The following is a 57,671-nucleotide window of genomic DNA, read 5'->3' on the forward strand; positions in this document are numbered from 1 at the left end:
TCCCTCCCCCACCCCCCCCCCACAGAGCTGCGCCCCCCCCCCACCCCCCCCCCCCCCCCCCCCCCCCCCCCCCCCCCCCCCCCCCCCCCCCCCCCCCCCCCCCTCCAAGGCGATCGGGGTCGATCAGAACAACCCGTGCCACATCTGCTCGACGATCACCGACCACCAGTTCCTCGGGTCGTCCAGGGCCGATGCGTCGATGGCGACGAGCTGCTCCTGGAAGTCGGCGACGGCGCTGCCCGCCATGATCGGGTCGAGCGCGATCATCTCCTCCCGCGTGGTGTGCAGGAGCGCGAGGGAGCGGGCGAAGGCGGACACCGAGGCGTTGACGCGGCGGCCCGCGCCGGTTTCCGGAGTGACGGCCCAGAGCTGACCGACCGGCTCACCGTCCAGACCGGACCCCGTGCACTGGACGGTGATCAGAGCGACCCCGTCGCTGCCGATCCTGACGTGACCCTCCAGGAACGCGAGGGAGTCGGCGCTCGCCTCGGAGCCGACCTCGCGCAGATGCGCGGCGGCATTGCCGAACAGTCCGGCCGGGAGTTCCGCCTCCGGGTTGTCGGCCGTGAAGAAGAACGGGATGTCGGGTAGCCCGGCCCATGTCAGCGTGGCCTTGGCGGTCTCGGGGAGCGGGGTGCCCGCCACGTCGTCGGCGTCGTAGCGACGTAGGTCATCAGCGTCGAAGGCCTCCGCCAGCTGGCGGCCCAGGGCAACGTCGCGGAGCGGCTCGGCCGGCTCGACGTCGGTCGGCACCGGGGCGCGGTGAGGCCGGGGCGGCGGTTGCTGTCCCGCGATCTGGTGCATCATCTCGACGTGCTGGACCAGCCCGGCGATCGCCTCGGCGCGCTCCTCGCCCCGCAGGCCGTACTCCTGCGTGCAGGAGAACCGGGCGTTGGGGTAGTGACGGCCGAGCAGCACGCCCGGGTACCCGCCGGGGAGCAGGCTGGAGCTGAGGTCGGTGTGGATCGCGACCACGTTCTGCGCGGGGACGCCGAGGTCCTGGATGTCCGCCACGGCCTGGTACTCGGAGTGCGGCAGACCGGGGGCGGAGTTCTTGACGAGGCTCGTCTCCTCGCCCGTGCGCGGGTCGACGTAGGTGAGGACCGTGGTGTTGCCGGGGCCGGTGACCGGCGGCTGCGCGGGCGGCGCGACCTCCTGGCCGCCGCCGTGCTTCTCCTGATACATCCGCACGACCTCCTCGACCGGCACGGACGGCCAGGTGCTCAGCTCGCCGGTGCGGCGGTCGACCACACCGCAGGAGTGGCCGATCGTGGCCGGCGGCCGGCGCTTGCCCGTGACCGGGTCGCGCTCGATCGGCGGGGCCGCGGCCCACACCACCCAGCCGAGATCGAACTCCTGGATCCGCACCTCACGGCGCTCCTGTCCCTCGGGGTTGAGCCACCCCTCGGCGGTCGCGAGCGCCTGCTCCTGGCTGATCACGGGAACTCCCTTCGAGTCTTCGGACGGATGGGGCCGGTGCGGCCGGTGCCGGGCGAGCTCCGCGGCCCTCGTCCGAGTGGGCCTGAGTGCAGGCGGTCTGATGCGGGCGCCTTCGAGAGGCTTCGGGGCTTCTCGGCTTCGGGCCTTTGAGCCTAACGGTCCGCGGTGGGTGGGTGTCAGGTGGTCGGGTGGGCATCGGGCCCGGGGGCTTGTGGAGCCTGTGCGGCTTCCGGTGTGGGCTCGGGGGCCTGTGCGGGCTCGGGCTCGGCTGCCCGGGGGGCGGGTACGGCGTGCCGAGCGGTCGTGGCACTGGGCTGCGCCGGGCGGATCTGCAGCGCCTTCACACCGCTTTCCGTGGCAACGAGCAGGATGCCGTCGGGGGACAGGTCGGTTCCCGTGAAGGGCGTGGCGGAGATCAGGGCCGTGACGACCTTCTCGTCGCCCTTCTGCTCGCCGCGACGCCAGACGCGTACATAGTCGGCGCCGCGGCTGAACCCGAGCGGCCCCGTGGCGCGCTCGTCATCCGAGGGGCGCAGGATCTGGGTCGGGTCGGCATCGATGACGGAGCCGGTGGCGAGGTCCTGCACCAGCACGGCGGGGGCCGTGGCATCGTCGGCCTTCAACGGGTATGAACCCGGGGTGCCTTGAGGCACCGTGCTGACGGCGACCGCGAGCGGGGCCGACTCCGCGGGCCCCTGCTTCGCAGGAGCCTCCGCGGCGCTGTCCGGCGCGGCCGCGGACGGGGGCAGTGTACCGACGGTCACGGCGTCGACCCCGGCGACCGGTTTGCTCCACAGGGTGTGCCAGGGAAGCTCGGGTACCGTGCGGCGCAACGCCGCCGCGTACTCCGGCAGTCCGTCTTCGACGAATGCGGTCTCCAGGAGCGCCGCTCGAAGGATCGCGGGTGCCTGGGTGCGGGTGAGCAGCGGGGCCGTACGCAGATACGTGCGCGCCGCTGCGTCCAGCTGCTCCAGGGGTACGGCCTCCACCGCGGCGCGCAACCGCACCGGGTCGGCGTGGGCGAACAGGCCGGGGTCGGTGAGGAGCCGGGGGAGCAAACCGGCCTCCAGGGTGTGTCCCGCGATGTGATCGCGGACGTAGACCCCTGCCTTCGCCCAGTCCTGGTGGGGTACGGCCTCCAGCAGCTCCATGGCGATACGCGCCTGAGCGCCCGGAACATCCGGAATGCCCGCCCGAACGGCCTCGCCGATGGCCGGGTGCGGCAATCCCAGGAGCGTCCGCTCGTCCTCGGGGATGCCTTCGCCGGCCCGCTCGATGGGGCGGATGAAGGGGGCGACGAGCAGCATGCCCCGCCCCATGTCCTCGCTCATGTCCCGCTCGGCGACGGCCGAGGCGAGCGGGGTCAGCAGATGTACGGGCAGGCCGTCGTCCTCGGCAAGGGCAAGGGGCGCGAGGATCTGCCGCAGGGTACGGGGATGGGTGTCAAGTCGCTGGGCGTGCAGATCGAGCACTTCGCCGACGCTGCCGGGCAGTTGGCTCGCGTCCTCCGGGTCGAACCCCTCCGGGTGCATCAGGATCGACCGCACGGCGAGATGCACGGTCAGCCGGCTGCCCGCGCCGTCTCCGGCGTGCCGGGCGATCTCCTCGGCGAGCGCGCGTCGAGCGTCCGGCTCGGTCGTGAAGGGCAGGTCCGGGGCGCCGAATTGGGGATTGAGCAGCGCCTCGGCCTGCAGCACAAGCCCTTCGGGGTCGGCCCACTCGGGTGCGTCGAGGTCGATGATCCGGGCCACGCCGGGCGGCAGGCCCTCGGCGAGCTCGGCGGCGAACTCCCGGGGCACGTCGGCGAGAAGGCGTACGGACTCGACGGCGGCGAGGGGCTTCAGCACGTCCCGCACCACCCGCGCGGGCTCACCCGTCCCCCGCACCGGACCGGCCCGGTCCACATCCGGCACCACGATCGTCACCGGCCGCCCGGACAACGGGAGTTGACCGAGTGCGGGGAAGATGTCGGCGGTGCGGGTCGCGGACAACCCGTAGTGATCGGCGAGCAGCCACAGGGTCTGCGCTGCCGTCAGCCCGGCGACGCTCGGCACCGCGGGGGCGGGCAAGTCCGGAGGCACGGTCGCCGGATCAAACGCGTCCAGCTCTAGCCCTTTGCGATACTCCGGGTCGCAGAGCATCAGGAACCCCGTGAGCAGCCGCGAACACCCGGTGCCCGGACTTCCGGTCAGGATGACGACCCGAGGCGCGCCCGGCCGCTCCGTCCGCCACGCGGTGAGCGCGCGCAGCGCGGCATTGCGCCCCCCGATATAGGGGTGGGGCTCATGGGCCTTGGCCTCTTCTGGGGCCTGGGTCGGGCTGGTCATTGTCTCCCCGTTGTCCTGTCCGTCCGGCACCGTCACGTCGTGTTGGCCGTACGCCGTTCATCCTAGGAGCGTCGCACGGGGTGAACCGCACCCCGACCGCCGCTTGTTACCCAGGTGTGGCGTGCGCCGGCCACCCACGTGTCGCGCGGCGCCGGCGACACGGCTCGCTGACGATTCCGGCGGGGCGGACTCGTACACCGAAGTGGCGCCAACGTGCCGTTCGACAGGCGCGGTTGGAACGTGCGCGGCCGACCTCACGGGGTGCCCGCGATCACCCCGTCAAGCTTTCCTACCCGCATCATGCCGCACCCCACTGACAACGCGCCTGACCTGCCCTGATTCACGTCAAGGACGTTCATGCGCGGCCCCGCAGCGGTTCCGCCAGTCGTGCCAGCAGTCCCGCGACCAGGGAAGTCTGGGCGGGCACCGAGTCGGGGTAGATGAACTCGCCCCGGGCGTGGGCGTGGTCACCGACCGCGCCCATGCCGCACAGCACGGGCCGGCCAAGGGCGGCGACGAAGTTGGCGTCGCTGGCGCCACCGACGGCGGCGTCGGGCACGTCGCCGCGGCCCTGCTCGCGGGTGACCTCGCGGGCGAGGGCGAGGAGGCGGGCGGAGGAGGCGGTCAGGGTCATCGGCGGCCGGTTCCAGGCGTGGTCGATCTCGATGCGGACGCGGCGGTCGCTGACCCTGATGGCGTCCAGCGCCTCGTCGACCCGGAGCCGTTCGGCCTCGCTGCTGACTCGGATATCGATACTGGCGGTGGCCTGCCCGGCGACGACGTTGGTGCCGGAGCCGCCCTCGATGAGGCCGGTATTGATCGTGGTGCCCTTGCCGGGCGCGGCGACGGCCGCGGCGGCGACCACGAACTCGCACAGCGCGGTGATCGCGCTCGCCCCGTCCTGAGGTGCGAGCCCGGCGTGTGCCTCGACGCCGGTGGCCGTTACCCGGAAGATCCCACAGCCCTTGCGGGCGGTCTTGACCGCACCATGGGCGGTCGGCTCCAGCACCAGCGTGGCGTCGGCCTGCTGCGCGACCTCCTCGATCACCGGCCGCGAGGACAGCGAGCCGATCTCCTCGTCGCCGTTGAAGACAAAGGTGACGGTGGGCACCGGTACTCCGCTCGCCCTGGCCAGCTTCAGCGCCCAGATGCCTTGCACCAGGCCGGTCTTCATGTCGAAGATGCCCGGCCCGCTGAGCTTCTCCCGGCCGTCGTCGGACCCCTCCGGCTGCTCCCATCCGGCGAGGGTGCCGGTCGGCCATACGGTGTCGTAGTGGCCGACCAACGCGACGTGCCCGGCGCCGGTGCCGGTGTAGGTCAGAGTGAGGGTGTCGCCGCACTCGCCGCCGGGGTGCCGCTGTGCGTGGTCGGGGCGGCCGAGTCGGTGGACGGCGAGCGCGTGCAGGAGGTCCAGGCCCGCCGCGAGGCCGGGCAGGTCGTAGCTGCTGGTCTCGTGACGGACAAGAGTCAGGATGTCGGTGACGATCTCCGGCGAGACGTCCTGGGCGCGGGCGGTGAGCTCGCCAGCGGGAAGCGCGGTCATGGTCTGCTTTCTCGTACGGGGCCGGGGGCGGTGTTCCGCAGCGGGCGGGGTCAGCTGACACCGAAGGGGAGGCCCAGCAGGTACCAGGCCACGAAGAACGCGATCCAGACGACCCAGACGACGGCGGCGATCGGGATCGTGAGGGAGGCCAGGGTGCCGATCCCGGCGGACTTGCGGTATTGCTGGATGAATCCCAGGGCCATCACGAAGTACGGGCTCATCGGGGTGACGCAGTTGGTGACCGAGTCGGCGACGCGGTAGACGGCCTGGGTGGTCTCGGCCTCGATGCCGATGAGCATCAGCATGGGCACGAGCACCGGGGCGGCCAGCGCCCAGAGCGCGGAGCCGCTGGTGATGACGAGGTTCATGAACGTGATCAGCACGGCGAGGGCGACCAGCACGGTCCAGCCGTGCAGGTGCAGGTCACGCAGCGTCTCCGCGCCCTTGACGGCAAGGATGTTGCCGATGTTCGTCCACTTGAAGTAGGCGAGGAACTGGGAGATCGCGAAGAACAGGACGAGGATCGGCGCCATCGACCGGGTGCCGTCGGCCATCGCGGCGACGATGTCGCGGGCGGCGCGGAAGGCGCCGGTCATCCGCCCGTAGACGGTGCCGAGCACGGCGAAGAACACGCCCAGGACGAGCGCCATCCCGCCGACCAGCGGGGAGTCGACGAGGCCGCCGTCCTCGCCGCGCAGTGGTGAGGACGAGGGGACCAGGGCCACCACCAGGAACGCTATGAGGCCGAGGGCGACCAGCCCGGTCATGCGCAGTGCGCGGCGCTGCTGCCCGGTGACCTCGATCGACTCCAGTTCATCGGCGTCCGGCGCGGCGACCGGCTCGTCGGGCTCCAGGTCCCGGCGGCGGGCGAGGACCTTGTCGACGACGAGGGTGATCACCAGGGCCACCAGGACCGACGAGCCGACCCCGAAGAAGTAGTTGGCCAGCGGGGTGACGACGTAGTCCGCGTCGATGGTGTGGGCGGCGGCGGTGGAGATCGAGGACAGCAGTACGTCGGTGGTGGTGAGCGACGGGGAGGCGTCGTAGCCGGCGGAGACCGATACGTAGGCGACGATGCAGCCGAGCACCGGGCTGCGGCCCGCCGCACGGAAGATCAGTGCGCCGAGCGGCATGAGGGTGACGTAGGCGGCGTCGCCGGCGACATGGCTGACCATGGCCGTCATCGACAGGGCGAAGGTGAGGTACTTGCCCGGCACCCGCGCGACCATGCGGCGCAGCAGGGTGGAGAACAGTCCGCTCCTCTCCGCGACGGCGATGCCGAACATCACGGTGAGGATGGTGGCCAGCGGCGGGAAGGCCGCGAAGTTGTCGACGGCTCCCTCGACGGCCATGGTGAGGCCGTCCTTGCTGAGCAGGTTCTGCACCTTGATGATCTCGTGCGTGCCGGGGTGCACGGCGCTGACGCCGACCGTCGCCAGTACGGCGCTGAGGACGGCGACGACCCCGGCGAGGATCCAGAACAGCCAGAAGGGGTCGGGGAGTTTGTTGCCTATCTTCTCGATCGCCGCGAAGCATCGGAACGCGGTGCGCAGGATTCTCGACTGTGGCTCGGTGGCGGGAGGCTGAGCAGAGGTGGCACTCATCGGAACCTCTTCGTGCATGCGAGGGATGTTCCTGCGAACAGTGGCATCCAAGTGAGAGATTCTCTAGCCTTTGGAGGTAACGGTAGGATTAACCGGCAGCTTAAAGTGGGGGACCATGACCCGCCCTCTCCTCGACGAGCTCGACCGGCGCCTCATCGGCGCGCTGCACGTGGCCCCCCGGGCCGCCTGGGACGACATCGGCGGGATCCTGGCCGCCGACGCCAGCACGCTCAAGCGCCGTTACGACCGGCTGCACCAGGCCCGGATGGTCCGTGCGATCGGGCATGCCTACTGGGGCATGCACTCCACGGCGATGCCGGTGCACGTTTTCCTGGACATCACCGGCGAAACCCCGCTCACCGTCCTCCACCGGCTCAGCGATCTGCCCCACCTCCAGCTCCTGGCACAGATCTCCGGCGACGACCCCCTCTACGCCGTCATCCACGCCCCGTCCGAGGCCGCTACCAGCGAGGCGATCGACCGGCTGTACTCCGTCCCCGGCGTGCGCCGCGTCAACGCCCTGCCGGCCCTCAGTACCCTGCGCCGGGGTATGACCTGGGACCCGCAGTTCCTCACCGACGCCGAACGCGCCGACCTGCTGAAGCTCACCGGCGCCCGCCGGGAGGGCGCCGCGACCGCGACACCCCCCGCCAAGCCGCTCACCGAGGCCGAACGCGCCGTCGTCGCCCAGCTGATCCAGGACAGCCGCGCGTCCGCCGCGAGCATCGCCCGAGCGGCCGGCCTGGCCACCTCCACCGCGCACCGCGTCGTCCGCCGGGTCCTCGACGAGGGATGGGTCAAACCGCGCCTGGAGATGGTGTCGGAATGGCTCGGCTTCCAGACTCCCTTCCTGCTCCGCCTGCGAGTGGCTCCGGGCGGAACGCCCGACGTCATGCGCCGCATCGACCAGCTTCCGCAGACCCGGCTCGCCGCCCACGTCGCCAGCGACATGTCCGTCCTCGTCATGGGCCTGGTCACCGACCGCGCCGCGCTGGCGCTCTTCATCGACCACGAGCTGGCCAAGATCCCCGGCATCCTCGCCGTCAGCGTCAACATCATGCTCGCCGAACCGCGCCGCTACTGGCTGGACCGGGACCTGACCTCCGGTCTCGGCGCATTCCACGCGCCGACGCTGCTCTAAGAGAGGAGCCCCGGTGCTCGCGGAGCCGGTGCGGCTCCACGAGCCGCCCCACCGCTGCCGGGCGGAGAGGTTCAGGGTATGTCGTGCACCTGGATGGCGGCGGCCGGGCAGACGGCGGCCGCTTCATGGGTGAGGGCCTGCTGGCCGTGCGGGGGCTCCGGCTCCAGGACGACGACGATTCCGTCCTCATCGCGTTGGTCGAAGACCTCGGGGGCGATCAGGACGCACTGTCCGGCGCCGCAGCACTTCTCCTCGTCGACGGTGATCTTCATGTGGGGGTCTCCTTCTGTCGGGGGTCGTATGTGTGCTGTCGTGCCGTCACCAGCGGACGGGGACCTCGCTGAGGCCGCCGACCAGCAGTCCTTCCAGGCGTTCGAGGTCGGTGGCGGGGATGTCCAGTTCGAGGGAGGGGAGCCTGCGCAGCAGAACTTCGAGGCTGACCTGGAGTTCGGTGCGGGCCAGGGCCTGGCCGAGGCAGGAGTGGGGTCCCGCGCCGAAGGCCAGGTGAGGGTTAGGAGTGCGGGTCAGGTCCATCTCGGCGGCGTTCTCGAAGGCGGTCTCGTCGCGGTTCGCCGCGCCCAGGGCGCACACCACCGTGGTGCCGTTGGGGAGGACCTCGCCCCCGATCCCGACGTCCTCGGTGAGGAAACGCCGCAGGCCGAACCCACCGTTGGCGTCGAAGCGCAACGCCTCCTCGACGGCGCTGCGTACCAACGAGGGGTTCTCCAGCAGCCGTTCCCACCGGCTGCGGTCGGCCAGCAGCATGGCGACCATCTTGCCGATCATGTTGGCCGTCGTCTCGTGCCCGGCCACCAGCAGACCTATGCCGGTGCCCAGCAGCTCGGCGTCCGTCAGCGCCGCACCTTCGACGCTGCTCTCCTCGATCAGGGTGCTGAGCAGGTCGTCGGTGGGCTCGGCGCGTTTGGCGGCGATGTGGCCGGACATGTAGGCCACGAGTTCGCCGACCGCCGTCTGCCGTTCCTGTGCGGAGTACCGGGTGAGGTTGAGGAAGTTGTCGGACCAGTAGGAGAAGCGGTCCCGGTCCTCGGCAGGCACGCCGAGCATGCCGCAGATCACGTAGACCGGCAGCGGGAAGGCGAACTGCGCCTTGAGATCGCCGGAGCTGCCGCGCCCGGTCATCTCGTCGAGTAGCTGGTCCGCGATCGCGGCCATCTGGGGCCGCAGGGCGGCCATGCGCTTGGCGGTGAACCACCTGCCCACAAGCCGGCGCCACCGCTGGTGGTCCTCGCCGTGCCTCGGCACGGAGAAGAGCGACTCCGAGGTGTCCGCTGCGGCCGATGTCGTGGCTGCCTCCTGCGCATTCCCGGTTCCGCCGACGAGATCCTGCCGGGTGAAGCGGGGGTCCGCCAGCATCTCCCGGACGTCGTCGTAGCGGGTCAGTAGCTTGGCCTGGCTGCCGTCGGGCATGGTGATGGTGGCCACCGGGCACGTGCCGCGCAGCTCAGCCCACTCGGCGGCAGGCTCCAGCGCGGTCTCGTAGGCGAGCGGGTACTGCAGTGTCTGCTCGTTCGGGCTCATGTGCTTCTCCTTCACGGGAATGGGCGGGGGAGGGGTGTGGGAGCCGCCTACGGGCGGTGACCTTGCACCCGCTTCCCACGCCTGTCTGTGCGTCTGCGGAGGGCTGCCGGGCCTGGTGCGGCGGGTCATGGTGCGGGGCGGACCGTGGTTGCCGGCTGTCCGTTCCGCGGAGCGCCGAGGTGCTTTTGGCGCAGCAGCCGGGCCTGTTTGGGCATGTTCCAGCCCAGGACGCCGGTCACCTCGCCGTTCTCCCGGTACACCGCGACGAAGCGCCCCCGGGCCGGGTCGCCTTCGGCGATGTGGGTCTCGGCGGCCGGGGTGGGCAGACCGTGGACCTGGAGCTTGGCGTCGTACTGATCGGTCCAGAAGTAGGGCGTCGGAGTGTAGGGGCGTTCGGCGCCGAGGAGGTTCGCCGCGACGGCCTGGGCCTGCTCGGTCGCGTTGGTGCGATTCTCCAGGCGCAGCCGTCTGTCCAGCCCTTCGTGGTGCCAGGACGCCGCGTCTCCGACGGCGTAGACACCGGGCGCGGCACGGCAGTAGGCATCGCACTCCACGCCGTCGCCGAGCGCCAGCCCGCTGCCTTCCAGCCACTCGGTGGCCGGCCGCGCCCCGATCGCCACGACGACCGTGTCGGCGCGCAGCACCTCTCCCGAGGCCAGACGGACCCCGCACACCCTGCCCCCGCTGCCGGCCAGGGCCTCGACAGCGACCCCGAGGCGCAGATCCGCCCCCCGCTCGGTGTGGAGACGCGTGAGGAAGTCCCCCACCCTGCCGCCGACCTGACTGCCCAGCAGGACGGACCCGAAGCCCGCGAGCGTGACCTCCACGCCCATGCCACGGGCCGAGGCGGCGATCTCCGCACCCAGCACACCCTCGCCCACCACCACCAGGCGGCGACCGGCCGCCAGGTCACGGCGCAGCGCCAGCGCGTCGTCGAGGGTGCGCATCACATGCACTCCCGCGAGCTCTTCCTGATCCGGCAATGTTCGGGGGCGCAGCCCGGTGGCAATGACCAGCGCATCGCCACGCACCACGCGCCCCGTGACCGTGGTCACCGCACGCTTTTCCGCGTCGCACATGACGGCCGGCTCGGCGCGGATGAACTCCGCCTCCAGCGAGGCGAGTTGCTCCTGCGAGCGCAACTGAGTCCGCGACGGCTCCCTGGCGCCGGTCAGCACCTGCTTCGACAACGGCGGGCGGTCATAGGGGAGATGACGTTCGGCGTCCAGGAGGGTCAGCCGTCCCTCGTAGCCCTGACGGCGCAGCGCCTCCGCTGTCGCCAGGCCGGCCGACGAGCCACCGACGATCACCACCTTGCCGGGGCGGGTCACCACGCCGCGCCCGCCGGGTCCACGGAGCCCCGAGGGGAAGCCGCTCCGGGAAACGGGCCTCGGTCAGTTCGGTTCCACATGTGAACGACTGCTCTCCTCACTTCATTCGACAGGGAGCTGCGCGCCACGGCCGACGCGCGACGGGACGGGGTCTCACGGGCCGGGGCGGAAGCCCGGTGCCGCAACCTCGATTCATTCCCGACACCTGTAGGTTAACCGACAGCTGTCGTATTGCAAGTGGTCGTGGCCCTTCGGGCTGTGTCAGCGGGGCGGATGCGCGTGCGGATGCGCGCGCGGATGCGCCGGGTCCGGCGGCTCGGGGCCTGGAGCTCGCGGCGGCAGGGGAGAGGGTGCTTGGGGGCGCAGTGAATGTGTGCGCCCCCAAGCACCCTCTGCGCAGGCCGATGGGCGAAAGCGCACATCAAAAGCGCACATCGGAGGAAGGGTCCGCGTGCCGGCGGGGCGGGCGCGGAGCCGGGGGGTGCCGCTGCGGGAGGGGCGGAGAGTTGATCGCGGTGCGCGAGGCGGTGGTTACGGCATGAGCGCACGCACACCGTTCGCGTGCAACGAGGGGTGCGAGCGGGGGTCGCGTAAGGCGGGTCAGGGAGGGGCGGCGCCAGGTAGGGGCGGTCTCATCGCCTCACGGGTGCGGCCCGCTCCGGCGCCGGGTTCCGGATTCTCGGCCGGCGGCCCTGTGGGCGGCGTCGCTCAGGCCGGCCGGGCGAGTGACGCGGCGACCAACTGCGGCCAGATCGCGGTGGCGAAGCGTTCCGGCGTCCCGGGGCAGTCGCGGTGGAGCCAGTCCGCGATGGCGCCGAGAAGCGCTCCGGAGACAAAGGCGGCCGCGGAGTCTTCCGTACCGCCCTCGGGGTCGGCGAGCCGGGCGGAAAGTCTCGGCCGGATGGATTCCGTCATGCGCTGCAGGAGGTGGTTGATCACCCGGGCGCTGCCATCGGCACCGAGAAGAGCCTCATAGAGCGCGCGATGTTCGGCGACATGGGCGAACACCGCTGTGAGGGAGGGGGACACGCCCTCCTCCGGGGAATCCCCGCTCATCGAGAGTGCCGAGGTGGCGGAGAGCAGCTGGTCGAACATCTCCGTGCATGCCGAGGCGGCCAGGTCATGTACGTCGGTGTAGTGCTCGTAGAAAGTCGAGCGGTGCACGTCAGCGCGGCCGGTCACGTCGGAGACCGAGATCTGGCTGAGGTCGCGGTCGCCGATCAATTCCAGCAGTGCGCCCTCCATCGCGGTACGGGAGCGGCGGGCGCGGCGGTCGCTTTGCTGAACGGGCACGGAGTCATTGTAGTGTCACCCACACCTGTGGGATACCCGACAAGTGTCGGATTCATGCGAGACTTCGCCGGAACGGCCTCTTCGACGGTTCACGAAACCCGGCCCGTAGCCCCGCACGCCCCAAACACCCGGCAGTTCTGCCGGCCATCGAGAAGGTGGAAGACATGAGCCAGTCAGTAGTCGTCGTCATCGGTGTCGGCGGGATGGGAGAGTCCATCGCCCGCCGTCTGGGCTCCGGAGCCCGGCTCCTGATCGCGGACTTCAACGCCGAGGCCCTGGAAGCCGTCCGTGCGCAGCTGGAGAAGGACGGGTACGCCGTAACGGCTGCCCCGGTGGACGTCTCGTCCCGGGAATCCGTCTGCGCGCTGGCTCGCCGGGCCGCCGACCTCGGTCCGGTGCGGACCGTGGTCCACACGGCCGGACTCTCGCCCGCGCAAGCGTCCGTCGCCGCCATACTCGCCGTCGACCTGTTGGGCGTCGCACTCGTGCTGGAGGAATTCGGCCAGGTCGTCGCCCCAGGCGGTTCCGGCGTGGTCATCGCCAGCATGGCCGGCCACCGCAACTCCGGGCTGTCCGCCGAAGAAGCCGTGCAACTGGCCACGACACCGGCCGACGAACTGCTCTCCCTCCCGGTCGCGGCCAAGGAGCGATTCTCCGGCCCAGGGGCGGCCTATACCTTCTCCAAGAAAGCCAACCTGTTGCGCGTGAGGGCCGCGAGCTCCACCTGGGGTGCACGGAACGCACGGATCAACTCCGTGAGTCCCGGAGTTATCGCCACCCCCATGGGGCAGACGGAACTCGTCGGCGAACAAGGGGACGTGATGCGCAGGATGATTGCCGCCTCCAACGCCAAGCGAGCCGGAACAGCGGCCGACATCACCGACGCCGTCGCCTTCCTCGTCGGCCCGTCAGCAAGCTTCATCTCCGGCACCGATCTCCTCGTGGACGGCGGCGTCACGGCACTCGCCGCCGGCTGACGCCACTGGCTCGGCTGATGCCCCTCACTGGCATCGGTGAGGGTGAGACCCCCAAACGCATGGGGCTGCGTGTTGGTCTGTCCGGGTGATAGTCGCGTCAACACGTGGTGTTTCGTTGGCCATTTCGGGTTAATGGTGGTGACCGTTATCCGGTGGGTTGCCCATCTCTCCGGGGAGAGAGGCAACCCCTGTGGTGCGCGGATGCGTGGTACGCATCGGCAGGTCTCTCTCTGTCCCGGTGTGCAAGCGGTGGTCCGGCGCGTATACGGGCGCCGTGCGACGCGGGCCCCGGATGGGAGTTCTCGGGCGGCCCTCTCAGCTGAGAGAGGTTTGTCATGGAACCGACTACGGGTTGGTTGGGAGCTCCGGCGGTAGCCGGCGGGCTTCGGCCGGTTGTACCGGCCGGTGTATCCGAGGTGGCCGCTGTACGGGGGCTTGCGGCCGTGCCGTTCAGTGCGGCCTTCTCCACGGTGACGATCCCGGCGGGCACGACCCCGCTGGGGGTGGCGGTGGCGCCGAACGGCAACGTCTATGTCGGCAACGCCAATTCGGCCAACGTGACGGTGATCAGCAGCACCACGAACACCGTCCTGGCCACCGTCCCCGCCGGATCGAACCCGGCCATGCTTGCGGTGGCGGCGAACGGCAACGTCTACGTCACCAACCAGAGCTCGAACAACGTGACGGTGATCAGCAGTGCCACGAATACGGTCCTGGCCACCGTCCCCACCGGCGGGGGCCCGTTCGCGCTGGCGGTGGCGCCGAACGGCAACGTCTACGTCGCCAACAGCACCTCCAACAACGTGACGGTGATCAGCAGTGCCACGAACACGGTCCTGGCCACCGTCCCCGTCGGCGCGGTCCCGGACGCGGTGGCGGTGGCGCAGAACGGCAACGTCTACGTCGCCAACCGGAACGCGAACACCGTGACGGTGATCAGCAGCGCCACCAACACCGTCCTGACCACCCTCCCCACCGGTGGTTTCCCGGGCTATGCGGCGGTGGCGCAGAACGGCAACGTCTACATCGCCAACCAGACCTCGAACAACGTGACCGTGATCGACAGCGCCACGAACACGGTCGTGGCCACCGTCCCCGCCGGCTCGGTCCCGGGGGTGATCGCGGTGGCGCAGAACGGCAGCGTCTACGTCACCAACACCGTTTCGAACAATGTGACGGTGATCGACAGCGCCACGAACACGGTCCTGGCCACCGTCCCCACCGGCGGGGGCCCGTTCGGGGTGGCGGTGGCGCCGACCGGCAACGTCTACGTCGGCAACAGCAATTCCAACAACGTGACGGTGATCAGCAGCGCCACGAATACGGTCCTGGCAACCGTCCCCGTCGGTGCGTTCCCGTTCTCGGTGGCGGCGGCGCAGAACAGCAATGTCTACGTCACCAACGCCAATTCGGCCAACGTGACGGTGATTTCGCCGTTGACGGTGACGACCTCGCCGGCGTCGCCGGTGTGCGGGCAACCGGTGACGTTCAACATTTCCGGGGGGACTCCGAACGGGACCGCGGTGGTGAACTTCGGGGACGCCAGCCCCACGGTCACCGTCCCTCTGGACGCCACCGGGAGCGGGCAGACCACCCACACCTACACCGCCGGTATGTTCACCGCGACCGTGAACGGCAACCCCACCCCTGTCACCGTGAGCACCAACCCGGCAACGACGACGCTGTCGGTGACGCCGAACCCCTCCAACTGCGGGCAGAGCGTGACCGTGTGCGCCACCATCACCCCGGCACCAGGCACCACCTCGGTGCCGACCGGCACGGTCACCTTCACCCTCCCCAACAGCCAGGTCCAGGTGGTCCCCGTCAACGCATCGGGGCAGGCCTGCTTCACCACCACCGCCCTGACCAGCGGCACCCTCACCGCCACCTACAGCGGTGACAGCTGCTTCACCGGCTCCGCCACCAGCACCCCCGTCACCGTGAACTCCAACCCCACCACGCTGACCGCGCAGCCAGGCACGATCCGGCTCCGGCTGACCCCGCTGCCCGAGTTCTACATCCCCACCCTCAGCGCCACCCTGAAGACCACCTCGGGGATGCCGGTGGCCGGTCAGCCGGTGACCTTCACCGCCACCACGCTCTTCGGCCCGGTCAACCTCGGCACCGCCGTCACCGACGCCACCGGCACGGCTACCCTCCACAACGCCGTCGTCCCCGTCTTCGCCATCGCCACCCCCTTCTACACCGCCACCTTCGCCGGCAATGCCTGCTACAACGCCGCCACCGCCCACGGCATCCTGCTGTTCATCCCCCTCCCGGGCTGATCTCACCGGCTCCGAAGCCCCACCTCACCTGGTCTGCTGCGACGGGAGGAACACGCCGTCGCTCAACTGGACGCGCTGGCAGACCAGTCGAGGGGTTCGGCGACAACGTATGGATTCCAGAGGCGGGGCTCGGGCCGTGAGGGCGGATCCCCCGGAGCTTGGTATGTGGTGCCGGCGGCGGAGCTTCTCGCGGTACTCCCTGGCGATGGTGCAGCCGCCGTCCGTCCCCACCCGTGTCAGCCCGGCTTCGGCGGCTTCTGCGCGTCGAAGGCGAAGAGTGTGTTCTTGGCCGCGGCCACGATCACCGCACGCCCCGCAAGAGTCACCCGCGGACTTGCGCCCTGCTGGCCCGTCAAACCATCGACCCGCGGATCCGTTGTCCAGAGGGGGTTGCCATCGTCCGGCGACAGCGCGACCACCCGGCCGGTGGCCGAGCTGAAATACAGTGCGCCGGCTCCCGCGACAGGACCCGCCGCGCCCTCCACGCCAGTCTGCCGCGACCACTTCTCCCGGCCGGTCGCCGGGTCGAGTGCTGTGACGAGACCGGTCTGCCCGCTCACGTAGACGGTGCTGTCCGCCATGCCGGGCGTCCCCGCGTAGGTCTTGGCCCAACGGGAGTACGTGACCTTCCGGGAGGCCGGGTCGACCCGCGTCATCCCGTTGTAGCCGGCCGGATCCGTGCCCTCCATGTGTACTCGCAGGAGTACGAGCCTGCCGTTGGCGACGCCCATCGGCACGGCGCGGCCGTTGACCTCGATGGGCCTGCCCAGAGCCCCCGAGGCGCGGTCGACCGGGTACAGGGTGGGGTGGCGCACCGCAAAGGCATTCACTTCCGCATTCGTCGCGCACATCGCGACGAGCTGCGGCCCCACCGGGACCGGAGCGCATTGCGTACCCGCAGGGAATGGCGAGGTCCAGGTGACCTGACCGCTGTGCGCGTCGCGGGCCTCGAAGCGGGAGTTGGCAGCGTCGACCGTCACGACGACGGAGCCGGTCACCATGGCGTCCTGGGTCCGACCCGTGACGGCCGTCGACTGGGCGCCGGACGGCACGGACCACAGCTCCCGTCCGGTGTTCGCGTCGAGGGCCACCACCTCGCTGGGAGGGTCCTGCGGGGCGTTCTGGGCGGCGAAGCGGTAACCGAGCACCGTGTCGTCGGTGGCGCCCACCAGGTGCATGCCGTTGACGGGGACGCCGGGGCTCTTCGCCGTCCACACCCGCGAGCCGTCCCTGGCCCTGACACGGGTCGCGACGACACCGCCGCCCCCGCAGAACAGCGCGTCGTCGTGCGCGAGGCAACGCAGCTCGTCGGGGATGTCCTTGCGACCGCCCGGCACGGTCTCGTGCCACGGCTTGAAGCCGTCCGGAAGTGCGGCACCCCGCACCGCAGGGCTCTTGCCCTTGCCGCCGCCGCTGTTCGCCCCGAAGCCGCCCGCCGTCAGTGCGGCGACTCCTCCACCGATCGCTGCCACCGTGACCGCGACCGCGGCCGCGAACACGGGACGCCAGCGGCGACGCAGTCGGCGGCCGGTGGGGGTGTCGGCGCTCCCCGTATCGGGAGCGGCCGGGGTGATGGTCGGGGCCGCCGGGGCGGCGGTGATGGTCGGGGCCGTCGGCGCCGGGGTGTTGGTCGGGGGCGCCGGCACCGGGGTGGCCGGCGGCGCGAAGTGATGCTCGGTGACCATGTCGCGGGTGCGGCCCGCGCCAACTCCCCTCGCGTCGATCTGGTCGAGGTCGGCCGGCAAATCCCGTAGCAGCACGAGGAGTTCGTCCGCCGAGGGCCGCCCGTTGGGCTCCTTGGCCAGGCACGACTCGACGACCGTGCGCAAGGCCACCGGCACATCCTCCAGCGACGGCTCCCTGTGCACCACCTGATACGCAGCTATGTATGGGCTCTCCGCGTCGAAGGGCCCGTGGCCCGTCGCTGAGTAGGCCAGCAGCGTCCCCAGTGAGAAGACATCGGACGGCGGCCCCACATCGCGCGGCGCCCGTAACTGCTCCGGCGACATGAAGGGCGGCGTACCGATGACCCGCCCGGTAACCGTCAGCGGCTGCTGATCCACGGCGCGCGAAATACCGAAGTCGATGACGCGTGGGCCCTCGGGCGAGAGCACGACGTTCGAGGGCTTCAGGTCACGGTGGACGACCCCCACCCGGTGGATGTCCCGCAGTGCCTCCGCCAGCCCGATGGCGAGCCTTCGCAGCTCCCCTCCGCTCAGCGGGCCCTTCGTCCCGATGCGCCGGGCGAGTGTGTGCCCCTGGATATAGGTCGTCGCCATCCACGGCTGCTCGGCCTCAGGGGCAGCGTCGACCACGGCGGCGGTGAACGCGCCACTCACCTGCCTGGCCGCCGCCACCTCCTGCCGGAAGCGGATACGGAACTCGTCGTCCGCCGCGAACTGCGGGTGGATCAGCTTGATCGCGACACGACGCCCGGAACTCGTACGGGCCAGAAAGACCGTGCCCATGCCACCCGAGCCGAGTCGCGCCTCAAGCGGATATCCGCCGATCTCGGCTGGATCACCTGCGCGCAGCGACACTCTTCCCGACCTCCCGTCCGTCCCTCGTGCACCTCTGCCACCACGGCCTGCGTACCTCTCCTGCACACAAGTTAGCCGCAGGGCGGTACAGCAGAGCAGGGTGGGGGACGCACAGGACCTCAGGGCTGCTGCTCGCGTGCCGGTGCGCCCCTCGTCGCGAACCGCAAACGTCCGGGCAGCCACGGCGGCCGTCCGCCGGCCTTCGACCGCGAGGAAACGGCCTGGCTACCTGCCCTGCCCCTGGCTCCCGGCACGGTTCCACAAGCCCTCACGGAAGGCTCACCCCATGGTTGTTGAGGGCCTCAACGACCGACTGGAAGTACGTGACGCCGCCGAAGTCGCAGTCGCCGGTGCCGCCGGAAGTGAGGCCGATCGCGGTGTTGCCCGAGAAGAGCGGACCGCCGCTGTCACCGGGCTCGGCACAGACATTGGTCTGGATCATCTGATAGACGATGTCGCCGTTGCCGTAGTTGACGGTGTAGTTGAGTCCGGTGACGGTGCCGCTGTGCAGGCCCGTGGTGCTGCCGCTGCGCTCGACGAGCATGCCGACGCCGGCATTGGCCGCACCGGTGATGGTGCGGTAGGTGCCGTTGTACAGATTCACGTTGCTGGGGTGCGACAACAACGCGTTCGTGTAGGCGATGTAGCCGTAGTCGTTGACCGGGAAGCTGGAGTAGGCCGTCGGGCCGATGGGCAGGCCGAGGGCGGTGCGCCAGGTCGGATAGCCCTCGGTGCAGTGCCCGGCGGTCAGGATGTAGTACGCGGTGCCGACGTGCACATTGAAGCCGGCCGAGCAGCGCCAGCCCGCGGAAGCGTAGATCGCCTCTCCGCCGGAGAGCAGTCTGGTGAGCTTGCCCCGCGTGCGCTTGATGCGCAGCGCGCCGGCATTCCGGCCCGCCGCCTTCTTGATCTTGGCGATTCCGGCGCGCGAGACGGTGCTGTCAGCCTGGACGATGACGGACTTGCGCTTCGTGTCGATGGTCCACGCCGTGCCGCCGATGTCCGCGGCGAGGATCGCGTCACTCGCCGCTCTGAGCTCTCTGGCGCTGAAGGGCCGGCCCTGGTCCGCATCGGCGGTTCCGGGGACGGTCAACGCGAACGCGGCGGCCAGACCCGATATGAGGGCCAGTGTCCGAAGCCGTCCAGCCGGGCGGCCGGGGCGGCTCGGCGGGCTGTTCCTCCGGGCGGTGTGCTTGATCCTCACGACGTTCCTCCTGGTGCAGGGTGAGAGGAGGCCCGCGTCGCTGCTGGGTTTCCCGTCGTCACGCGGGCGAAGAGAGCTGAAGCTCTTGTCGGCAACGGTGAGGGGAGCAGTGGCCCGGTACCAGGGCCGTCATGGGGCATTGAAGGGTTGCGCGGAATCCCGCGGACACGGTGATCAGGCCCGCGCCCCACGACGCGCGCTGCGGCGCCCAGATGCGCGCCGGGCACGCCCGCCTTCTTGTCACAGTGCGGAAGCAACCCGCTTCAGGAACGTGTGGTGTCGAGGGGGCGGCGACGGCATAGGGCGCGGGCCTCGGCCGGGCCTCCTGCCCCTCGGAGGGATTCGACACCCACGAGGTGTGCGGGAGGCCCGGCGTTCATACCCCTATCCCGGGAATCACCAAGCCAGGAAAGCAGTTTCGGCCTGCGACCGGACTTCGGGGAGTACGACAACGGCTTGTTGATGGGCGCTCAGGATCAGCGCAGGACCCACAGGGTGTAGATACCGGAGCCGATGTGCACGCACTGCCAGGCCAGCGCGTTGCCACTGTTGACCAGGGTGGTGCCCCAATTGACGCACGAGCTGTAGGGGAAGTTCCCGTACCTCTGCCAGGTCAGGAGCGGCGCGGGCTTTGCGGCGGCGGTGGTCGCAGCCGCGGGCCGGTCGGCGGCGGTGGCGCTCGTCGCGGCCGTCCCTCCCACCAGGAGGACCGCGCCTGTTGCCGCGATGGCGCCCAGCCGCGCCATGCGCTCCATGCGATTTACCACGTCATTCCCCGTTTCTGGTCGTTCGCCGATTCTGTTCGTTCTCCCATGCCCGGCACATGGCGCCGACACGGCGTCGGAGTGCCCTCACCCCTGCTGCGGCTTGGCCGGTTCCCCCGACTGGTACGCCCTTCATGCTGCCCGCGCTCGTTCCGTCGCTCCAGGCGCGGTCCACTGAGCGGAACTGTCAGTAGCGCAGTACGGGCGGCAGTTCGGCCATGCTGGCCGCTGCCCGCGCCAGGCTCGCCGCAATGGCGGCCCCGGCCCTCGCGGCCTGTTCGGCGACCCTCTCGAGTCGGCGGTCCGGCGGCACCATCGCGGTGATGGCCGCCCGCAGCCGCCCGTCGGGTGAGCGCATCGGCAGTGCGGCGCAGCACACTCCGTCCAGTACCTGCTCGCGTTCCAGAACGGCCCCCGGAAGCCGGCCCGTTGTCCTGCGCCGTGGACCGGTGGTGAGCACCTGCCCTGCGGCTGTCTCCAAGCTGAACCCCATCCCATCGCGGACCGGCGCCACGGATTCCACCTCACCGGGCACGGAGGCGACGGTCAGGGCCAGGCCGTCATGCAGGACCGTCACCACAGCGCTGGCCCCGGTGAGGGCCCGCAGTCTGTGCAGTGGCCCGCGGGCGGCCAGCCACAGTCCCGGATGGGGCTGCCATGCCTGGCCGAGCCAGTAGAGCCGGCAGCCGACCCGGTAACGGCCCTCGTGCCGCTCCACAGCACCGACTCTGACCAACTGCTCCAGCAGCCGGTGCGTACTCGCCTTGGGCAGTTTGCAGGCGGCGGCGATCTGGGTGAGCCCTGCTTCGCCGCCTCTTCGTCGTAACTCGTCCAACACCGCGAAAGCCCCCTCCACCACGCCTCGCCCTGAGGACACGGTCGCGGTGCCGTGCTGCATCTGTGTCATGAGTCCCCCCGGACACATGGCCCGGCCGTGTCCCCCTCTGGCACGATCGCGGGCCGCTGGCGAGCAGGATGCCTGACGGCCCATACGCTGGCGACACATTTGGCAGGCCATGGGGGAGGCCCGCGCAAAGCTTGGCCGAAACAGGCACGATCTCGATGGGAAACCGACCGAAGCTCCCTGGGAGTGCTCCTTCTGCCGCTGCCGCTGCCGGGCCAACGGGGCCGGACACCGGCGGGCTTGGGTCAGCGGGAGATGCGTGCCGTGATGAGCTGGTACGGCGTGGTGGCCGGGTCCCCACCCCGGCCCTGATCACGAGCAACGCACCGCATCCGTACCACCGGATCATGGTGAGCTACGACGAGCCGGGGTCCCGCGATCCTCTGCGACATCTCCACAATGAGCCTCTGACCTGCGCGGACCCCTCTCCGGGCGCAGTCGGCGACCACCCCCCCGCGGCTCTTCCTGACCGGGTGTCAGGATCTTGTCAGAGAGTCGGTAGCTTGGCCCGGTGAGTGAGAAGACCCTGCAACACCGGATCGACGGCCCGGACGACGCCCCCGTACTCGTGCTGGGCGCCGCTCTGGGTACCACATGGCACAGGTTGTAGATCGCGTCTCGTGTGGTCCAGGTGGTCCAGTTCAGGGGCGTAGGCGCAGGTCAGGCCCTTGTGGTCCAGGAGCGTCAATGCTGTTGGTGAGACGCGTGTGATACCGCGTGAGAGGTGAGGAACCCGAACCCCGTCGGCTTGCCGGCGGGGGTTCCTGCGTTCGAGGACGGGTCCGGTGGGCCGTCTTTTGGGCCGACACCGGCCAACCTCATTCGGATCCCAGCACCCGGCAAGACAGTCGTCGTCTATGCCGAGCATTCCAGGCGGACGGACCGGACGTCGCGTGGGCAAATCGATCGGCGGGGTGTTTGGCCGGCTACGCGGAGCGGGTGGAGCCGGGCGCTGGCTGACCGCGCCTTGACTCTAGCCTCGGCGGGAGCCCGGGGGCAGGGCATCGTCGGTCAGGCGGCGTGTTCACGGTGTCGGCGTCGGTGGCATGGGGACTGTCGACGCCTTCGCCACCGAGTTGGCGCTGCGGCTTCCCGGCCGCTGGACCTGCGCGCCGTCCCGCTCCATTGCACCTTCTCCGACGCCCCCTGTACGTGTTCCTGTCCGTGGCCGCGGGACCACTCCCGCCACAGCCTCGGCCGGTGTGGTTCGAGGTCACCGCCGAGGGCACGATCCAGCTGTTCACGGGTCCGGACACGCTCAAGGTGCGGCGCCTACGCCGCGACCCCCGCGCCTCCATCGTCGTCGCCGCCCCCGTGGGTGAACGCGAGCGCTGGCTGTCGATCGCCGGCCGCACCACGGTGGAGCCCGACGGAGCACACGACCTGGCCGCCCGCCTGGCCGCTCGCTACTGGAACCCCGACGACCCGGCCCGCGCCGACGACCTCCCCCGGGACCCTGGCCGCAGACTGGGTTCGTCTCGTCATCCACCCGGAGACCGTAAGCCGCTACGTGTACTGACCGCCGCGACAGCCTGTTCGAGTGCGCCGCCGTCCCGGCGGCAGCTACGCGCCGTAGCGTCATCGGTTTTGTGGCGGTGCTCAAGGTGTCGTCGGCCAGCTGGTGAAAGATACTGTCCGGGCCATGGGTGCGCGGAAGTAACAGACTTCGCTGTACCCGCTTGGTGCTATATGGAGTGCCTATGGGCGACACGCAACTCCAGCTATGAGAAGCAATTCCCGCTTCTGAGGCAATCTCGGCACACGAAACTGGCGGGGACGACCGCACTTGGAACCCTGCGGGTGCAGTCGGGCGGTAGGGCGAAATCTCGACCCCCGTTCGTTTCAAGGAGCGGGCGAGTTCACAAACGGGCGCATCGCCGACGTGCCAGTACGTCCGCGGCGCCTCGGTCGCGTCTTCGGGGAACGTTCCAGCGAAAACTTGGGCGCGATGCCCCCAGTCAGCGGCCCGAATCGGTCAGGTTGCTAAGACTGGGCCGATGTTCGCTCGTCCTGTTCCCTGAACTGGCCATGCCGAATGCAGGGATGAGGGGGGCACGCCCGTGTTCTAACTTGAGTACGCGGGCGAGGGGCGAACGGCTGCGGCTGAGGCTTTCGTTCCGTACTTGCGGAGCATGGTTCTGAAAGAACGTTCTGTTATATCTGGTGCGGTTGTTTCATGTTCGTCGATGTCTAAAAGTGACGCCCAGGTCGGCGGTGGACTTGCCAGGTATGGCTGGTCACGTGCAACCTTCGACGGTTGTCGCTGGAAGAATTGCCGTGTCGAGAAAAGATGGAAAAGTGAACTTCCTTGCTCCTGATGGTCGTACCGAAAGGTGCCAGTGCCCCACCGTATCCCTGGCGAGGTCCGGAGCTCACCAACGCGCAATTGCATGGCTAGATCCGGCATGTGTGCGCGGTGACTAATGGCATGTCCGTGCATACTGGCTCTGCGTATTTTCCAAGCGGGAGGTGAAGACGTGAAGGCCTATCATCTGATCTATGATATTCCCAGCAGCAACCCCCAGGCGCTCCGGGTGCTGGTCGCCTATAAGAATGTGTACGGAACTCGCTTTCGAGGTGAAGTGCGTCCTCCGGCGGTCCTGAATAGCGCAGGACAGCTCGTCATCCCCGGGGGGACGGTTACGGCAGGAAGCGTGATCGAGGGCGGGCAGGTTGAGTTCTATGAGGAGACCGGCATCAACCTTCGGGACCCCGCCGTGCGCGAAGGGATGAAGTGCTTCGGAGACGCGTGGGAGTATCCAATTGACGCGGGCAAAAATGCCCATTGTGTCTACCAGCAGGTAGAAGACGCGCAGTTGGTTCAGAATGCGTGTAACGCGAACATCGAACGCCGCCTGCCGCAGGATGAGGAGCTTCATCGTGCAGAGATCTACGACAATGTCGCAGTGATCAGGCTCTTCTCTGTCGTAGAGGACATCACGAAAGGCTGGCGCGGTACACAGTACGCAAAACTCTCTCCTTGGCAGAAGGGGGACGCACGTAAGAAGTCACGGGACCTTAGGGACTGGTATGTGAAGGCGGTTCGAAATCTCGACAAGCGCCCGAATCTGTAATTTGTTATTCCTGTTGGTCGGGGTGTGGCGAGCAGTATGCTGTCATGTGGGCAGAGTGCCGTGTCCTTTGCCTGGTGCCGTCGACGCCAGGCCATCGCTAACGTTGGTACTGCAAGCGCCGCACTGCGGCCGCGAACTCCTGCTGCATGGTGGAATGGCAACTTGCCAAACCCATGAACGAGCCATTGTCGGCAGGAATGGCAAACGGCAACTGAAGTGTTAGTTGCGCAGTTTGCTGATGTCTGGAAGGTGGCCCCTAGGTCGACGGCATGCTTGCCGGGCACGCGAACTCGAGGTCACGCTACGGCGGTTCCTGGCGGAAGGTTTGCCGTGACGGAAAACGAGAATCTCAAGGCTACGGTCGGTCGAGCTGAAGTGGAGCCGTCCTGGGACGGGACCGCCCACGCGGTTGGCGTCGGCCCGGTCGTCATCGGCGATAAGGAGATCGAACTCAACCTTTGGTTCGACGAGAACGGCAACCAGTGTTTCAGCGGCAGAGCAACCGACATCACGATTGGTGCACTGGTCGACTGGATCGCCGACAGGTGGGGTGCGGGCGCCGAGATCCCGGAAGGCCTGCGCGAACTCACGCTGCGGCAACTAACCCTCGATATCCTCACCGGTTCAAGAGAGTCGGAGTGGACATTCGCCGTAGCCACCGAGGCGCGCTTCGACAGCTTCACCGCCGACCTGTTCCTCTACTTCCACCAGTACACCTCGGGCAGCCGCAGTGAGTTCACGCTGTCCGTGGAGGCGGGCTTGGTCCTGGACCCGGAGCAGCCGCGCATGTGGTTCGAGGGTGCCTTCTCGCGCGCCACCGGCGGCCAGAAGGCCTGGTCCCTGCGCGGTACATGGAGGGCCGAGGGTAGGGGGCTGTCGCTCGCCGACCTCGGTGCCGCTCTCGGATGGCCGGATGCCGGGGAGCTGCTGGCGGACCTTCCGCCGGCGCTGCAGCCGGAGTTGCGGGAAGTGACGCTCGCGTACGACTCCCGGACCGGGCCCTTGCTCGCCGTGACGGTGGGGGCGTTGACCGTGGTGTTCGCCCCGGTGCGCGGCACCACGGGTCTGATCTGGTGCGTGCAGGTCAAAGCCGTGGTGGACGTGGGCCTGGGTGATGTGCCGTTGCTCGGCGGGGCGCTGCCGAAGGAAGCCGACCTGCGGCTCACCAGCCTGCGCGCAGTGTACGCATCGGCCGCGGTCACCAAGCCCCTGCTGGACACGCTCAACACCTTGGTCAGCGACGCTGGTCTGCCGGTCTTCCCGGCCGTGGCTCCGAACGGCGGCCTCCCGAGTGGTGGGCTGCTGTGCGTCGAGTGCGCCGTCCCCGGCATGCCGCCCAACACTCTCACCGTGTCCCTGGGTAAGTCGGCCGGCTCCCGTCCGCCCGCCCTGCCCGGCAGGCAGCGCGCGGTGCGCACGGACGCCGTGCCCGAACCCGGTCGGGCACCGGCCACCACTCGCCCCGGGGCCTGGGTGGACATCGGGTGCTCCATCGGGCCGCTGCACGTGCGCCGGATCGGGGTCACGTATGAGCAAGGTGTCGTCTGGCTCATGGTCGACGGGGCACTGACCGCATCCGGATTCACCATGTCCGTTGACAGCCTCGGCTTGGGGGTGGACCTCAGTGGCGAGGGATTCCCCGTGCGGGCCCGCCTGGACGGCCTCGGCGTCGAGTTCGAACGGCCGCCGCTGCGCATCGGGGGAGCGCTGGTCAACCGGCTGCCCCCGCCTGCCGGGTTCGAGATGATGGTCGGCGGCGCACTCGTCGTACAGATGCCGACGGTGGGGGTGACTGCCGTAGGGGCGTATCAGCGGCGCTCGGACGGCCTGCCCTCGCTGTTCGTGTTCGGCCGCGGGACGATGGCGCTCGGCGGGCCGGCGCCGTTCCGGTTGCGGGGCGTGGCCGCCGGGTTCGGTTTCAACAGCTCCATCAAGCTCCCGGCCGCCGACAGGGTGGCGGACTTCCCGCTGGTGTCCGGGCTGGGCGGGGGGCTGTCCGACGACCCGATGGTGGTGCTGGGCGAGCTGACGACCGGTCAGTGGGTGGTTCCGCGGGAGGGCAGCATCTGGCTCGCGGCCGGCCTGGACTTCTCCTCCTTCGAATTGCTACACGGGCGACTGCTCCTGTTCCTGGAGGTCGGGGACGGGCTCACGCTCGGGCTGCTGGGCACGGCGCGCGCAGCCTTCCCGCCCACGGGACGGGCGCTGGCGCAGGTGCAGCTGCAGCTGAGGCTGGTGTACCGGTCGGCATACGGCGACTTCAGCGCGTCGGCGCAGCTGTACGACTCGTACGTGATCGACGCCAACTGCGTCCTCACCGGCGGATTCGCGTACACCATGTGGTTCTCGCCCAGTACGCATGCGGGGGACTTCGCGTTGACGGTGGGCGGCTACCACCCCTTGTATACGGCGCCCCGGCACTATCCCCAGGTGCCCCGCCTCGGCTTTTCCTGGACGCCGGGCGGGGTCAGCATCACCGGCACCGCGTTCTTCGCACTCACCCCGTCGGCGGTGATGGCGGGCGGCACCCTGGACGTGCGCTACTCCGCGGGGCCGGTCAGCGCATGGCTGACCGCCTACGCCCAGGTCCTGATCAGCTGGAAGCCGCTGCACTTCCGGGTGGGCATCGGGGTGACCGTCGGGGCGTCGCTCAACCTGGCGTTCGTCACCCTCAAGGGAGAGCTGGGGGCGGAGCTGGATCTGTGGGGACCGCCCACCGGGGGAACGGTCACCGCGAAGCTGGTGTTCGTCACCGTCACGATCGGCTTCGGGCAAGACCGCACCACCACCCCGGAAATACTGAAGTGGAACGAATTCACCGAACTGCTGCCGCCGCCCGGGCAGATTCTGCGGATCTCGGCCGCGCACGGGCTGCTCCCGGACGACCCGTCACAGCAAGGGCTCTCCGGTGAGGATCCGGACCGGCCGTGGCTGGTCGACGCCGACGGGTTCTCCTTCATCGCGGAAACCACGGTGCCTGCCTCTCAGGTCACCTTCCAGGGCCGCGACCTGGGCACCGGAGCGAAGCTCAACATCCGGCCGATGCAACTCACCGGGCTGGACAGCCCGTTGACCGTGCGGGTGGCCCGCAACACTGCCGCGCAGGGAGCCGCCGCCCGATGGGCACCCTTGGACGACGACGGCTCCTGGAAGGAGACCGTGCTCTTCGGCAATGCCTCCTCCGCGCTGTGGGGCGCACCCGCAGAATCGAACGAGGAACTGCTCGACGCCGAGAAGCGGCTGGTCGGGGGGCGTACCGGACTGAAGATCACCGTGCCCCCGCCGAAGTCCACCGGCGACCCGTTGCAGCCGATTGCCGACAGCTCGCTCAAGTACGAGCCCATGCCGGACGCCGAGGGTCCACTCGATCCCGCTGCCCCGCCCGCCGGCGACCGGACAGAGCCCGCGCCCGGCACCGGCGTCAGGCAGGTGGCGGACACCATCGCGGAAAAGGGCGGCGAGCGCGGGCGACTGCACCAAGCGCTGGCGGAACTGCTGGACCCGGAGCGGCACGGGTGCCTGCCCGACGGGTCGCTGGCCGCCTTCGCCAGTCATGTCCGCGAAGACGGGCTCAGAGCCGATCCGCTGCTCCTGGTTTCCGGAGCGCATGACCCGCAGGGGAGCAACGCCGATGTCACGCGGTGAGACGCAGCCGCCAACGCCCCGCTTCAAGGTGCACCTGACGGACGACTACGTGCCGCGTGTGCCGGCCGGCCAGTTCCGGATCGAGGCCGCGCAGACCATCTCCGGCATCCAGGACGGAGGCCAACTACCAGGATCAGCACGTATCTTCGAGGTGAGGGCGCCGCAGTTCCAGCTGGCTCCCGGCATCGTGCACGCGGTCAGTCCAGCACCGGAGACGCAAGGATGCCACGGCCGCGTCCTGGCACACGCCACGCTGGCGGCACGCATCCTGCCGTGGCAGCGCACCATCGACCCCGGCGAGCTGGACACCGGGCCCATCGAGGCCCGCCCCCCGTGGCTCGCGTTGCTCGTCTTCGCCGCCGGTGAACTCCCGGGCGACCCGAACGCGGCAGGAATCACCGACACCATGGCCATCAGTGATCTGCTGTGGCCTGCTGAACCGGACCTTGGGGAGATCAGGCCGAAGATCCCGCAGTCCCAAGTCGCCGAGGGCACGGCGACGGAGTGCCGGGTGCTCCGCGTACCCGGTGCCGTCTTCGCCGCCGTCTGCCCTCGTGAGGACGAGCTGCGCCACCTCGCGCACGTACGCTCCGTACGCGACCCCGCCGTCGACTCCCTCGGTGAGGAACTGACTGAGGGCGACTTCTCGGTGGTGATCTCCGGGCGGCTGCCGGATCCAGAGGGCGGTCGGCACGTCGCGCATCTGGTGTCGCTGGAGGGTTGCCGCGAGGCACTCGCATACGCCGCGTCCGCCGGCCCGCACGAGCGGGACGTACGGCTGGTGTCACTGCATCACTGGTGCTTCGACGCGCTGCCGGAGGGTGAGGGCGGGGCAGGGTTCGTCCAGCGGGTGCACGACCTGCTGTTCGACGACGCGGCGGAAGGGGCCGCACGCGACCTGCTGCTGCGGATCCCCGTGCCGGGTCCTTCCGGGGGAGTTGGTACCGGGCCGGACGACGAGGCACGGCAGCGGGCCACCGACCGTCTCGCGCAGGGATGGTTGCCGTTGCCGTACCAGGTCGACTCGGGAGAGGAGACGTACGCCTGGTACAGGGGCCCCTTCACTGCCGCCCCTTCCCACGAGCTGCCCTCGATGCCCGAGGGCGGCTGGATGACGGCCGGTGGGCTGCTGGCGTACGACCCGGACTGGGCGGTGTTCGACACCGGCTGGGCCGTGGCCTGGACGGTGGGCCGCGCCCTGGCACTCGCCGACGACGACTTCGCCGCCAGGCTGGGCAACTGGCGCGACCGGGCGCGATTCCGGGCGGCACAACTGGCCCAACGCCTGGCCGCGGCACCACCGGAGTCCGACGCCGCGGCCTCCCTGGGGCCGCGACCGCGTGCGCGGGCCCTGCGGGAGCGCGTCGAGGACGGGACCCTTGAGCGGCTCATCCGCGAACTGAGCGAGGTCAGGACAGGACCGGAACGGCCGCGGTCGGCCGGAAGCGCTGCCGCCGACCTGACACAGACCGGTGCCCCGCCACGCCAGGCGCCCCTGCACCGGGTGCTCGCCGAAGCACTGGCCGGTCCCGTCACCGCGTCCGGCCCACACGCCCAACGGCTCACTGCGCTGCGTGCCGCCCTGCGCGAGGAACTCGCCGAGGACGAGGAGACACCGCTCGCCGACTGGTTCGCGAGACTGCGCCTGCTGCACGGCGTGCCGTTCGCCTACCTCGTACCGTCCGAGACGATGCTGCCCCCCGAGTCGCTGCGGTTCTTCCACGTCGATCCCGGCTGGCTGACCGCCTTGCTGGCCGGGGCCGAGAGCGTCGGCGCGTCCGGCGAGGCGGACCGGGCCCTCGCGGCGTTCGCCGGCCCCTGGCGGAGTCAGGTCACCGCGGCCGACGACCCGGGTCCGTGTGCGGGCATGCTGATCCGGTCCGCGCTCACCCGTGAATGCCCGGAGCTCAGCATCCAGGCGTGGCAGGGGGAGGAGGCCGTCGGGTTGCTGCGTCGGGAACTGCTGGCGGGCGACATCCTCCTCGTGCTCTTCGACCGGGTGCCGGACGCGGTGGAGCTGTCCGAGCCGCCTGAAGGGCTCTCGTTCGGCGCCGACCCGCACCCGGTCGACGGAACGCCGGTCCTCAACCTGCGCAGCCTGGGCGGCGGCGACGCTCCGCCGGGCGAGACGCTCGACGGCGCGTACTTCCCGCAGGAACCGGGCGAGGACGGACTCCTGGCGTACCTGCGACCCAACCCGAAGGGAAAGCGCGAGTGGCGGCGTGTGCTCGATCTGCGCCCGGCGGACCCCGACGCGCTGATCGGCGCGCTCGCCACCCGGCTCCGCGAGGCAGGTGAGCTGTCCGACGGGCCACTGGCACCTGCCCCCTTCGGCCTCCAGCTCATCAACGCTCCCTACCGGCAAATGATCCTCACCCCTCCCCTCGCCCCGACGCCTCCACCGGGAGCCGGCCATGAATGAGCCCACAGCCCTGCTGGTCCCCGTCCACGTGGACGCACTCGTGGTCAACGACCAGGTACGGATCGGTGAGAACTTCCAGCGCTGGCAGCCCAATTACGCGCTGCTGCGCCACCGGCTCTCACCGGAGCCGCCGCCGTTCGCGGGCATCGACACCGAGTTCGCCGTACGGCCCGAACGCGGCGGCGTCTACCTCCAGTGGCAGCTTCCGCAAGCACTCACCCATGGCTGTCAGGAGAACCTCGAGGCCGACATCACCTTCCCGCTGGTGCCCAACCGCTGGCTGGTGGTGCGCACCCACGGCCCCTCCGCGGGCGGCACCCGTGAGCGGACCGCCTGGATCGTGGAAAGCGATCACCTCGACCCCGCCACCGGCACCAGCCCCTACGTCACCCGCGACGGGCAGATCACCCGCATCGGCCGGCGGATCGCCCTGGCGGACGAACCGTGGAGCGAACCCGGAGCACCGGACGGCGGACTGTTTCTGACCGCCATCGGTCCCGGCCTGGCCACCTTCGCGGCTTACCAGCCCTACAACACCGACGTGTTCTCCCTCCACGACACCATGGACGGCCTCGACCACGACCGGGAGCACGCCGTCTCCTACTTCGTCGCCGGCTGGTACAGCGACACCGGCGCCGACCCGGTAACGGGACTGACCACCGAACAGCTGAAGACCCTGCTGACCACGTACGACTGGACGGCCGCCGAAGGCCAGGACGCCCCCGCGACCCGCCTGTTGTGCCACGGCACGGTGCTGGGCCTGACCTGGCACCGCACCGGGCCGAGGCCGTCCTCGGCACGCCCCGACATCGTGAACGCCGCGGTCGGCAACACCACGGCACACGCCACCGGCGCCCTTCGACAGGAAACCGAGCCGGGCGACGACGCGCGAGGTCCCCGGAGCGCGGCGGCGCTCCTCGGGGCGCTCCAGCACGGCATGCTGGACGAAGCGGAAAGCCCCTGCGCGCAGGCCAGACGGGCCTTCGCCGCCTGGTTCACCCCCGCCCCCGCCGGCTACACCTGGCACCTGGAGGAGGACCCGGACGCCCCCCAGGCCTCCCGCCGCGCACGACGGGCAGCCCGCCGCTCCCATACGGGCCTGCTGGACCGTCTCAACAGCGCCCAGGCCGCGCACGACGCCGCGGTCCAGGATCTCGCAACGGCCCGGCGCAGGCTCTACGACCTGTGGTGGGCGCAGGGCATGCCGGAAACACCGATGCTGCTGCCCGGAGGGAACCAGCAGGATCCCGACGCCTACCGGGCACAGCTGAACCAGCAGCTCGCCGCCGCCGAGCAGGAAGCCACCGCCTGCGAGGAAGCCCTGGAACAGGCCCGTGACCGCATCCCCTGGGGGATGACACCCGACAAGCTGGCCGCGGACATCCAGGAATATCTCGGCGACGCCGCACCGGGATTCGTGCTCAAGCGGGCCCCGCTGCCCGATTACCACCGGCCCAACGAGCCAGTGGTGATCCTGCGCGGGACGAAGGCGGACCAGCAGATCCGGTCCAAGGCCGACGAAGCCCTGCGCTGCCGCCGCCCCGCCGAGCTGGTCACCGGGGTGTACCTGGACGCCGAGCGTACAGACCTTGCCGCCGCGCCTGCCTCCGCCGTCCCCGTCCCGCCGAACCTGCCGCACAGTCCGGAGGAACTCCGCCCGCTCCTCGCGGAGTTCTTCCATCTGGACCCGGCCGGGGCGGCCGAGCTTGCCGCCGCCACAGGAGTGCCGGAAGAACGGGTGGCGGACCTGCGCGCGGCCATGGCAGCGCCGCAGCGCCAGGCACGCGGGGTGGCGCCCGCACACGGCACCGCTCCCTGGTCACAGCCGTGGTCGCCACTGTTCTTCCAATGGGAGGTGGACTACTACCCGATCGCCTTTATGGAGCCCGACTCGGCACAGGAACCGGAGAACGCCAACTGGGTCTTCGACGGCTACCGCTATTGCTGGCCCCGCCGGCGCGGCGTCGGCGCAGCGATCACGCTGCGCGGCCGCCAGTTCCTCACTCCGACACCCTCCCAGCAGCAGGAGGGCAGGCTGCGCCAGTACGCGGCGGACCGCTCGGGACCGTACCGGGAGCAGCTGCTGGCACTGGCCGCGCTGGCCGGTGAAGGCGACCTGATCGCCCAGACACTCGATGGCTTCCAGGACCAGCTCTCCGCACGTTCGGTCAACAACGCGCAGGAGACGGACGGCTCTTCGCGGGTACGCAGCGCCGCGGTGGCGGAGCAGGCCGCCCTCATCCGGCCCCCCGACCTGGGATCGTTGCCCCACCCCTTCGTCTTGTGGCCGACGTCCCGGTTCCAGGAGATTCGCTCCGGACAGTTCGCCTTCCACCGGCTGAGCATCGTCGACCGGTTCGGCCGTGCCCTGCCGGTGGTCGTGCCCGACGAGATCCAGCTGCGGGACTCCATCGGCAACGGCACACCCGCCCACGCCTTCCGCCCCTGGATCGCCGACGAGTTGTGCCCGGGGCTCGACGAGAACAAAAATCCGATCACCGTGGTCCCCCAGGACCCCGGCCGCTTCGTGGAGGTCAAGCCGCGGCTGCCGCAGCCCGCACGCACGCGGCTCTATCCCGTCTCGGCAACCGACGACGACGCCCCCGCCGAGGGGGATCACGCAGGCGCCGCCCTGTGCGGCTGGCTGATCCCCAACCACCTGGACCGCACCCTGTTGTGCTACGGCCCGGACGGAGCGGCCCTCGGCGCCGTCGACACCGCGGTGACCATCGACGGAGTCACCCGGCTGGCCTGGCTGCCGCTTCCCGGCTCTCCCTACGAACAGCACGAGGACCTGGCCGAGGACCACCCGCACCTGCACGACCTGGTCGCCACCCTGCTGGAACGCGATCCCCGCACCCTGGCCACCCTGCTGCGCGCCCTCGACCGCACCCTGACGACGATCGCTCCGAACGGCGACCAGACCCCCGGGACCACTCTCGGACGCCTGCTCGGCCGCCCGCTGGCCCTGGTACGGGCCTGCGCCAGGATCGACCTGGACGGCCCCGCACGGTACGACCCGTCCTGGCGCAACCTGCTGGACCCCGCGCCCCCGGCGCTGCTCGGCTACCGCTGGCCGGTGCGGCTCGGCGAGCGCGACGACCTGGACGACGGACTGCTCGGCCACTTCCTGGAACGGGACTACGGCACCCTGCACACCGTCCTGAAAGACGAGGACCTCGGCGACCTGGACGATCCGGACGACTATCTGCGCCCGATCGCCGCCGGGTACGGACTGGCCCTGCCCGCGCGTGCACCGCGCGACCACGACACCGCCACCTCGGCACGGCTGACGCTCCTCGTCGACCCGTACGGAGCCGTCCACGCCACCACCGGAATCCTGCCGACCGCCCATCTCCGTCTGCCTGGACGGGCTTTCGAGGAGCCGTTGGAGGCATTGGCCGCAGCCTTCCGCTTCGGGCCGATGCCCCTGCTTCCCGCACCGGGCAACGAGAGCCCGGCCCTGCCACGCCCCTCCGACCGCCACGGCACCTGGAGCTGGCATCAGAGGTCCCCGGCCGGCACATGGCAGGAACTGCCGACCCGCCCGAGCACTCCGGAACCGCACTTTCCGCTGCCAAGCCCGCAGTTGCGGACCGGCTGGCTCCAACTGCACCCGGCCGAGCCCGAGGAGGACCACGCATGACGACCGGCCTCACCGTCGAAGAACTTCCACCACCGGCCTACGCCCTGGGCCGGGGAGCTCTCGACCACGCCCTGACCTCCGCCCCCTTCCCCCTCCAAGCCAGCCACGCCACCGAGCCACTGAACCGTGCCGACCTGGACCTCGTCATTTCGGCGGCCCCCGACGAGGAGGTGCTGTGCCGGGGCCTGGAGATCGAACTGCCGATGGGGACCACCGCCCAGGACCTGGTGGAGTCCGCCGACGGCATCACCATCACCCTGTCGGACGACTTCTGGAGCTGGTCGCTGGAGACCACCGACACCGCAGTCCGCTGCCTGTTGACCCCCCAGGGCGATGGATTCATCTTCGACGAGGACGGCCTGACGGTCGGGCTGCGCGGCCTCGGCATCAACCGCGAACACGGCAACACGTACCTCAAGGTCTTCGAGGATCACGTGCCGCTGGGACAGCACTCCACCAGGCAACCGGCGACCCTGGTCTTCGCGAAGGTGCCCTACCGCCCGGATATCGAATCCGGATCCCCCAACCGGTTCTCCGCGCACCGCTACTCGGGCAGCGGCGCCGACACCGCCCCCGCCACCCTCGTCAAAGCCGGGTCCGCCGTCACCCTGCGCTGGCAATACCGGCAGGGCGTCGAACGCCACCTGTTCGGGCAGTACCTGTCCGCGGACTACTCGGCGCCCGGCGTCGACGTCTCCCAGCTCAGCCGCTGCGACACCGAACCGCTTCAACGCGCGACCACCTTCACCTTGCGCACCCACGACCCGGAAACTGGTGAGACGACCTACGACACGGTCACGGTGCAGGTCGATGCGCCCACTCTGGCGGGGCTCGACCTCACCGGTCCCCTGAGCGGGTACGACGGCAGGCTCACCCTTGCCGTACCGGTGACCGTGGCCGGAACGCTCGTCGCTCAACAGGGACTTGAAGCATCCGGCACGTTCCACGCGTCCACCGCCCTCTCCGTGAGCGACACCCTGACCGCGGAAGCAGGCGCGACCATCGACGGCCCGCTCCAGGTGGACGGCTCCATCGAGGTACTCGGCGACGTCGAAGCGCAGCACATCACCACCGGGAACCTCACCGCGAAGACGACCGTCCAGATGCTTGGCGCAGAGCGAATGTGGCTAGGAGCAGGTGACTCCATGACCGTCGAATCCGACGGCCTGTGCGTGGGTTATGTGCGCTACCCCGGCGCGAATCTCAATCCGACGCTCACCCTGAAGGTGAACGGCGACCAGCGGCCGGTGCACGCTTACGCAGACGGTCGCCACTTCAGCGAAGCGTTCTTCATGCCCGTGTTGTGTGGCGAGACACTCACCGTCAGCGGCAATCATCTGTCCGCCGCTGTGCTGTGGTGGGTCCCGTTCGGACAGTCGACGAACCGCGTCCACCCCGATGCCCACCGCCCTTGAGAAGGCAGACATGACCACCGAGGCCGCCGTCACACCCCTGCTCACCCATAGCTTCTACACCGACCCCGATCCGCTGGAATCCGACCCTTCAGGTCCGACCGAAGCAGAGGTCACGCTGCTGGTCACCAACGGAGGCTGGAACCCCGTGCGGTGTACCGGCATCACCGTCACCTTTCCCGTCGGCCAGCGAGCCCGGGACCTGGCCGCAAGCTCCCAGGCCGTCCATGCCACCTCGGTGCCGGATGGCTGGGAGGCGGCGGACCCGATCCGCACCAACAGGTTCGTACGCTTCACCTTCACCCCGCCCGGAGGCTCCACGGTCATCACGGACAAGTCGCTCCGGTTCGACTTCTTCCCCATGGCCGTCAACAGCACCGTGGGCGTGTCCTACCCCGAGGTCACCGAGACGACCGCCACCGGAGACGAGCCACCGGAAGAGCGGCCCGCCATCCTCCGACTGCCCAAGTTCCCGGTCGGGGTCCGCAGCGGCGCCGTCACGGGTACCAACCTCACGGTCTTCCCTGAGCAACACACCGAAGCGGACCTGCCGTTGGTCCGGGTCGCTCGCGGCAGCAAGGTCACCATCGCCTGGAAACCCGCTCCCGGACTGGCCCGCATTCTGCACTGGCAGGACAGTGACACGGGAACCGAGATCGCGGACGGTGCGGGCAGCCTGGTGTGCGGCCCACTGCTCAGGGACACGACCTTCACCCTGCAGACCGTCTCCCAGGCCGACGGCGAGACCGTGAACAGGTACGACTCGGTGACCGTGGCAGTCGACGTGCCCTCCTACGCGAAGATCACGGTGCCCGGTGAGGTCGGTACGCCTGCCCCTTCCCTGCCGGTGCACGTCGACGGACAGCTCACGATCAGACAGTCGCTCACCGCCCCAAGTGCCTCGGTCACCGGAGACCTGAAGACCCGGGCCACACTCTCCACACCGTCAGTCGAAGCCGGCCATCTGCGCTTCCCGGGAACGGTGAACGCCACACAGATCCACTCCGCGACGCACCTCACCGCGGCCAGGGTCACCGCCAGGCAGGGGCTCACCGCGACCGGGACCGTACGCATCCTCCAAGTGGGCAGGGAGGATCTGTCCGCCGACGGAGGCACCCGGACCATGACCACGGACGGGATCCTGGTGGCCGGCGCCCACGGAGGGAGCGCTGAACTCACCTTGCAGGTCACCTTCTACGGAGAAACATTCCAGACCACCACCGTGGGGGGATTCGCCAGTCTCACCGTTCCCGTTCACGCTGGCCAGAGCGTCACATGGGCCGTTGACGGGACTCCCGAACCCGGCCAAGTCGGCTTCTACTTGTTCACATTCGGCGTGTAACCGCCGTTGCACGGACTTCTCCCCGCCTCCACCGCGAAGGGCAGCCATGAACCCCCCCGGCCCGGCAGCCGAACAGACGCTGCTCACCTATACCTGCGTCACGGTCCCGGAACATGTGTACGCGAGCCCTCCGGACGGTGAGCTCTCCCTGTGCGACCTGCGAATCACGGTGACCAACCACCGTACCGAGCCCGTGTACTGCCCACTCCTCACCATCCGACTGCCCGTCGGTGCCGGGGCCCGGCAACTCGTGGCATCCGGTAGCGGGATCACCCCTCTCGCCACACCCGCCACATGGACGGTGACAGCGATCCAGGAAGACGTGCTGATCGCCGTACCGCAGGATGGCACCGCCAGATTCACCCCCGCCGAACACGCGCCGCGGCAGACGGTGACGCCGAGCCTGGCCATCGACCTGAAGGGGCTCCGGATCAGCCGCGAGCCGGGCACCACAGACGTCGAGATCGTCGAATCCGCCGCCACCACGCCCGACGGGCCACTGTCCCCACGCACCCACTCCTTCGAAATCATCAAGCGAGGGCTCGGACTCGCCCCCGCGGGCCCGGCCGAGGAGGTCTGACCCATGGCGTCAACGGCTGCCAACTTCTCCGCCCATCTCAATCTCCCCGGAGAGCCGCCCCACCCCACCCCGGCGACCCTGATTCATCCGGGCGACTCGGTCGTCCTCCAGTGGAGCGGACCGGCCGGGGAACACACCTTGTACAGCGAGGACGAACCCTCGGGCCAACCCGTCACCTTTCCCCACGTCACCGGACCGCTCACCCGCGACTGCGTGTTCACACTGAAGAGCGTCGCGAGCGGGATGATGCGCTACGACTCGCTCACGGTCACCGTCGACCGGCCTGTACTGCCAGGCATCGAACTCGGCGAACTCGCGAGCGGCTCCGCCCTCACCATCACGGCCTCGCTCACGACCGACGGCCCCCTCACCATCGAGGGCGAGACCGTAACAGGCACCTGCTGCGCCGCCGCGGTGGTGGCCTCCGGCCCTGTGGAGGCCAAGTCCCTAACCGTCACCACAACGGCCACCGGCGAGGGCAGCGGGTCGCGGCTGACCACGGACGGCGAACTCACGGTGGTGGGCACCCTCCAGAGCGACGACTCGCTCAGCATCCAGCGAGGCCCCGTCGAACTCTTCGACAGGAACATCCGCAGCGGTACCGACATCGGCCCCTATTCCCCCGCCCCGGGCGACGGCTTCATCGTCACCACATCCGACCCGGAACCCGGCACTCCCTCGGACGTCCAGCTCACCACCATCGGCTCCGGGCACACCAGCGCCGCCGCCCGCGATTACAAGTTCAGCAGAGCCTTGGCGGCACTACCGGTCCGCCAAGGTGACCAGTTGAGCAGCACCGCATCCGACGCCTACTACTACCTGATCCGGTTCTCCACCAGCTCGTAGCCCAGGACCCCGGCAGGGCCACACCGGGTGAACCCATCAGCGCCGAGGCATCCCGTCTCCGCCGGAATCCCGTGGTGCTGTCGGCTGGTGCAGCGGTGCTGTGGTGAACCCGGGGAGGAGGTGGCCGCCGGAACCGACGTTGACCATGAAGTCCGTCGAGATCCGGGAGAGGCAGCCGGCGACAGTGTCGCCGACGAGCATGGGGTCGGTGCCTTCGAGGCGTTGGTGCCACGCGAGTTCCTTGCCGGCCAGGAAGGGAAACGTGGCTGTGGGGATGGGGACGCGTTCCTGGACGATGTGGGGGGTGCGCAGTGCGTTTTTGACCGCTGCGCTCCAGGCGTCCGGGGAGGTGTGCCAGCCGCACACCACGCCGCGGCCGGCGTAGTCGTCGTCGGGTTTGAGGACCAGGCGATCGCGTTGTGCACGGACGAACTCGAGAAGATCAACCGTGTCGCCTTGGTAGCGGGTGCGGCCTGGGCGCAGCAGTCGGGACCAGGGCACACGACGGCGGGCGGCGGCCGCCTCGTCGGCGGGAAGCCAGTCCAGGACCTGTTCGTCGCTCAAGAGCGCGAAGAGTGATTTGCGTGTGGTCAGTTGGGCGGCGAAGGAGTTGACCACGGCGCAGGCCCCGGCCATGGCGGCACGCACCAGCGGGTGGTGGACGACATCGGATCCGTACCTGTGGTGGAGGTCGGTGACCATGACCCGCCGGTAGACGAGGGTGACGGGCTGTTCGCCGGCTTGGTCGGTGTGCGCCATCAGTCGGCCGCGCGGGAACGAGAGGTCGTCCGGGGTGCAGATCACGGTCGGGATACCTCTGGTCCGCAGGGCGGCGCGGACGGGCTCGAACTCGCAGAGCAACGCACGGTCGGGCCAGTCCACCACGGCAACCTGTGGTGTGGCCCCCGGCTCGCCGGCATCGTGCCAGGCGGCCAGCAGAAGGTCGATGATCCTCTCCAGTGTCGGAGCAGGCTGGATGCGGCTCGTCTTGCCCAGCCGACGCATGGTGCAGGTGTCGGCGTAGATGCGGGCGAGCAGTTCCTGGGCGACCAGGGAGCCGGCGCTGTCGGCGTTGTACTCCACGAACATGACGTGCTCGCCGCTGCCGAATCCGTCCAGTCGTCCCAGCATGCTCGGTTCCTGGCCCGGGTGGGGGATGCGGGCCAGGGCCGCCTGGGCCCGGTCAAGGGGGATGCTCTCGCGCACGACAGCAGGTAGGTCAGCGTCCGGGGTCGACAGGCTCGCGGCCAGCCGGCGTGCCGCCCGGGCGACAAGGCGGCCGGCCTCGGCGACGGTCTGCTGGTCTGCTTCCAGGGCCAGGCGGGGGCGCAGCACATGCGTCAGGAGCCGGTCCCCGTATGTCAGACCCGCCTCGCGTTGTCCTGCGACCAGTTCTTCATGCGTCAGCGCCGCCATCCCGGGCAGCTTCAAAACCTCATGGCACTGTCGCACCGGTTCCGTTGACGAGGAGTCATCTTCCACCGGGCAGGTCGTCATGGCCACGACCCCCTCTCCGTGTCCTCAAGTTCGTCACTCATGCCCTTCGGCTTTAGCCCTTCGCCCTCCCCGGCCGGTGTCCTCGGGCCGCGGGCGCAGAGAAGAAGCGCGGGTGGGGAGTGGACGGGGCGCGCGTGCAACGTGCTCGGTGTCTCCTCGAAGACTCCTGCGATCCGCCACAGGGGCACTGCACTGTCCCTGGTGGTCATGGCACCGCGAGGGGGACGGTTCAGCCTCCCAGGAACCCCTTGATCACCTGCCCGACGTGGTCGGTATCCACCAGAAAGCCGTCATGGCCGCAACTGCTCGCGATCTCCTCGACCGGGCCGCAATCGGCGATGCCTTCGGCCAGTTCGGTGGTGACTTCCGGCGGATACACGAGGTCACCTGCCATTCCGACCACTGTCGTGCGCGCAGTGATCCGGGACAACGCGGCCTTGACCCCGCCGCGTCCCCGGCCGATGTCGTGGCTGTTGCGCACGCGGGTCAGTGTCACGTAGCTGCCCGCGTCGAACCTCCTGGCCAGCTTCTGTCCCTGATGGTCCAGGAAGGACTCCATGGCGAACGCGCCCCCCGCGACGGGGTGCGCCTCGCCTTGGCTGCGGCGCCCGAACCGCCGGCTCATCTCGTTGCTGCCGCGGTAGGAGAGGTAGGCGATCTGCCGCGCCAGCGAGAGTCCGCGGTGAGGTCCATGCCCTGGTGGCAGATGGTAGTAGTCCCCGCCGTGCCAGCCGGGATCATCCGTGACGGCCTTGATCTGGTTGTGGCCTTGCGCGATCATCTCCGCCGTCGTGTACGCGGTACAGCCGACGGCCAGGAGGGACGCGACGCGGCCAGGGTGGGTAATGGCCCACTCCAGCGCGCGGCATCCCCCCATCGAGCAGCCGATCACAGCGGCCCAGCGGCGGATGCCCAGCGCGTCGGCCAGCAGCACGTCCGCGGCGACGGTGTCCCGTAAGGACAGGCGAGGAAACCGGCTGCCCCAGGGGGCGCCGTCCGGGGCGGGTGAGGAGGGACCGGTCGAACCCTGGCAGCCGCCCAGGATGTTGGTCGCCACGGCGAAGTAGCGCGAGGTGTCGATCGCCCGGCCCGGCCCGACCACACCGTCCCACCAGCCCGGAGTCGGATGGGCCCCGTCGGCTTCGCCGGCGACGTGACTGTCGGCGCTGAAGGGGTGCCCGATCCAGATCGCGTTCGAGGCAGCAGCATTCAGCTCGCCCCAGGTCTCGAACGCCAACGTGAAACCCGGCAGGACCTGACCCCCTTCAAGCGCCAGGTCACCGGGGTACCGGAAGAACTGCCGGTGGCCGGGCGGGTCTCCCTCGCGCCAGGCCCCGGTGACCGGCACGGGATCGAGTGGGGCGGACGTGAGGACAGTGCGCGAGGCTAACGGACGATCACCAGCCACCGGAAAACCAGCCCTTCACTCTCGGTAAGCAGCCAAGCGAGAATCGTAGACGAGAGGCGCAGAGGCAACCAGAGCCAGCCGCTGGCACTTCTCCGGTGTTGACGCACTTCAGGGCGAGCGTGTGTGACGCGCGGCCCCGCCGGAACGTCTTGCTTTCGGCGGGACTTGTGCGTGCGGGCCGGGTTGGAGGGCACCGGCTCCTTCGGAGCAGCACTTTCCCGCTACGTGCCGGCCCAGGGCGTGGAAGTGTTCGATGCGAACCGGCCCGACCGGACCGACCGCCGTCAGCGCGGCAAGTCGGACCCGCTAGATGCCCAGAACGCGGCCCTGGGCGGTGCTGAGCGGGCGGGCACGCGCCCGGGCCAAGTACGGCGACGGATCAGTGCAGATCGCCCGGACGTACAAACTCGCCAGAGCCGGCCGCCGCTGCGAGGGCGAGGGGCCCGGCCAGCCGCGTCAGTACCGGGGACCATCGCCAGGACCCCGGCGACGGCGGAAACGGTTCGCCGTGCCCTCATGGCCCTCGTTCACCCTGCCGAAAACAGCGGGACCGTTTGCCGACCTGATTTCCGAGGTGCTGGAGCGGGTCTGGGCCGAAGCTGGGGGCGGGACGCCGCCCCGTGGCCCGACCTGCGGACCGGCCCGGCGGGGAACGCCGGGCCCGGTGCCGCTGCTGGATCGCTGCGTGCCGGTCAGCCGGGGTGTGTGATGTGGATGCGGAACTCGGGTCCGTAACGGTGCTCGCTGTCGCCCGGGATCGGCTTCTGCATCAGGGCTTGTGCGGCCGGCTCCAGCGCGAACATCGCGCCGATCGACTTGCCGAGTGCCTCGTCGCTTCCGTCGCGCCACGCCTCCTCCAGGAGGCTGAGCATCTCGGTGTACTTGTCGTTGAAGGCCGTGATCAGGTCCTGGACGTCGGGTGCGGGGTTGGGCCAGCGGTCCGCCGTGAGCCTGGCCATGGGATACGTCTCGGGGAAGGGGACCAACTCGTCCGAGACCCAGTCCCACCACTCGTCACTCACCTTCTTCAGCCTGCGCCCCTTCCAGATCTCACCGAACTCGTAGTAGTGAGCGAGCTCGCCGGTGGCGGTCGGGTCGTCGGGAAGGTGGCCGGTGCCCTCCCCCTGCTCCTTGATCACCTCGATCGCCTCCAGGATCTCGGCGACCGAGGTGAACTTCTTGAGCGCGTTCCTGCCGATCTGCGACTCCAACTGGTGGCCGTTCCCGAGGGGCGGGTTGACCGTCTCGAACGCGTCCCGGAGCGCGTCGTAGAACTTGCCGATCGTGATCCACGTCTCGTCCAGGGGTGCGAGTGGGTTCTCCGGCATCTCGATCTCCATGAAGACCTTCCGGACGTACTCCTGCGTCAGTCCCTGGAGATACACCTCGATTTCCGGGCGCACATTGCCGGGCAGCTTGCCTGGATACGTCGGGGCCGCGGCGAGGATGTACGGCGTGCCGCCGACTGCGGACAGTATGTTGCACGCCATCCCCAAGTGGTACATCTCGTCGCGGACAACGCTCAAGATGATCTTTCTGGCTTCGGTGTTCTTGGTCTTGATGGACCACATGCCGCACAGGTAGGGCGGCAGGGTCGACAGTTCCAGGGCGATGGCGGTCTGCAGACTGTCCTTGATCCACTTCAGGTCGTGCTCGGCCGCGGGGATCTCCAGCAGCTCGGCGATCGACATCGGCTTGGCGAGGGTGGTCATGGCGGCTCCCGTTCGTCCTTCGGAAGCGGCGGGCAGGCCCCAACAATGCCGACGAAGGAACGCGAGAGCGCACGCCGCTGGGTGCACTATTGATCATTCCCGGGGAATGGATTTCCCTAAAAGGGGATGTACGGGTGAAAATTCACCCGGCAGATTCACCACCTGACGGTACGTCTCCGGCTACGCGGCCGGGGCGACTCGACCAGCCGCCGACGGCAGCGCCGTCTCCGGTTGGCCCTCCCAGAGTCCAGACCACAGGCAGGGAACCCGCAGCCCGCGCTCTCCCGTGTTTGGCGTGAGTCCGGCGCGTTGGTCGTATGCCGCGCCCCGCAGCTGCTCGCCCAGGTGGGCCTCGCCCCGGACAAGGACGTCACGTAGCTGATCACTGTGGGGGACAACCGGAATGTCTGGGTGGTGAGGCGTCCTTCGCCGCGCTGTGCGGGGTCAGCCCCATCGAGCGCTTCTCGGGCCGTCAGCAGCACCGTCGGCTCAGCGCCACATCAAGGAGGGCAAAACCCGACGCGAAATCGTCCGATGCCTCAAACGCTACGCCGCCCGCGAGGTGTTCCACCTGGTCAGGCCCACACAGTCATGACCTCCGCTATAGGGGCTGTTGTGAGATTTGAGAGCGTGCAAGGCGTGAGTGAGCCCTCCGCGCCCACCTCGCAACGCCGCTTCTCCGGGCCAGAAGACCCCGGCCCTGATCACGAGCAAGGCACCGCATCCGTACCAGCAGATCACGGTGAGCTACGGCAAGCCGGGGCACGCGATCGTCCACATAGTCTCCACGAAGAGGCTCTGACCTGCGCAAACCCCGCTTCGGGTACGGTCGGCGGTCACGATCCGACGGCTCTTCCTGACCCGGGTGTAAGGAGCGCGTCAAAGAGTCGGTAGCGTGGCCGGGTGAGTGAGAAGACCCTGCAGCACCGGATCGACGGCCCCGACGATGCCCCCGTACTCGTCCTGGGTGCCGCTCTGGGTACCACATGGCACATGTGGGACCGGCAGATCCCGGAGCTGACCCGCCACTGGCGGGTCATCCGCTTCGACCTGCCCGGCCACGGCGGTTCGCCCGCGCACGCTGCGCCCTCCGTCGCCGAGCTGGCCGACCGGCTGATGGCCACCCTCGACGCGCTGGGGGTGGACCGCTTCGGCTACGCCGGCTGCAACATCGGCGGAGCCATCGGTACCCAGCTGGCGCTCACCCGCCCGCACCAGGTCACCTCGCTGGCGCTGGTGTCCACCTCGCCGCGCTACGGCACCGCCGACGCCTGGCGCCAGCGCGGTGTGGTCATCCGTACGAACGGGCTCGACCCGATCGCCCGCACCGCGCCCGAGCACTGGTTCACCCAGGGCTTCGCCGGTGCCCAGCCCGCGATCGTCGAATGGGCCGTGCAGATGGTGCGGACCACCGACCCCGGTTGCTACATCGCCGCCTGCGAGGCGCTGGCCTCCTACGACGTACGGTCCTCGCTCGGCCGGGTCGGGGTGCCCACGCTCGTCGTCGTCGGCTCCGAGGACCAGGTCACGCCGACCACCGACGCCCGCAGCCTGGTCGCCGGGATTCCCGACGCGAGCCTGGCGCTGGTGCCCGGCACCTCCCACCTGGCGCCCGTGGAGCAGCCGGCGGCCGTCACCGAGCTCCTCATCCGGCACTTCAGCACCGCCTGGCACGACAAGCCGGGTCCCGGTGGCCAGACCGCTATCGGTGCCGCCGCCCCCAAGCCGCAGATCGCGCCCCCGCCGCCCCCGCAGGCGCCGCCCGCCGCCATAGAGTCCGGCCTCGCACAGCCGGAGCAGGTCCGCGGCGCCACCTACGAAGCGGGCATCAAGGTCCGCCGCGAGGTGCTCGGCGACGCCCATGTCGACCGGGTAGAGGCCGCCACCGACGACTTCACCGGCGACTTCCACGACTTCATCACCCGTTACGCCTGGGGCGAGACCTGGACCCGGCCGGGCCTGGACCGCCGCACCCGCAGCATCATCACGCTCACCGCGCTGGTCGCCCGCGGCCACCACGACGAACTGGTGCTGCACGTCCGGGCGGCCCTGCGCAACGGCCTCACTCCCACGGAGATCAAGGAAGTGCTGCTGCACACCGCCATCTACTGCGGTGTCCCGGCCGCCAACTCCGCGTTCGCCGTCGCCCAGCGGGTGATCCGCGAGGAGACCACGCCGGAGGCGTGAGGGGCGGGGCAAGATGGCCCCATGGAACTCACGAAGAAGACGCACGCCTGTGTCCGGCTGGAGAAGGACGGGCGGGCCCTCGTCATCGACCCCGGTGTCTTCAGCGAAGCGGACGCGGCCGTCGGCGCTGACGCGATCCTCGTCACCCATGAGCACATGGACCACTTCAACGAGGAGCGGCTGCGGGCGGGCATGGAGGCCAACCCGGCGGCCGAGATCTGGACGCTGGCCAGCGTCGCCGAGCAGCTGTCGGCCGCGTTCCCCGGCCGGGTGCACACGGTCGGCGAGGGGGACACCTTCACCGCCGCCGGGTTCGAGGTGGAGGTGCACGGCCAGCTGCACGCCGTCATCCACCCCGACATCCCGCGCGTCACCAATGTCGGCTACCTCATCGACGGCGGCGCGGTCTTCCACCCGGGTGATGCCCTCACCGTCCCGGCGGGTCGTACGGTCGACACCCTCCTGCTGCCCGTGCACGCCCCCTGGAACAAGGTCGCCGAGGTCATCGATTACGTCCGGGAGGTCGCGCCCCGGAGGGCCATCGACATCCACGACAGCCTGCTCCAGGACCACGCCCGGCCGATCTACGACTCCATGATCGACAAGCTGGGCGGCACCGACCACGGCCGGCTCACGCCCGGCACCGGCACCGCGCTCGGCTGACGGCCGGACTGTCAGACCCTCGCTGTAGGTTTGCAGACATGCGCATCGCGACCTGGAACGTCAATTCGATCACCGCCCGCCTCCCGAGGCTGCTGGCCTGGCTGGAGAGCTCCGGCACGGACGTGCTGTGTCTCCAGGAGACCAAGTGCACCGCCGAGCAGTTCCCGCACGACGAGCTGCGCGAGCTCGGCTATGAGGCGGCGGTCAACGCCAACGGCCGGTGGAACGGTGTCGCTGTGGTGTCCAGGGTGGGCCTCGACGACGTCGTCATGGGCCTGCCCGGCGGCCCGGACTATGACGGGATGCAGGAGCCGCGGGCCGTCTCGGCGACCTGCGGCCCGGCCCGGGTGTGGTCGGTGTACGTCCCCAATGGGCGCGAGGTCGGCCATGCGCATTACGCCTACAAGCTCGGCTGGTTCGAGGCGCTGAAGACCGCGGTCGCCGAGGACGCGGCGGGCCCCCGCCCGTTCGCCGTCCTCGGCGACTACAACGTCGCACCGACGGACGAGGACGTCTGGGACCCGGCCGTGTTCGTGGACTCCACCCATGTCACGCCCGCCGAGCGCGCCGCGCTGACGGCCCTGCGCGAGGCGGGCCTGTCGGACATCGTCCCGCGGCCGCTCAAGTACGACCGTCCCTACACCTACTGGGACTACCGCCAGCTCTGCTTCCCCAAGAACCGCGGGATGCGCATCGACCTGGTCTACGGCAACGCGCCGTTCGCCAAGGCCGTCTCGGACGCCTATGTGGACCGCGAGGAGCGCAAGGGCAAGGGCGCCTCGGACCATGCCCCGGTCGTGGTGGATCTCGACGTCCAGGGCTGAGCCGACGACAGGCCCCAGGGAAGCGCCCCCGGGGCCTGCCGCCCGCCGCCGTCCGTGCGACGGGCACCGCCGCGTCAGCGCCGCCCCGGCAGCAGCTTCCGGAGGTCCACGGAGTCGCCGAGGGCCTTCAGGCCCGCGTCACCGGGGTGGAGATGGTCGCCGCTGTCGTAAGCGGGCAGCATCCGCTGGGGCCGCTGCGGATCGCGGATCACGGCGTCGAAGTCCAGGGTCGCGTCGAAGACGGCGCCGGCGTCGGCTCGGAGGAAGGCGTTGACGGCCTGGCGGCGGGCCTCCACGGCCGGGGTGCAGTCGGGGTAGCCCTCACAGGGCGCGATGGTCGCCGCCACGACCCGCAGCCCCCGCTCGTGCGCCCGCCGCGCGAGGGCCCGCAGACCGGCGATGACCTCGTCGGACGAGGTCCCCCAGCGCACATCGTTGATGCCCTCGAAGACCACCACGGTCCGCACCGAGGGCTGCGCCAGCACATCCCGCTCCAGCCGGTGCTGGGCACTGACCCCGCCGGCGTCGTTGCTGACCCCGTCGCCCGGATAGCGGTCGGTGACGATGCGGTTCGCCGAGATGCCGTGGTTGAGCACGCCGTAGCGGGGCAGTGTGTACTGCGCCTGGAAGCGGCGGGCGAGCACATCGGGCCAGCGCCGGTTGGTGCCGCTCGTCGACTTCACCCCGTCGGTGATCGAATCACCCAGCGCCACGATCGAGCCGGGGCCGCCCTCGACATCGACCCCCGTCAGGAACGGCCACACGGTCATGGTCTCCGGGAAGGCCGTGCCCCCGGCGTCCGCGGTGCGGTCGCCGCTGCCCGCCGCGCTCAGATACGACAACTGGGCCGCCTCCTGGTGCACCGGCGCCGCGGTCACCGTCCCCGGCAGATGGATGCTCACCAGCAGATCGGTCCCGGCCGGCACGGTGAAGTCGACGGGATCGCTGAACACCTCGGCCCCGGCCGCGATACGGGTCCCGGTCTGCCCCCGCCCGAAGGTCAGCGGTGTCGGCCCGCGGTCCGCCGCCGCCCCCGCGCCGCGCACCGCGATGCTGGCCGCCCCGATGTCCACCGGGGCGCCCGCGAAGGTATTGGCGAGCCGTATGCGTGCCCGGGGCCCGCCCGCGCCGCTGTGCACGACCAGCCGCAGCGTACGGTCCGTCCAGGGCCCGACGGCCCGGTAGCCCGCGGTGCTCGCCGCCCAACTCCCGGTCCTGCGCCCGGTGTCGCGGACCGCCACCGCGAACACATGGAGCGCGCCGGCCGACCCCTCCGCCGTGGGCAGCACCACCGAGGCCACCGCCCGCCCGGCCCGCAGCGGTACGGTCACCGCGTACAGCCGGGCCGGTCCGGCCGACTGCCCGTCCGGAGCGTTGAGGTGCGGCAGCGCCACCGCCTTCGTGCTCAGTGGCCCCGACCGCCAGTCGGGCGCGGTGAGTTCATAGCCGCTGCGGGAGCCGTCCCGGTAGTGCACGGTCCCGGTGCCGGCGGCCGTGCCGCCCGTCCCGGCGACCAGGAAGGTGAGCGCCTCGCCCCGGCCGCGGACCGCCACCGCCTGGCCGTCGGCCACCACGTTGTCCGGCGTCCCGGGTGCCGTCCGCGGCAGGCCGAGCCGCGTCCCGTCGAGGGTCAGCGCGCTCCCCGGCGACCAGCCGGCCGCCGCCAGGTCCTGGGCGGACAGCGAACGGCCCGCACCGTCGAAGTCGGCCGCGCCGGGGGCGGAGTTGTCACTGACCGCCCGGTTGTCGAAGTGCCTGGCCAAGGGCAGCGGGCGGGGCGAGGGCCGGGCCTGGCCGGCCGGTGCGGCGGTGGCCGTGCCGAGGCCGGTGGCCGGCAGTGCGGTCGCGGTGAGCAGCAGTGTCAGGGCGGTGCCCCATCGTCGTACACGCATCGGTCCGTATCCCTCCGGGTGGCGCCAACGGGCGGGTGGTGCACTGCGATCCGGACACCCCCTGGGGACAGGGGCTCCCTGCGGATCCAGCAGATCCGATCCGAGCGCCATGAAGTTAGGGAGACGGAGGGGGAGCGTCAAGGTGACGAACGGGGCACGATGGCGCCGCGCGCCTGTGGCCCCGTCCGCGGGTCGGGTGGGACCCTGCACACCATGAACATGTCTTTTCTGGACAAGTGGCGCAAGCGTCAGCAGGCGCACCGGTCCGTGCCGCTCGCGGAGTCGGTGCGTGCCGATCCCGGGAGCGTCGTCGAGCTGCTGTCCGAGTGCGAGCTGCTGCGGGCCCAGGCCGCCACGGCGGGGGTGGAACTGGACGACTCCGTACGCTCGTTGGAGCTGCTGGACCAGCTCCAGCCCGTATGGCGGGACGATCCGGAGGTGCTGCCCTGGCTCGGCAACGACGCCGGCCTCTACCTGGGCACGGTGCTGGTCCGCACGGTGCGCGGCGCGGTGTGGCATGTCTGGCCGGACGGGCAGCCGGTGGTCCGGCTGGCGTCCGGGCGGGAGATCGATGTGGTGACGGCGGGCCATGAATGGGCCGACACCGGCGCGCCCGAACTGTCCCAGGTCTACGCCGAGGCCGCGGAGACCTGAAGCAGACATCCGGAGGCCGGGCGGCACCCGTTCCGGGTCCGTGGGACGTTCATCGGTAACCCTGATTTATCCGCCCATCTCCGCGCATACGTGCGTGTCAGTGGAGAAGTGCCCCATTCGCCCCGGTAGGTTGCGGGCTCTCCGCTGTACGGATGAGAGTGGGCAGGTCTGCATATGGCCGGTGATGCGCTGATTGAACTGCGCGGGGTCAACAAGCACTACGGAAAACTCCATGTCCTGCGGGACATCGACCTGACCGTCGGCCGCGGGGAGGTGGTCGTGGTCATCGGGCCCTCCGGGTCCGGGAAGTCCACTCTGTGCCGGGCCATCAACCGCCTGGAGACCGTCGAGTCGGGCAGCATCAAGCTGGACGGCAGACCACTGCCCGAGGAAGGCCGGGCGCTGGCCCAGTTGCGTGCCGAAGTGGGCATGGTCTTCCAGTCCTTCAATCTCTTCGCCCACAAGACCGTGCTGGCCAATGTGATGCTGGCGCCGGTCAAGGTCCGGAAGACGAAGAAGGACGAGGCCGCCCGGCACGCCCGTGAACTCCTGGACCGGGTCGGGCTCGCCTCCCAGGCCGACAAATACCCCGCTCAGCTCTCCGGCGGCCAGCAGCAGCGCGTCGCCATCGCCCGCGCCCTCGCCATGGACCCCAAGGCACTGCTCTTCGACGAGCCGACCTCCGCCCTGGACCCGGAGATGATCAACGAGGTGCTGGAAGTCATGCGCCGGCTCGCCCGGGACGGCATGACGATGGTCGTGGTCACCCATGAGATGGGCTTCGCCCGTTCCGCCGCCAACCGTGTGGTGTTCATGGACGACGGCCGCATCGTCGAGGACCGCACCCCCGAGGAGTTCTTCACCGCGCCGCGCAGCGAACGGGCCAAGGACTTCCTCTCCAAGATCCTCAAGCACTGAACGGGGGCGCCGCGATGCCGCACAGTCACTCCTCGCCCCTGCGCCGCGCCCTCGTGGCGCTCGCGCTCGCCGTGCTCACGCTGGCCCTCGCCGGCTGCGGCCGGGCCGGCAGCCCGCCGGTCAAGGGCCCCACGGGCAGCGAACTGCCCCGGTACCCGGTGGCCAAGAACTTCTCCCTGCCCCAGTCCCCGACCTGGATGAAGGCCAAGCGCCGCGGCCATCTCATCATCGGCGTCAAGGAGGACCAGCCCTACCTCGGCGAGCGGGACCCGGCCTCCGGCGTCTACGCCGGCTTCGACATCGAGATCGCCAAGATGATGTCCGCGTCGCTCGGCTTCCCGCCCCGCACCATCGAGTTCAAGACGATCGCCTCCGCCAACCGCGAGACCGCCCTCCAGAACGGTCAGATCGACCTCTACGTCGGCACGTACACCATCAACGACAAGCGCAAGAAGCTGGTCGGTTTCGCCGGCCCCTACTACATGGCCGGCCAGTCGCTGCTGGTGCGCGCCGACGAGAAGGACATCAAGGGACCGCAGGACCTGGCCGGCAAACGGGTCTGCTCGGCGGCCGGTTCGACCCCGTACCAGCGCATCCAGACCGAGTACCCCAAGGCGGTCCTGGTCGCCTACGACACCTACTCGGTGTGCGTCGACAACCTGCTCACCTACCAGGTCGACGCGGTCACCACCGACGACGCGATCCTGCTGGGCTACGCCGCCAAGGTGCCCGACGAGCTGAGGGTGGTCGGCAAGCCGTTCTCCGAGGAGCCGTACGGCATCGGCGTCCCGCGCGGCGACAACGCGCTGCGGTTCGCGCTGGACGACGCCCTCGCCGCGGCCGAGAAGAACGGCCTCTGGCTCAAGGCGTACGACGCGACCCTCGGGCTGTCCGGAGTGCCCGCCCCCAAGCCGCCCCCGATCGACCGCTACCCGGCGACCTGAGCCGGCAAGGAACTGACCGATGAACGTTCTCCTGGACAACCTCTCCCTCTACGGGGAGGGCCTGCTGGGCACCGTCGAACTCACCGTCTACGCCTCCCTGCTGGCCCTCGCCCTCGGCTTCCTGATGGCCGCGTTCCGGGTCGCACCGGTCGGTTCGCTGCGGGCCTTCGGCACGGCATGGGTGACGGTGCTGCGCAATACGCCGCTGACGCTGCTGTTCTTCGCCGTGGTGCTGGGGCTGCCGCGGTTCGGCCTGGTGCTGCCCTTCAAGCTGTTCGCCATCCTCGCGCTGGGCTGCTACACCTCGGCCTTCATCTGCGAGGCGGTGCGCTCCGGCATCAACACCGTGCCGGTCGGGCAGGGCGAGGCGGCCCGCAGCCTGGGCATGACGTTTCCGCAGACCCTCGGTGACATCGTCCTTCCCCAGGCATTCCGGTCCGTCATCCCGCCCATCGGCTCCACGCTGATCGCGCTCGCCAAGAACTCCGCGATCGCCGGCGCCTTCAGCGTCGTCGAGCTGCTCGGGGTCTACAAGCCGCTCAACGAGATGGGCTACAGCATCATCTGGACCTTCGTCTGGATCGCCGTCGGCTATCTGCTCGTGACCCTGACCATCAGCGCGATCTTCAACGTGCTGGAGAAGCGCTTCGGAGTCGCCCGATGACCACCGCTCTCTACGACGTCCCCGGCCCGCGGACCCGGCAGCGGCACCGGCTCTACGGCCTCGGCGGGACGCTCGTGATCCTCGCGCTGATCGCCTGGATCATCTACCTCCTCTTCGCCACCGGCCAGTTCGTCGCCGCGAAGTGGACTCCCTTCACCTACACGGGAATTCAGGAGCTGCTGCTCCGCGGCCTGGGCAACACCCTCAAGGCCTTCGGCTTCGCGGCGGTGCTGTCGCTGGCGCTCGGTGCGGTGCTCGCGACCGGCCGGCTCTCCGCGCACCGGATCGCCCGCTGGGTGTGCACCCTGCTGGTGGAGTTCTTCCGGGCGATGCCGGTGCTGGTGATGATCTTCTTCATCTATGTCGCCCTGAAGGTGGAGCCGCTGCCCGCCCTGGTCGCCGGGCTGACCCTCTACAACGGCTCGGTGCTCGCCGAGGTCTTCCGTACCGGCGTCAACTCCGTCGACCGCGGGCAGCGGGAGGCCGCGTACGCCCTGGGCATGCGCAAGACGCAGGTCATGACGCATGTCCTGGTGCCGCAGGCGGTCCGGGCGATGCTTCCGGCGATCATCAGCCAGCTGGTGGTCGCCCTGAAGGACACCTCGCTCGGCTTCCTCATCACCTACGAGGAGTTCCTCCACGGCGGCAAGCTGATCGCCTCCAACCTCGACTACGACCTGCCGTTCATCCCCGTCGTCATGATCATCTCGCCGATCTACATCGGGATGTGCATGCTGCTCTCCTGGCTGGCCAACTGGGTCTCCAAGCGGCAGAAGCGCAACCCCAAGGTCGAGGCGGTCGAGGTGGCCCCGCCGGAGCCGGGCACCTTGCTGCCGGGGGGCCGTCGGCCGCCGGCCTGAGGGCCGGGCCGGCCGGCGGCACCGGCGGCCCCTGGGAGCCGCACACCGCCGCCGGCCCTGCCGGAGGGGCACCCTTCAGTCGCGCACCGGCACCGACACATAGGACGGGTCGTCCGCCGGGGAGGAGAACGTCAGGCGGGCGCCGGACGGGTTGTGCTCGTTGTACAGCGGGTCGACGGTGTCGACGACCACGGCGAGACGGTGGCCGGCCGGTACGTCGTAGGCCGTGGAGAACAGCTCCAGGTCCACGCCGAAGGGCTGGTTGGGGGTCTTGCCGTGGAAGGTGTACGGCGCGTGGGTGACCAGCTTGCCGAGGCCGAGCGGGCCCACGTCGTAGAGGTAGGCGATGGCGGTGCCGCTCTCGGCGGTGCTGGTCAGGGTGGTGTGCAGCCGGGTGGTGCCCCGGACCTGCTGTCCGGTCCCGTAGCGCTCGGACTTCCAGACGGCGGCGAGGGGGCGGGGCAGCAGCGGGATCGAGGCCATCGGCGGCAGCCGGAAGAACTGGTCCATCATGCTGGAGAGGAAGACCAGCCCGCCGTCGGCGCCGGAGTTCCAGTTGGTGTTGATCTGCTTGCTGTCGCCGAGCTCGATCTTCCGGTGCGCGGACGGTACGTCCTTCCAGCTCTTGTAGCCCTCGTACGCGCCGGTGGAACGGGACTTGAGCAGCACCGGCGACTCCCGGTCGATGCCGTTGTCCGCGCCCTTGAGGTAGTGGTCGAACCACCGCTGGGTGTTGTTCCACGTGTCGTTGGGCAGCCCGAACAGCCCGAGCCCTTCGGCCGTGGCGTGATCACCGGGGCGGAATTCCAGTCGCTTGGGGCCGGTCAGCTTCTCGTAGAAGTCGGCGGTCTGGTTGGGCGGGAAGATGGAATCGCCCCAGGCGTTGCCCAGCATGATGGCGGCGCCATTGGCGTTGATCTTGTCGAGATAGGTGGCGGGGGAGCGCTTGCGCCCCCACGCGATCAAATCCTTTTCCTTGTCCAGGTTCGAGGCCAGGAAGTCCTTCATGATGGTGCGGAATTCGGGGCTGGGGCGTCCGGTCAGCGCGCCCGTGCCGCCCAGGAACGCCGCGGCCTGGCGGTGCTCGGTGCGGCCGCTGTAGATCGAACCGACGAGGTCGCCCCAGCCGCTGAGCGCCGCGACCGCCTTGATCCGCTTGTCGAACGCGGAGGCCAGCAGGCTGATCCCGGCACCGTAGGAGACCCCGCCCATCCCGACCTTCCGCGGATCGGCCGGGGTGTGGGCCAGCGTCCAGTCGATGACCTTCGAGGCATCGGCGATGTCCTTCGGACCGGCCGTGTCGATCTCCCCGCCGGACTGCCAGAAGCCGCGGGAGTTGTAGCCGACGACCACATAGCCCGCCTCGGCCAGCTTCCTGGCCTGCGCCAGATACTCGACCTGCGGCATCGACCAGCTCGTCGGCAGCACGATGACGGGGTAGCGCCGGGTGCCGTCGGCGCCGGCCGGGGTGAAGACATTCGCCTTGAGGGTGGTCCCGCCGTCGCCCTCGATGTCGACGAACCGGAGGGAGGCCGAGCCGCCCGAAGTCGCCGTCGTGGGGGCGGATTCCGGGGTGGCCGCCTCGGCGGTGGCCGGGGCGCCGGTAAGAACCGTCGCGGCGAGGACGGCCGCGGAGACGGTGCCGATCGCGACGCGCGGCGTCATACGGGAGGGCGTCATCTTCTGCTCCAGATCTCGACGCGGGCGGCCGCACGCTGTCCGGGGACAGGTGGGGCGTACGGTGCGCCCGAATGTGACTGGAGAGTAAGGTCCGCTGCTTACCTCTGGTAACCCGTCGGTAGGTTACGGCTGGGTAACGCCCGTGATTCCAGGGGGAGTCGGGGTGGGTGGTAGGGGGTGCGCCAGGGAGTCGCCGCCGGGGGCCTTATGGTCCCGGCGGCCGGAACTCCGTTACGCGGCAGCCGATGTCGGCAGGGAGTCGAGGAATTCCGCCAGTACGGCGTTGAAGGCGTCCGGCCGCTCCAGATTCGGCAGGTGGGCCGTCTGCTTGATGACCGCCAGGGTGGCGGCCGGGATCCGTGCGTGGAGGTCGCGGGCGTCGCTCACGGGCGTATAGGTGTCCTCGGTGCCGACCACCACGAGGGCCGGTACCGCTACCCGCGTCAGGAGTTCCCGGTAGTCGGGGCGTTCGGCGCGGCCGCGCAGGGCGGCGGCCGCGCCCTCGGGTGCCGTGGCCTTCATCATCGCCAGGACGTGGGCGGCGGCCTCCGGCCGGTGGGTGAGGGTGTGCGACGACACCATCTTGGCCAGCACCTCCTGTGCGTAGCCGGCCATGCCCTCGCGGAGCAGTCGTTCCGCCATGGCGTGGCGCGCGGCCCGGCCCGCCTCGGTCTCCGCCGCGGCGAAGGTGTCGGCGAGCACCAGGCCGCGTATCCGCTCCGGGAAGAGCCGGTAGCACTCCATGACGATCTGGCCGCCCATGGACAGGCCGCCGAGGACGAAGCGCCCGATGCCGAGCCGGTCGAGCAGGGCGAGGAGGTCGCGGGCGAAGGTCTCCAGCGGGGTCTTGCCGGGGACGACCGTGGTCTCCCCGTAGCCGCGGAGATCCGGCGCGATCACCCGCCATCCGGCCCGGCTGAAGTGCTCGGTCTGCGGGCGCCACATCGAACGGTCGAAGGGGTGGCCGTGTACGAGCACCAGCGGTGCACCGCTGCCCTCGTCCTCGTACGCCACGCTGATCTCTTCGCACCTGACCGAATCCATTGGACCGTCCATCCCCTCTGCTGCGGCTTGACGTCTCGATGCTAGAGAGGGCAGTCTCTCGGTGCAATATAAAAAATGCACTCGGTGCAATGTTTTCCAGTGTCTCGTGGGAGTGACCGATGGACGACTATCGCGCGATCGCCGATGACCTCGCGGCCGATATCGCCGCCGGCCGCCTCCGCCCGGGAGACCGGCTGCCGCCGCTGCGCCGGTTCGCCCGGGACCGGCGTATCGCGAGCTCGACCGCGGCCCGGGTCTACGGGGAATTGAGCCGACGCGGGCTGACGGTCGGCGAGGTCGGCCGCGGGACCTTCGTCCGCAGCGCCGCCCCCGCGGCCGAGCCCGCACTGGCCGAGCCGGGGGAGGCCCGGGTCGACCTGGAGCTGAACTTTCCGGTGCTGCCCGGCCATCCCGCGCTGCTCGCCAAGAGCCTGGGCCCGCTGCTGCGCCCCGAAGCGATGGCCGCCGCGCTCCGTCCGGTGGGGGCCCTCGGCACGGCCGCGGCCCGGCAGGCCGCGGCCGCGCACCTCGCCCGTGGTGACTGGGCCCCCGATGCCCGCCGGCTGCTCTTCGCGGGCAACGGTCGGCAGGCGATCGCCGCGGCGATCGCCGCACTGGTCCCGGCCGGGGAGCGGCTCGGCGTCGAAGCGCTCACCTACCCCGTGGTGAAGGGCATCGCGGCCCGCCTCGGCGTCACCCTCGTCCCCCTCGCCATGGACGAGCACGGCCTGACCCCCGAGGCGCTGCGCACCGCCCCTCCGCTGCGCGCCGTCTACCTCCAGCCTGCCCTGCACAACCCGCTGGGCCTCACCATGCCCGCCCACCGGCGCGCGGAACTCGCCGCGGTTCTGCGGGAGTTGGACCTGCACGCCATCGAGGACGCGATCTACGGATTCCTCCGCAACGACCTGTCCCCGCTCGCCGCCCTCGCGCCGGAGCGCATCGTGGTCATCGACAGTCTGTCCAAACGCCTCGCGCCCGGGCTCTCGCTGGGCTTCCTCACCGTGCCCGAAGGCACCGCACAGGACTTCGCCACCGCCCTCCGGACGGGGACCTGGACCGCCTCCGGCTTCGCGCTCGACGCGGCCACCCGCTGGATGACCGACGGCACCGCGGCGGCCGCCGAGGAGGAGAAGCGCGGCGATGCCGCGGCACGTCAGCGGATCGCCGCCGAACGGCTCGCCGGCTTCCGGATCCGGGCCGATCCGCAGGCATACCACTGCTGGTGGGAACTGCCGGACCCGTGGCGGGCCGACACCTTCGTCGCCGCCGCCGCGCGCCGCGGGATCGCCGTCACCCCGTCCGGCGCCTTCGCCATCGGCCCGGGCCACGTACCCAACGCCGTACGTCTGGCGCTCGCCTCGCCGCCGGTCGACGTCCTGGCCGAGGCGCTCGGCGTGCTGGCCGGGCTGGCGCAGGGGGCACCGGAGGACAGCGGGGCGGAGTGACGGGCGCCGGGCCGCCGGGCCGCCGGGCGGCTCAGGTGCCGCTCATCAGCTGTCCGAGGCCGGTGCGCAGCTCCGCGGTGTTCATCACCGGCTGGAGCGAGACCTTCGCGTGCAGATCCATGAAGAATGATTCCAGGAGCGTCGGCATCTGCGACGACTCCCTCATGTCGAAGTAGAAGTAGGCGGTGCGCTCACCGTCGTCGAGGGTGAAGTAGGCCGCCTCCGGCTGGAGGGCGGCGAGGGCGGTCTCCATGATCTTCGGCAGACTGCCGTTCTGGATGACTTCGTTGCCGGTCTCGGTCGGTATCCGGGCCGTCAGGACCATCCTCATCGGGCTCACTCCTCACATGGAGGGCGTGGGGCGGGTGGCGCGCGGCGGCGAACCGGGAGCCCGGGTGCCCGTCGCGTCCGCGGGAGGCTCCGGTGCACCGCTGGTGTGTGTCCGTCCCTGTGTTCTCAGGATCGCACGGCCCGGGCGCCGGGGCCGGATTCCGGCGCCGGGGTGCGGGTCAGGAGCCGGTCAGCAGATGCTCGGGGCGGCCACTGGGCGGCACCTCCTCGGCCGGCGGCACCGGGCCCGGCGGGGTGCCGTCGCCGAACGGCCGGCCGCCCAACTCCTCGCGGTGGTGCGGCGTCAGCCAGCCGGAGAGGTCCGGCCCGGCCGGGACGACGCCGGTCGGATTGATGCCGGTGTGTACCCGGTAGTAGTGGTGCTTGATGTGATGGAAGTCGACGGTGTCGCCGAAGCCGGGCGTCTGGAAGAGGTCCTTGGCGTAGGCCCACAGCACCCGGTCCTCGGCCAGCTTGAAGCGGTTGCACTTGAAGTGGCCGTGGTAGACGGCGTCGAAGCGGACCAGCGTGGTGAACAGCCGGATGTCGGCCTCGGTGAGGGTGTCGCCGACGAGGTAGCGGCGGTCGAGGAGGCGCTCGGACAGCAGCTCCAGGCGCCGGAACAGATCGCGGAACGCGGCGTCGTACTCGCTCTGCCCGGTGGCGAAACCCGCCCGGTACACCCCGTTGTTGACGTCCCGGTAGACGCCCGCCATGACGATATCGATCTCCTCGCGCAGCGGCTCCGGATACAGATCGGGGGCGCCGGGCCGGTGCAGCGCCGTCCACTCCGTCGCGAAGTCCAGGGTGATCTGCTGGAAGTCGTTGGTGACGAGCTGCCCGCTGGGCACATCGACGATGGCGGGGACGCTGACCCCGCCGGGGTAGTCCGCCTCGCGGGCGTCGTAGGCCTCGCTGAGGAAGCGGATGCCGAGGACCGGGTCGCGGCCGCCCGGGTCCAGGGTGAAGCGCCAGCTGCGGTCGTCCTGGAGGGGGTCGGTGATGGCGAGCGAGAGGGCGTCCTCCAGGCCGAGCAGCCTCCGGGAGATGACGGCGCGGCTCGCCCAGGGGCAGGCGCGGCTGGCCA

Annotated in this window: 41 protein-coding genes and 1 pseudogene (1 of these 42 only partly in view); 22 read left to right on the plus strand and 20 right to left on the minus strand. The window is 70.0% G+C overall.

Going from position 1 to position 57,671, the window contains the following annotated elements; all coding sequences use genetic code 11:
• Nucleotides 1-123: 123 nt before the first annotated feature.
• From ACZ4XD_RS22030 to ACZ4XD_RS22045, 4 genes are all read right to left on the minus strand, one after another.
• On the minus strand, nucleotides 124-1,440 hold the full coding sequence (locus ACZ4XD_RS22030; protein WP_468044493.1) for an SUKH-4 family immunity protein: 1,317 nt from the start codon (nucleotides 1,438-1,440) through the stop codon (nucleotides 124-126).
• A gap of 176 nt (nucleotides 1,441-1,616) precedes the next feature.
• Nucleotides 1,617-3,767, minus strand: coding sequence for an ATP-binding protein (locus ACZ4XD_RS22035; RefSeq protein WP_468044495.1), 2,151 nt, complete (start codon nucleotides 3,765-3,767; stop codon nucleotides 1,617-1,619).
• A gap of 355 nt (nucleotides 3,768-4,122) precedes the next feature.
• Complete coding sequence (locus ACZ4XD_RS22040; protein WP_468044496.1) at nucleotides 4,123-5,310, minus strand: M20 family metallopeptidase; 1,188 nt, start codon at nucleotides 5,308-5,310, stop codon at nucleotides 4,123-4,125.
• A 50-nt stretch (nucleotides 5,311-5,360) separates the two neighbouring features.
• Nucleotides 5,361-6,914 carry an AbgT family transporter gene (locus ACZ4XD_RS22045; protein WP_468044497.1) on the minus strand — a complete coding sequence of 518 codons (1,554 nt, stop codon included), beginning with the start codon at nucleotides 6,912-6,914 and terminating at the stop codon, nucleotides 5,361-5,363.
• A gap of 115 nt (nucleotides 6,915-7,029) precedes the next feature.
• On the opposite strand from ACZ4XD_RS22045, the gene ACZ4XD_RS22050 reads away from it, so the two are divergent.
• Nucleotides 7,030-8,055 carry an AsnC family transcriptional regulator gene (locus ACZ4XD_RS22050; RefSeq protein ID WP_468044499.1) on the plus strand — a complete coding sequence of 342 codons (1,026 nt, stop codon included), beginning with the start codon at nucleotides 7,030-7,032 and terminating at the stop codon, nucleotides 8,053-8,055.
• Between the two features lie 71 nt (nucleotides 8,056-8,126).
• On the opposite strand, the gene ACZ4XD_RS22055 is transcribed toward ACZ4XD_RS22050, so the two are convergent.
• The 4 genes from ACZ4XD_RS22055 to ACZ4XD_RS22070 all read right to left on the minus strand — a co-directional run bounded on the left by ACZ4XD_RS22055 (nucleotide 8,127) and on the right by ACZ4XD_RS22070 (nucleotide 12,218).
• Nucleotides 8,127-8,327, minus strand: a complete 201-nt coding sequence (locus ACZ4XD_RS22055) for a ferredoxin (RefSeq protein WP_468044500.1) — start codon at nucleotides 8,325-8,327, stop codon at nucleotides 8,127-8,129.
• A gap of 46 nt (nucleotides 8,328-8,373) precedes the next feature.
• Nucleotides 8,374-9,594: a cytochrome P450 gene (locus tag ACZ4XD_RS22060; protein WP_468044502.1), complete on the minus strand. Its 1,221-nt coding sequence runs from the start codon at nucleotides 9,592-9,594 to the stop codon at nucleotides 8,374-8,376.
• A 125-nt stretch (nucleotides 9,595-9,719) separates the two neighbouring features.
• Entirely contained in the window at nucleotides 9,720-10,925 is a 1,206-nt protein-coding gene (locus ACZ4XD_RS22065) for an NAD(P)/FAD-dependent oxidoreductase (RefSeq protein WP_468044631.1), read from the minus strand.
• A gap of 708 nt (nucleotides 10,926-11,633) precedes the next feature.
• On the minus strand, nucleotides 11,634-12,218 hold the full coding sequence (locus tag ACZ4XD_RS22070) for a TetR-like C-terminal domain-containing protein (protein WP_468044504.1): 585 nt from the start codon (nucleotides 12,216-12,218) through the stop codon (nucleotides 11,634-11,636).
• Nucleotides 12,219-12,382: 164 nt separating this feature from the next.
• Between ACZ4XD_RS22070 and ACZ4XD_RS22075 the strand changes: the two genes are divergently transcribed.
• Both ACZ4XD_RS22075 and ACZ4XD_RS22080 read left to right on the plus strand, forming a co-directional pair.
• Nucleotides 12,383-13,195: an SDR family oxidoreductase gene (locus ACZ4XD_RS22075; protein WP_468044506.1), complete on the plus strand. Its 813-nt coding sequence runs from the start codon at nucleotides 12,383-12,385 to the stop codon at nucleotides 13,193-13,195.
• Nucleotides 13,196-13,638: 443 nt separating this feature from the next.
• Complete coding sequence (locus tag ACZ4XD_RS22080; protein WP_468044508.1) at nucleotides 13,639-15,480, plus strand: virginiamycin B lyase family protein; 1,842 nt, start codon at nucleotides 13,639-13,641, stop codon at nucleotides 15,478-15,480.
• Between the two features lie 236 nt (nucleotides 15,481-15,716).
• On the opposite strand, the gene ACZ4XD_RS22085 is transcribed toward ACZ4XD_RS22080, so the two are convergent.
• The 4 genes from ACZ4XD_RS22085 to ACZ4XD_RS22100 all read right to left on the minus strand — a co-directional run bounded on the left by ACZ4XD_RS22085 (nucleotide 15,717) and on the right by ACZ4XD_RS22100 (nucleotide 20,895).
• On the minus strand, nucleotides 15,717-18,020 hold the full coding sequence (locus ACZ4XD_RS22085; RefSeq protein ID WP_468044510.1) for a protein kinase domain-containing protein: 2,304 nt from the start codon (nucleotides 18,018-18,020) through the stop codon (nucleotides 15,717-15,719).
• Nucleotides 18,021-18,288: 268 nt separating this feature from the next.
• Nucleotides 18,289-19,224, minus strand: coding sequence for a S1 family peptidase (locus tag ACZ4XD_RS22090; RefSeq protein ID WP_468044512.1), 936 nt, complete (start codon nucleotides 19,222-19,224; stop codon nucleotides 18,289-18,291).
• A gap of 476 nt (nucleotides 19,225-19,700) precedes the next feature.
• Nucleotides 19,701-19,979: a hypothetical protein gene (locus tag ACZ4XD_RS22095; protein WP_468044514.1), complete on the minus strand. Its 279-nt coding sequence runs from the start codon at nucleotides 19,977-19,979 to the stop codon at nucleotides 19,701-19,703.
• A 196-nt stretch (nucleotides 19,980-20,175) separates the two neighbouring features.
• Nucleotides 20,176-20,895 (minus strand): helix-turn-helix domain-containing protein, encoded by a 720-nt coding sequence (locus ACZ4XD_RS22100; RefSeq protein ID WP_468044516.1) that lies wholly within the window; start codon nucleotides 20,893-20,895, stop codon nucleotides 20,176-20,178.
• A gap of 508 nt (nucleotides 20,896-21,403) precedes the next feature.
• Here ACZ4XD_RS22100 and ACZ4XD_RS22105 point away from each other — a divergent pair.
• From ACZ4XD_RS22105 to ACZ4XD_RS22150, 10 genes and pseudogenes are all read left to right on the plus strand, one after another.
• Nucleotides 21,404-21,493, plus strand: a pseudogene (locus ACZ4XD_RS22105) (3-oxoadipate enol-lactone hydrolase); the annotation flags it as partial.
• Between the two features lie 599 nt (nucleotides 21,494-22,092).
• On the plus strand, nucleotides 22,093-23,034 hold the full coding sequence (locus ACZ4XD_RS22110; RefSeq protein ID WP_468044518.1) for a pyridoxamine 5'-phosphate oxidase family protein: 942 nt from the start codon (nucleotides 22,093-22,095) through the stop codon (nucleotides 23,032-23,034).
• 335 nt (nucleotides 23,035-23,369) lie between these two features.
• Nucleotides 23,370-23,966 (plus strand): NUDIX hydrolase, encoded by a 597-nt coding sequence (locus tag ACZ4XD_RS22115; protein ID WP_468044520.1) that lies wholly within the window; start codon nucleotides 23,370-23,372, stop codon nucleotides 23,964-23,966.
• Nucleotides 23,967-24,296: 330 nt separating this feature from the next.
• Nucleotides 24,297-27,611 (plus strand): DUF6603 domain-containing protein, encoded by a 3,315-nt coding sequence (locus ACZ4XD_RS22120; RefSeq protein WP_468044522.1) that lies wholly within the window; start codon nucleotides 24,297-24,299, stop codon nucleotides 27,609-27,611.
• Nucleotides 27,598-30,033, plus strand: coding sequence for a hypothetical protein (locus ACZ4XD_RS22125; protein WP_468044524.1), 2,436 nt, complete (start codon nucleotides 27,598-27,600; stop codon nucleotides 30,031-30,033). Before ACZ4XD_RS22120 ends, ACZ4XD_RS22125 begins: the two co-directional genes overlap by 14 nt.
• The gene (locus ACZ4XD_RS22130; RefSeq protein ID WP_468044526.1) at nucleotides 30,026-33,679 is read left to right on the plus strand and encodes a hypothetical protein; all 3,654 of its coding nucleotides are present in this window, start codon (nucleotides 30,026-30,028) and stop codon (nucleotides 33,677-33,679) included. Before ACZ4XD_RS22125 ends, ACZ4XD_RS22130 begins: the two co-directional genes overlap by 8 nt.
• Nucleotides 33,676-35,094, plus strand: coding sequence for a polymer-forming cytoskeletal protein (locus ACZ4XD_RS22135; RefSeq protein ID WP_468044528.1), 1,419 nt, complete (start codon nucleotides 33,676-33,678; stop codon nucleotides 35,092-35,094). Before ACZ4XD_RS22130 ends, ACZ4XD_RS22135 begins: the two co-directional genes overlap by 4 nt.
• Nucleotides 35,095-35,104: 10 nt before the next feature.
• Nucleotides 35,105-36,433: a hypothetical protein gene (locus ACZ4XD_RS22140; protein WP_468044530.1), complete on the plus strand. Its 1,329-nt coding sequence runs from the start codon at nucleotides 35,105-35,107 to the stop codon at nucleotides 36,431-36,433.
• 46 nt (nucleotides 36,434-36,479) lie between these two features.
• A complete protein-coding gene (locus tag ACZ4XD_RS22145; protein WP_468044532.1) occupies nucleotides 36,480-37,013 on the plus strand; it encodes a hypothetical protein in 534 nt (177 codons plus the stop codon).
• 3 nt (nucleotides 37,014-37,016) lie between these two features.
• Nucleotides 37,017-37,859 carry a hypothetical protein gene (locus tag ACZ4XD_RS22150; RefSeq protein ID WP_468044534.1) on the plus strand — a complete coding sequence of 281 codons (843 nt, stop codon included), beginning with the start codon at nucleotides 37,017-37,019 and terminating at the stop codon, nucleotides 37,857-37,859.
• A 36-nt stretch (nucleotides 37,860-37,895) separates the two neighbouring features.
• Here the strand turns inward: ACZ4XD_RS22150 and ACZ4XD_RS22155 are convergent, their stop codons facing one another.
• From ACZ4XD_RS22155 to ACZ4XD_RS22165, 3 genes are all read right to left on the minus strand, one after another.
• The gene (locus ACZ4XD_RS22155; protein WP_468044536.1) at nucleotides 37,896-39,275 is read right to left on the minus strand and encodes an ATP-grasp domain-containing protein; all 1,380 of its coding nucleotides are present in this window, start codon (nucleotides 39,273-39,275) and stop codon (nucleotides 37,896-37,898) included.
• A gap of 310 nt (nucleotides 39,276-39,585) precedes the next feature.
• Nucleotides 39,586-40,704 (minus strand): homoserine O-acetyltransferase MetX, encoded by a 1,119-nt coding sequence (gene metX / locus ACZ4XD_RS22160; RefSeq protein WP_468044538.1) that lies wholly within the window; start codon nucleotides 40,702-40,704, stop codon nucleotides 39,586-39,588.
• A 752-nt stretch (nucleotides 40,705-41,456) separates the two neighbouring features.
• A complete protein-coding gene (locus ACZ4XD_RS22165; protein ID WP_468044540.1) occupies nucleotides 41,457-42,476 on the minus strand; it encodes a ferritin-like domain-containing protein in 1,020 nt (339 codons plus the stop codon).
• Between the two features lie 903 nt (nucleotides 42,477-43,379).
• On the opposite strand from ACZ4XD_RS22165, the gene pcaDC reads away from it, so the two are divergent.
• Genes pcaDC through ACZ4XD_RS22180 form a run of 3 tightly spaced genes read left to right on the plus strand, consistent with a single transcriptional unit; the run spans nucleotide 43,380 to nucleotide 46,150 of the window.
• Entirely contained in the window at nucleotides 43,380-44,663 is a 1,284-nt protein-coding gene (gene pcaDC, locus ACZ4XD_RS22170; RefSeq protein ID WP_468044542.1) for a bifunctional 3-oxoadipate enol-lactonase/4-carboxymuconolactone decarboxylase PcaDC, read from the plus strand.
• Between the two features lie 21 nt (nucleotides 44,664-44,684).
• On the plus strand, nucleotides 44,685-45,326 hold the full coding sequence (locus ACZ4XD_RS22175) for an MBL fold metallo-hydrolase (protein WP_468044544.1): 642 nt from the start codon (nucleotides 44,685-44,687) through the stop codon (nucleotides 45,324-45,326).
• A 38-nt stretch (nucleotides 45,327-45,364) separates the two neighbouring features.
• Nucleotides 45,365-46,150, plus strand: coding sequence for an exodeoxyribonuclease III (locus ACZ4XD_RS22180; RefSeq protein WP_468044546.1), 786 nt, complete (start codon nucleotides 45,365-45,367; stop codon nucleotides 46,148-46,150).
• A gap of 74 nt (nucleotides 46,151-46,224) precedes the next feature.
• On the opposite strand, the gene ACZ4XD_RS22185 is transcribed toward ACZ4XD_RS22180, so the two are convergent.
• Complete coding sequence (locus tag ACZ4XD_RS22185; protein WP_468044548.1) at nucleotides 46,225-48,042, minus strand: SGNH/GDSL hydrolase family protein; 1,818 nt, start codon at nucleotides 48,040-48,042, stop codon at nucleotides 46,225-46,227.
• A gap of 213 nt (nucleotides 48,043-48,255) precedes the next feature.
• Between ACZ4XD_RS22185 and ACZ4XD_RS22190 the strand changes: the two genes are divergently transcribed.
• The 5 genes from ACZ4XD_RS22190 to ACZ4XD_RS22210 all read left to right on the plus strand — a co-directional run bounded on the left by ACZ4XD_RS22190 (nucleotide 48,256) and on the right by ACZ4XD_RS22210 (nucleotide 52,082).
• On the plus strand, nucleotides 48,256-48,696 hold the full coding sequence (locus ACZ4XD_RS22190; protein WP_468044550.1) for a DUF6278 family protein: 441 nt from the start codon (nucleotides 48,256-48,258) through the stop codon (nucleotides 48,694-48,696).
• A 174-nt stretch (nucleotides 48,697-48,870) separates the two neighbouring features.
• On the plus strand, nucleotides 48,871-49,614 hold the full coding sequence (locus tag ACZ4XD_RS22195; protein ID WP_468044551.1) for an amino acid ABC transporter ATP-binding protein: 744 nt from the start codon (nucleotides 48,871-48,873) through the stop codon (nucleotides 49,612-49,614).
• Nucleotides 49,615-49,628: 14 nt separating this feature from the next.
• The gene (locus tag ACZ4XD_RS22200) at nucleotides 49,629-50,558 is read left to right on the plus strand and encodes a glutamate ABC transporter substrate-binding protein (RefSeq protein WP_468044552.1); all 930 of its coding nucleotides are present in this window, start codon (nucleotides 49,629-49,631) and stop codon (nucleotides 50,556-50,558) included.
• Nucleotides 50,559-50,577: 19 nt separating this feature from the next.
• Entirely contained in the window at nucleotides 50,578-51,222 is a 645-nt protein-coding gene (locus ACZ4XD_RS22205; protein WP_018090409.1) for an amino acid ABC transporter permease, read from the plus strand.
• Nucleotides 51,219-52,082 (plus strand): amino acid ABC transporter permease, encoded by an 864-nt coding sequence (locus ACZ4XD_RS22210; protein ID WP_468044555.1) that lies wholly within the window; start codon nucleotides 51,219-51,221, stop codon nucleotides 52,080-52,082. The genes ACZ4XD_RS22205 and ACZ4XD_RS22210 overlap by 4 nt, the downstream gene beginning before the upstream one ends.
• 75 nt (nucleotides 52,083-52,157) lie before the next feature.
• Here the strand turns inward: ACZ4XD_RS22210 and ACZ4XD_RS22215 are convergent, their stop codons facing one another.
• Together ACZ4XD_RS22215 and ACZ4XD_RS22220 are read right to left on the minus strand one after the other, a co-directional pair.
• The gene (locus tag ACZ4XD_RS22215) at nucleotides 52,158-53,762 is read right to left on the minus strand and encodes an alpha/beta fold hydrolase (protein WP_468044557.1); all 1,605 of its coding nucleotides are present in this window, start codon (nucleotides 53,760-53,762) and stop codon (nucleotides 52,158-52,160) included.
• A gap of 231 nt (nucleotides 53,763-53,993) precedes the next feature.
• The gene (locus tag ACZ4XD_RS22220; protein ID WP_468044559.1) at nucleotides 53,994-54,806 is read right to left on the minus strand and encodes an alpha/beta fold hydrolase; all 813 of its coding nucleotides are present in this window, start codon (nucleotides 54,804-54,806) and stop codon (nucleotides 53,994-53,996) included.
• Nucleotides 54,807-54,925: 119 nt separating this feature from the next.
• Between ACZ4XD_RS22220 and ACZ4XD_RS22225 the strand changes: the two genes are divergently transcribed.
• Complete coding sequence (locus ACZ4XD_RS22225) at nucleotides 54,926-56,254, plus strand: aminotransferase-like domain-containing protein (protein WP_468044561.1); 1,329 nt, start codon at nucleotides 54,926-54,928, stop codon at nucleotides 56,252-56,254.
• Nucleotides 56,255-56,285: 31 nt separating this feature from the next.
• Here ACZ4XD_RS22225 and ACZ4XD_RS22230 read toward each other — a convergent pair whose 3' ends face one another.
• Together ACZ4XD_RS22230 and ACZ4XD_RS22235 are read right to left on the minus strand one after the other, a co-directional pair.
• A complete protein-coding gene (locus ACZ4XD_RS22230) occupies nucleotides 56,286-56,585 on the minus strand; it encodes a hypothetical protein (RefSeq protein WP_468044563.1) in 300 nt (99 codons plus the stop codon).
• A 178-nt stretch (nucleotides 56,586-56,763) separates the two neighbouring features.
• Nucleotides 56,764-57,671, minus strand: partial view of a glutathione S-transferase family protein gene (locus tag ACZ4XD_RS22235; RefSeq protein ID WP_468044565.1) — the 3' portion only. The gene runs 181 nt beyond the window's last position; 908 of the gene's 1,089 nt are visible here — the last part of the coding sequence; its start codon lies beyond the right edge, outside the window — the gene reads right to left on this strand; its stop codon occupies nucleotides 56,764-56,766.

This window comes from Streptomyces sp. NPDC029466 (genome assembly GCF_055574515.1).

What these genes read in the sequence shown, in the direction of transcription:
- ACZ4XD_RS22095 (WP_468044514.1), bottom strand. Translation starts at nt 19,979, where the DNA reads ATGGAGCGCATGGCGCGGCTGGGCGCCATCGCGGCAACAGGCGCGGTC.
- ACZ4XD_RS22140 (WP_468044530.1), top strand. Translation starts at nt 35,105, where the DNA reads ATGACCACCGAGGCCGCCGTCACACCCCTGCTCACCCATAGCTTCTAC.
- ACZ4XD_RS22155 (WP_468044536.1), bottom strand. Translation starts at nt 39,275, where the DNA reads ATGGCGGCGCTGACGCATGAAGAACTGGTCGCAGGACAACGCGAGGCG.
- ACZ4XD_RS22050 (WP_468044499.1), top strand. Translation starts at nt 7,030, where the DNA reads ATGACCCGCCCTCTCCTCGACGAGCTCGACCGGCGCCTCATCGGCGCG.
- ACZ4XD_RS22130 (WP_468044526.1), top strand. Translation starts at nt 30,026, where the DNA reads ATGAATGAGCCCACAGCCCTGCTGGTCCCCGTCCACGTGGACGCACTC.
- ACZ4XD_RS22145 (WP_468044532.1), top strand. Translation starts at nt 36,480, where the DNA reads ATGAACCCCCCCGGCCCGGCAGCCGAACAGACGCTGCTCACCTATACC.
- ACZ4XD_RS22220 (WP_468044559.1), bottom strand. Translation starts at nt 54,806, where the DNA reads ATGGATTCGGTCAGGTGCGAAGAGATCAGCGTGGCGTACGAGGACGAG.
- ACZ4XD_RS22100 (WP_468044516.1), bottom strand. Translation starts at nt 20,895, where the DNA reads ATGACACAGATGCAGCACGGCACCGCGACCGTGTCCTCAGGGCGAGGC.
- ACZ4XD_RS22215 (WP_468044557.1), bottom strand. Translation starts at nt 53,762, where the DNA reads ATGACGCCCTCCCGTATGACGCCGCGCGTCGCGATCGGCACCGTCTCC.
- ACZ4XD_RS22230 (WP_468044563.1), bottom strand. Translation starts at nt 56,585, where the DNA reads ATGAGGATGGTCCTGACGGCCCGGATACCGACCGAGACCGGCAACGAA.
- ACZ4XD_RS22060 (WP_468044502.1), bottom strand. Translation starts at nt 9,594, where the DNA reads ATGAGCCCGAACGAGCAGACACTGCAGTACCCGCTCGCCTACGAGACC.
- ACZ4XD_RS22195 (WP_468044551.1), top strand. Translation starts at nt 48,871, where the DNA reads ATGGCCGGTGATGCGCTGATTGAACTGCGCGGGGTCAACAAGCACTAC.
- ACZ4XD_RS22175 (WP_468044544.1), top strand. Translation starts at nt 44,685, where the DNA reads ATGGAACTCACGAAGAAGACGCACGCCTGTGTCCGGCTGGAGAAGGAC.
- ACZ4XD_RS22200 (WP_468044552.1), top strand. Translation starts at nt 49,629, where the DNA reads ATGCCGCACAGTCACTCCTCGCCCCTGCGCCGCGCCCTCGTGGCGCTC.
- ACZ4XD_RS22035 (WP_468044495.1), bottom strand. Translation starts at nt 3,767, where the DNA reads ATGACCAGCCCGACCCAGGCCCCAGAAGAGGCCAAGGCCCATGAGCCC.
- ACZ4XD_RS22205 (WP_018090409.1), top strand. Translation starts at nt 50,578, where the DNA reads ATGAACGTTCTCCTGGACAACCTCTCCCTCTACGGGGAGGGCCTGCTG.
- ACZ4XD_RS22210 (WP_468044555.1), top strand. Translation starts at nt 51,219, where the DNA reads ATGACCACCGCTCTCTACGACGTCCCCGGCCCGCGGACCCGGCAGCGG.
- ACZ4XD_RS22225 (WP_468044561.1), top strand. Translation starts at nt 54,926, where the DNA reads ATGGACGACTATCGCGCGATCGCCGATGACCTCGCGGCCGATATCGCC.
- ACZ4XD_RS22040 (WP_468044496.1), bottom strand. Translation starts at nt 5,310, where the DNA reads ATGACCGCGCTTCCCGCTGGCGAGCTCACCGCCCGCGCCCAGGACGTC.
- ACZ4XD_RS22045 (WP_468044497.1), bottom strand. Translation starts at nt 6,914, where the DNA reads ATGAGTGCCACCTCTGCTCAGCCTCCCGCCACCGAGCCACAGTCGAGA.
- ACZ4XD_RS22180 (WP_468044546.1), top strand. Translation starts at nt 45,365, where the DNA reads ATGCGCATCGCGACCTGGAACGTCAATTCGATCACCGCCCGCCTCCCG.
- ACZ4XD_RS22055 (WP_468044500.1), bottom strand. Translation starts at nt 8,327, where the DNA reads ATGAAGATCACCGTCGACGAGGAGAAGTGCTGCGGCGCCGGACAGTGC.
- ACZ4XD_RS22135 (WP_468044528.1), top strand. Translation starts at nt 33,676, where the DNA reads ATGACGACCGGCCTCACCGTCGAAGAACTTCCACCACCGGCCTACGCC.
- ACZ4XD_RS22075 (WP_468044506.1), top strand. Translation starts at nt 12,383, where the DNA reads ATGAGCCAGTCAGTAGTCGTCGTCATCGGTGTCGGCGGGATGGGAGAG.
- ACZ4XD_RS22185 (WP_468044548.1), bottom strand. Translation starts at nt 48,042, where the DNA reads ATGCGTGTACGACGATGGGGCACCGCCCTGACACTGCTGCTCACCGCG.
- ACZ4XD_RS22165 (WP_468044540.1), bottom strand. Translation starts at nt 42,476, where the DNA reads ATGACCACCCTCGCCAAGCCGATGTCGATCGCCGAGCTGCTGGAGATC.
- ACZ4XD_RS22125 (WP_468044524.1), top strand. Translation starts at nt 27,598, where the DNA reads ATGTCACGCGGTGAGACGCAGCCGCCAACGCCCCGCTTCAAGGTGCAC.
- ACZ4XD_RS22190 (WP_468044550.1), top strand. Translation starts at nt 48,256, where the DNA reads ATGAACATGTCTTTTCTGGACAAGTGGCGCAAGCGTCAGCAGGCGCAC.
- ACZ4XD_RS22150 (WP_468044534.1), top strand. Translation starts at nt 37,017, where the DNA reads ATGGCGTCAACGGCTGCCAACTTCTCCGCCCATCTCAATCTCCCCGGA.